A 57,542-nucleotide genomic window follows, 5' to 3' on the forward strand; every position below is an offset into this window, starting at 1 on the left:
GCCGGCCGGCTGGACGCGCTCGCCATGGGCGACGAGACGGCCGCCTCGCTGGGCGTGGACCCGGACCGGCTGCGCCGCGAGCTGTTCGTGGTGACCGCCGCCGTCACCGGCACGGTGGTGGCCGTCAGCGGGGCGATCGGCTTCGTCGGGCTGATGGTGCCGCACCTGGCCCGGATGCTGGTCGGCGCCGGGCACCGCCGGGTGCTGCTGGTCGCGCCGCTCGCCGGGGCGCTGCTGCTGGTCTGGGTGGACATCGTCTCGCGCACCCTGCTGGCGCCCGCCGAACTGCCGGTCGGGGTGGTCACCGCGGTGCTCGGGGTGCCCTGTTTCCTGCTGCTGATGCGCCGTCGCGGCTATTCCTTCGGAGGCCGCTGATGGATCTCGCCCTGGACTCCGTCTCGGTCGAGCTGGCCGGCGCCCGGCTGGTCCACGACGTCGCCCTGGACGCCGCCGCCGGGCAGGTGGTCGGACTGGTCGGGCCCAACGGCAGCGGCAAGTCGACGCTGCTGCGCTGCGTCTACCGGGCGCTGCGGCCGGCCGCCGGGGCCGTCCGGCTGGACGGCGCGGACCTGCACGCGCTGACCGCGCGCGAGGCCGCCCGGCGGGTGGCCGCACTCCCCCAGGAGCACTCCGCCGAGTTCGACTTCACGGTGGCCGAGGTGGTCGCCATGGGCCGGTTGCCGCACCGGCGCGGGCTGGGCGGCCCGGGTGCGGACGACCACGCGCGCTGCACGGAGGCGCTGCGCAAGGTCGGCGCCGAACAGTTGGCCGGGCGGGGCTTCCTGAGCCTGTCCGGCGGCGAGAAGCAGCGGGTGCTGATCGCCCGCGCGCTGGTCCAGGAGCCCCGGCTGCTGGTGCTGGACGAGCCCACCAACCACCTGGACATCGGCCACCAGTTGGACGTGCTGGCGCTGGTCCGGGAGGCCGGCCCGACGGTGCTCACCGCGCTGCACGACCTCAACCTGGCGGCCGGCCACTGCGACCTGCTGTACGTGCTGCGGGCCGGCCGGATCGTCGCCTCGGGGCCGCCCGCCGAGGTGCTCCGACCCGCCCTGCTGGCCGAGGTGTTCGGCGTCCGGGCCACCCCCGTCCGGCACCCGGTGACCGGCGCCGTCCAACTGCTCTTCGACCGGATCTGACCCACCCCCCGAAGGAACCCCCGTGCGCACCAAGGCCGTTGCCATCACCGCCCTGCTCACCCTCGGGCTCACCGCCTGCGGCGCCGAGATCGCCCCGAGCGGCGACGCCACCGCCGCCTCCGCCCACTACCCGGTGACCGTGGAGAACTGCGGCACCAAGCTCACCTTCCCGCAGAAGCCCGCCCGGACGGTGACCAACGACGTCGGCATCACCGAGCTGATGCTCGCCCTCGGCCTGGCCGACCGGATGGCCGGCTACGTGATGCCCGACGACAAGGGCCGGGTCGACCAGGTCGCCTGGAAGGACGGCTACCAGCAGACCGCGTGGCTCTCCAAGAAGGAGATCACCAAGGAGATCGTGCTGGGCGCCAAGGCCGACCTGGTCTTCGCCGGCTGGCACTACGGCTTCGACGAGGGCCGCGGCTTCACCCCGCAGGCGCTCAAGGACCTCGGCATCCCCTCGTACGTGCTCAGCGAGTCCTGCCGCAGCGGCAAGGGCACCGAGCGCGGCGTGATGTCCCCGCTGGACGCGCTCTACACCGACCTGGCCAACCTCGGCGAGATCTTCGACGTCCGCGACCGGGCGGACAAGCTGGTCGCCGATTTCAAGGCGCAGGTCGCCGCCGCCCCGCAGCCCGAGCGCCGGCCGTCCGTGTTCCTGTACGACAGCGGGCAGGACAAGCCGTACACCGCCGGGAAGTTCGCCGCGGCCGACGAGATCATCGCCAAGGCCGGCGGGGCCAACGTGATGGGCGACCTCGCGGACACCTGGGTCACCGTCGGCTGGGAGAGCGTGGTCCAGCGCGACCCCGAGGTGATCCTGATCAACAACTACGGCGAGACCGGCGCCGACGCCAAGCGCGCCTTCCTGAAGTCCTTCCCGCCGCTGGCCGGCGTCTCGGCGGTCAGGAACGACCGGATCTTCGTCCTGGACTACGTCGACCTGGTGGAGAGCCCGCGCAACCCGGCCGCGATCACCGCGCTGGCCGACTACCTGCGCACCGTCCCCGCCCGCTGACCCGCCCGCCCCCGGCCCGGGCCCCGGCCCGGGCCTGGGCCGGGGGCGGGGACGCGCAGTAGGCTCGCGGCATGATCCGCACCGCCGTCGTGACCGACGTTCCCGTCATCCTCGCCCTGATCCGCGAGCTCGCGGAGTACGAGAAGGCCCCGCAGGAGGCCGTGGCCACCGAGGAGCAGCTGCGCGACGCCCTGTTCGGCGCCAACCCCGCGCTGTTCGGCCTGATCGCCGAGGACGACGCCACCGGCGAGCCGGTCGGCTTCGCGGTCTGGTTCCTCAACTTCTCGACCTGGCGCGGCACCCACGGGATCTACCTGGAGGACCTGTACGTCCGCCCGCTGTCCCGCGGCGGCGGCCACGGCAAGGCGCTGCTGCTGGAACTGGCACGGATCGCCGTCGAACGCGGCTACGCGCGGGTGGAGTGGTCGGTGCTCGACTGGAACACGCCCTCGATCGACTTCTACAAGTCCCTCGGCGCGGTGCCGATGGACGACTGGACCGTCTACCGGCTCACCGGCGAGGCGCTCGCCGCCGCCGGCGGCGGCGGCGGCGGTCACTGAACGGACCGCCCGAACCCCTGCCACCCTGCGTCGCGATGGCTTACCATGAGTGACTCCCGAGCCCCGGCCGGCGTGCGGAAGGCGGTAAGGTCTCAGGCGGATACGCGGCGTCCGGTCGCCCCGCGAAGGGTATGACCGGTACGTACCGCACCACCCCTCTGGACAGTTGGGGCGAAGCAGTTGAGCCAAGCAACAGACAGTGCCGCGGCCACCGGCCCGGAAGCACAGCGCGTCACCCAGGAGGTGAGGGTGTCCCAGATCGACGGCGAGCCCGGAGTGCAGGACTTCGTGGAGGTCCGGCTGCCCGCGGCGGGTGCCTACCTCTCGGTCCTGCGAACAGCGACGGCCGGCCTGGCGGCGCGGCTCGACTTCACCCTCGACGAGATCGAGGACCTGCGGATCGCGGTCGACGAGGCCTGCGCCATCCTGCTCCAGCAGGCGGTGCCCGGCTCCGTCCTGACCTGCGAGTTCCGGCTGGTCGGCGACTCGCTGAAGGTGACCGTCGCCGCCCCCACCACCGACGGGAAGGCACCCGAACGGGACACCTTCGCCTGGACGGTGCTCTCCGCCCTGGCCGGCGAGGTCGACTCCTCGGTCGGCGAGGACAAGACCGTGTCGATCAGCCTGCACAAGAAGCGCGGCGGCCCCGTCGCCCACTAGCCGGGGCGTCGACCAGCACCGCACAAGGGCCGTCCGCCCGGTCCCCGATCAGGGGCCGCGCGGGCGGCGCCCGGTACCGCCCCCCACGCGGTACGACCAACGAGACGATGCCGGGGCCCGAGGGCCCCGGTGCTCCCGGAACGGAACGGGGGAATGGCCGTGAGTGATCTGGACCGTACCGGCCTCGCGACGGCGGGACCTGCCGTACCGACCCAGGCGAGCGTTCCTGGCCTCGCCGCCAACGACGATGCGCACCCGAAGGACGCCCACCGGATGAGCCACCCGACCGAGCCGACGTCTGAACCGTCGCCCGCATCCCCGCCCCCGTCCGATCCGGCGGACGAGGCCGCGGACCTGCGCACCGCGGTGCCCACCCAGGCGCCGGCCCCGGCCCCGCACCGCTCGGGCGCACCGGACCGGGAGGCGGCCCGCGCGCTGTTCGTCCGGCTGTCCGCGCTGCCCGACGGCTCCCCGGAGCGCGTCGAGCTGCGCAACCAGCTGGTGCGGATGCACATCCCGCTGGTCGAGCACCTGGCCCGGCGGTTCCGCAACCGGGGCGAGCCGCTGGACGACCTGACCCAGGTCGCCACCATCGGCCTGATCAAGTCGGTGGACCGCTTCGACCACGAGCGCGGGGTCGAGTTCTCCACCTACGCCACGCCGACCATCGTCGGCGAGATCAAACGGCACTTCCGTGACAAGGGCTGGGCGGTCCGGGTGCCGCGCCGCCTCCAGGAGCTGCGGCTGTCGCTCACCACGGCGACCAGCGAGCTCTCCCAGCGGCACGGGCGCTCCCCCACGGTGCACGAGCTCGCCGAGCACCTGGGGATCTCCGAGGAGGACGTCCTGGAGGGCCTGGAGTCCGCCAACGCGTACTCCACGCTGTCCCTGGACGTCCCGGACAGCGACGACGAGTCGCCGGCCGTGGCGGACACCCTCGGCGCCACCGACGAGGCGCTGGAGGGCGTCGAGTACCGCGAGTCGCTCAAGCCGCTGCTGGCCCAACTGCCGCCCCGGGAGCAGAAGATCCTGGTGCTGCGGTTCTTCCGGAACATGACCCAGTCGCAGATCGCCGCCGAGGTGGGGATCTCCCAGATGCACGTGTCCCGCCTGCTGGCCCGGACCTTGGCCCAGCTGCGGGAGAAGCTCCTGGTGGAGGAGTAGGACTGACGGCCGCCCAGCCGGCGGCCGACCCCCGGCGGCCCTGTGCGCTCAGCCCTCGTGCGAGGCGTACAGGGCCGCCGTCGACTTCGGGTTCAGCAGCGCGCCGATGCCGACCAGCCCGAGCAGGCCGACCAGCACGCCGACGCCGATCATCGCGCCGCCGCTCTCCAGCATGTAGTACCCGATCGGCAGGCAGATCGAGTTGGTGAGCACGGCCGGGCTGCGGCCCCAGCGGCGCTCCTTGAGCAGTGCGCGGGCGGCCAGCACCGGCAGCACGCCGAGCAGCACGATGACCAGGCCGCCGAACTCGTTCAGGGCGAGCTGCTTGGACTGGCCGGACAGCGCGGACACCATGTCCCAGACGCCGACGACGGCCAGCGCGGCGCCCTCCAGGGCGGTGATGGCGGCGCCCACGGTCAGCGGCAGGGGGCGGGCCGGGCCCGCCGTGGGTACGGGTGCGGAGGATTCTGCGGTCACTCCAGCAGGGTAGCCGCCGGTTGGTCCGTACCGACCCGTAGGCTTTCCCCATGCGCGCTCTCCTGGTCGTGAACCACAAGGCCACCACCACCAGTGGCCGCACCAGGGACGTACTGATCCACGCGCTGCGCAGCGACCTCAAGCTGGAGGTGGCCGAGACGCAGTACCGGGGCCACGCCCGCGACCTGGCCCGCGAGGCCTCGGAGGACGGCACGGTCGACCTGGTGGTGGCGCTCGGCGGTGACGGCACCGTGAACGAGGTGGTGAACGGGCTGCTCGCGCACGGCCCGGGCGAGAAGGTCCCGCGACTGGCCGTGGTGCCGGGCGGTTCGACCAATGTGTTCGCCCGCGCGCTGGGCCTGCCCAACGACCCGGTGGAGGCCACCGGCGCCCTGCTGTACGCGCTGGAGCACGGGAGCGAGCGGCCGGTCGGCCTGGGCAAGGCGATGACAGACGGACTGCCGGACCGCTGGTTCACCTTCACCGCCGGCCTGGGCTTCGACGCCGGGGTGGTCGGCCGGGTCGAGGAGCAGCGCCGGTTGGGGCGCAAGTCCACCCACGCGCTCTACGTGGGGCAGGCGCTGCGGCACTACGTCACCCAGCGTGAGCAGCGTCGTTCCGGCCCGGTGGCCCTGGAACTACCGGGCCGCGAGGGCGTGCCGGGCCTGGCCCTGGCCATAGTCAGCAACACCTCGCCGTGGACGTTCCTCGGCAACCGCCCGGTGTATCCCTCACCGCTCGCCTCCTTCGACACCGATCTCGACGTCTTCGGGATCACCCGGATGACGGCGTTCGGCACCGTCCGAACGATCCGTCAGATCCTGCGGTCGTACGCCTCTTCGAGCGAAGGCGCCCCGCCGGCCGGCCCGTCCGGCAAGCACGTCGTCTCCTATCACGACGTCAGACACTTCACCTTGGTTTCAGAGGAACCGGCCCCGTTCCAGGTTGACGGGGACCACCTTGGAGACAGGAGTCGCGTCAGTTTCACAGGCGTACGGCGGGCACTGCGTGTGATTGTGTGACCGGAAGGGGGTTTCACCCTTCTTCTCGAACGCACAAGCCCCCTTCACTCCATAGAAGTACTGGCTGTGAGCTAGGCGACACCGAAGAATCAAAAATTCCTCCCTGAAGGGGGTTGTATCCGGGCCCGAGGTTTGCGAACCTCTACATGGCGATCGGGACGCATCGCAGCGACGGCAACCTCAGAACCTGGCGGGTGTCGACCGCGGGGCGTCCCTCGAATCGCCGAATCCCTCCCCAGCACAGACCACCCGGGCCCCGGCGGGCCTTTGGTCTCTTTTGCTGTTGCGGGATTCGTGAAAGCGTTCACATTCACAAGCCACATTCACAAGCCATCGATTATGCCGACCGGGTGCCCCCCGCCGGCAGGAGGAGTTGGACGACCATGGACTGGCGCCACCGCGCTGTCTGCCGCGAAGAGGACCCGGAGCTGTTCTTCCCGATCGGGAACACCGGTCCTGCTCTGCTGCAGATCGAGGAAGCCAAGGCCGTGTGCCGCCGCTGTCCGGTCATGGAGCAGTGCCTGCAGTGGGCTCTTGAGACCGGCCAGGACGCCGGCGTCTGGGGCGGTATGAGCGAGGACGAGCGTCGCGCGATGAAGCGCCGTGCCGCCCGCAACCGCGCCCGCACCGCCTGATCACACGCCGTAACACCAGCAGTAACCGAAACACCGATCAACACATGATCAAAGGCTTCCCTGCACCTCCTGGTGAAGCCTTCCGCACAAAGGGCCTTGCCTGGCGAGGTCCCGCGACACCGGACCGTCCAGCCACTTGATACTGTTCACTTAGAGCAATATCGTGGAGCTGTGGCGCTCACCGTGTGCAACGCACGGGCGAGGTGTCGCACCACCCAGAGCCCCCGTTCCGGCCGACTCCCCCCGACGGCCGGAACGGGTTGAGAGGCCCTGTCGACCCACCCCCCCCCGGTCGACAGGGCCTCGTTTCTGTTTTCACGCCCCGGTCCGTGTGCGCGCCCCGGCGCGCCCGCACCCTGACACGCCCTCGCGCGGGCCGACCCGCGCCGGGCTCGCGGGGTGGGCACCCGGCGCCTTTCGCCGAGTGCACGCCCCCACCGCGCGCCTCGATGCACCTTTCCGCGCACCGCACCGCGGACCGCACGCAGACCGGACCGCGGACCCGCACCGCAGACCGGCCGGCGGATCAGCGGACCGGGATCTCCAGGATCACCTTGGTGCCGCCGTCCGGACCGGCCACCATGTCGAAGGTGCCGCCCAACTCACCGGTGGCCAGCGTGCGGACGATCTGCAGGCCGAGGTTGCCGGCCGTCTGCGGGTCGAACCCCTCGGGCATGCCGCGACCGTCGTCCTGCACCGTGATCAGCAGGAACTCCTCCGGCCGGGCGCCGCCGTTCCAGCTGTCCGACCAGCCCGCCCCGGTCGCCGGGGCCCGCCCGCGCAGCGCGCTGACCTCCAGGTTCCCGGAGGCGGACGGGCCGAAGGCGTGCTCCAGAGCGTTCTGCAGCAGTTCGGTCAGCACCATCGACAGCGGGGTGGCCACCTCGGCGGACAGGATGCCGAAGCTGCCGCTGCGGCGGGTCGCCACCCGGCCGTCCTGGGACAGCTCCATCACCATCGCCAGCACCCGGTCGGCGATCTCGTCGAAGGCCACCTGCTCGTCCAGCGCCTGGGACAGCGTCTCGTGCACGATCGCGATCGAGCCGACCCGGCGCACCGCCTCGTCCAGCGCGGCCCGGCCGGCCTCCGACTCCATCCGGCGGGACTGCAGCCGCAGCAGGGCGGCGACGGTCTGCAGGTTGTTCTTCACCCGGTGGTGGATCTCCCGGATGGTGGCGTCCTTGGTCATCAGCTCGCGGTCGCGGCGGCGCAGTTCGGTGACGTCCCGGCACAGCACCAGCGAACCGGTCAGCGTGCCCTTGGGCTTGAGCGGGATGGCCCGCAGGGTCACCACCCCGCCCTGCACCTCGACCTCGGTCTGCCGCGGCGCCCAGCCGCTCGCCAGCTTCACCAGCGCCTCGTGCACGGCCGCCCGGGAGGGCGGGACCAGTTCGGCGGTGGCCCGGCCCAGGTGGCTGCCGACCAGGTCGGTGGTGAGGCCGAGGCGGTGGTAGGCGGAGAGGGCGTTGGGGCTGGCGTAGGTGACGATGCCGTCCGCGTCGAGCCGGATCAGGCCGTCGCCGACCCGGGGGGCGGCGTCCATGTCGATCTGCTCGACGCCGTGGAAGGGGAAGCTGCCGGCGGCGATCATCTGGGCCAGGTCGGAGGCGCTCTGCAGGTAGGTGAGCTCCAGCCGGCTGGGGGTGCGGACGGTCAACAGGTTGGTGTTGCGGGCGATCACCCCGAGCACCTTGCCCTCGCGCCGGACCGGGATGGACTCGACCCGGACCGGCACCTCCTCGCGCCACTCCGGGTCGCCCTCGCGCACGATCCGGCCCTCGTCGAAGGCGGCGTCCAGCAGCGGGCGGCGCCCGCGCGGGACGAGGTGGCCGACCATGTCGTCCTGGTAGGAGGTGGGGCCGGTGTTGGGCCGCATCTGCGCCACCGAGACGTAGCGGATGCCGTCCCAGGTGGGGATCCACAGGACCAGGTCGGCGAAGGAGAGGTCGGAGAGGAGCTGCCACTCCGAGACCAGCATGTGGAGCCATTCCACATCGGCCCCGGTCAGGGTGGTGTGGCGGCGGACGAGTTCGTTCAGCGAGGGCACATGGCGAGGGTAGCGCCGCCGGTCGGGGCGGGGCGCGGCGGACCGGGGAACGGATCATGCGCCGGGCCTGCGGCGGAGCCCACTGCCCGAAGTTGTCCAGACCAATTTCCGGAGCGGCCTGGACAACCCAGATTGGTCTAGTCCACAATGAAAGGGCACCAAGGAGAGGCCCACCGCGCAACTGCCCTGACCGCGCGAGGCCTTTCCTCGGTCGGACGCCACCGAACGAGGACCCCGCACAGTTCTCGATCGACTCCGGCGACCGACGACAGCTCCGGGCTGCGGTGCCGCATGGGTTGAGGGTCCCGTGTCGGCGCCGTGGCCCGTAGTGCTTTCCGGGTGCGCCGAGCCCCGGGGGTGCGACGCGTTCCCCGGGCGCTCCCCCGCCGAAGCCATGTTCCGCCGCTCAACGAGTCGGGCCCCCGTCCACAGCCTGTGGACGGGGGCCCGATCGCGTGGCGCCGTGCCTCAGTGCGTCTCGGTGACCTTGGCCAGGGCGCGCGGGGCGTCCGGGTCCTGGCCGCGGGCGATGGTGACCTCGTAGGCCAGCAGCTGCAGCGGGAGGATCTCCAGGATCGGCTGGACCTCCTCCGGCACGCCGGCCGGCAGGGCGAAGCCGGCCGAGGCGGCGTCCACCTGCGCCTGCTGGCCGACCACGACCAGGTCCGCGCCGCGACCGCGCAGGCGGTCCAGCACCGGCTGCAGGGCCTCGCCGCCCTTGCCGTCCGGGACGATCGCGATGACCGGCGAGACGTTGTCCACCATGGCCAGCGGGCCGTGCAGCAGGTCGGCGCCGGAGAACGGGGAGGCCGGGATGTAGGTGGTCTCCATCAGCTTCAGCGCCGCCTCGCGGGCGGTCGGGTAGCCGTAGCCGCGCGAGGTGATGACCAGGCGCTGGGCGAAGCGGTACCGCTCGGCCAGCGCCTTCACCTCGGCGTGGCGGGCCAGGACGCCGGCGGCCAGGCCGGGCAGCTCCTTGGCCGCCGCACCGTCGCCGCCGCGCAGGCCCTCGACCAGCAGGTAGAGCGCCAGCAGCTCGGCGGTGTAGGTCTTGGTGGCGGGCAGCGCCTTCTCCGGGCCGGCCAGCACGTCGATGTGGAACTCGGAGACCTCGGCCAGCGGCGAGGACGCGTTGTTGGTGACGGCGAGGGTGATGGCGCCGGCCTCGCGGGCGGCCTTGGTGGAGGCCACCAGGTCGGGCGAGCCGCCGGACTGGCTGACGGTGACGACCAGGACGTCGGTGAGGTCCGGCTTGGCGCCGTAGGCGGTGGTGGTGGACATCGAGGTCAGGCCGGCCGGCTTGCCGAGCAGGATCTCGATCAGGTACTTGGCGTACAGCGCCGCGTTGTCGGACGTGCCGCGCGCGGTCAGCAGGACGAAGCGAGGGTTGCGGGCGGCGATCTCGGCCGCGATCTGGCGGATCTTCGGGGCACCCTCGTCGAGGATGCGCTGGAGGACGGCCGGCTGCTCGGCCATCTCCGCCGCCATGATCCGGCCGGGAACGGAAACAGTCTGCGGGTCGGACATCAGGATGTGCCTCCGATGAGATGGTTCGACCCCTCCGGGCAGGTTGCCCGACGGGGACCTCTACGGCGGCGAGTCCGCACACTCGCTGCGGTGGTTTCCTGCCGCAATCCTACGGGGGCCGCCCCCGGCGGGCACACCCGAAGGCCCGCCCCGGACGGGACGGGCCCTAGGACCTGGACGGCGGCGCGGGGTCAGGACGCCTTGTTGATCAGCTGGTCGATCGCGGCGTCGGCGTCCTTGGTGGCCTGGTCCACCGACTTGCCCTTGAGGATGCCGGTCAGCATGTCGGGCAGGATCTTCTGCTTCTCGATCGCGCCCCAGCCGGGGGCCAGCGGGGTGAACCAGGCGTCCGGCACGGCGTTGGCCGCCGCCGCGGTGGTCGGCTTGTTCTTCAGCGGGTTCAGCTGGGTGAGGTTGTTCGGCAGGATGTCCTTGTCGGCCAGCGTCTGCTGGGACTTGGTGCTGGTGAACATCCGCACCCAGTCGGTGGCCAGCTCGACCTGCGTGGACTTGGCGGTGACCGCGAGGTCGGAGCCGCCGATGAAGGTGGGCAGCGGCTTGCCGTCCGGGCCGGGCATGGTGGCCATCTTGACGGTGTCCTTGAGGCTCGGGTCGCCGGTGCCCGGCGCGACGACGCTGGCCGCCTCGTAGCCGTTGCCGTAGAAGGACGCGGCGCGCCCGCGGGCCATCGACTCGAACTGGTTCTGCTCGTTCACCGTCAGGTCGCCCTTGGTGTACTTGCGGACCAGGTCGACGAAGTGGCTGATGCCCTGCTGGGACTTGGCGTCGTGCAGGGTGCCGTGCCAGTTGCCGGAGCTGTCGAACTTGGCGATGCTGCCGCCGTACGCGGCCACGTAGCTCATCGCGGCGTACCAGTACGGGCCGGGCAGGTAGAGCGAGGAGTAGCTCTTGTCGGCCTTGTTCTTGTCGGCGACCTTGTCCAGGGCCGCCGTCAGGTCGGCCTCGGTCTTGGGGAACTCGGCGCTGCCGGTGGCCTGCTGGAAGGTGGCGGCGTTGTAGATGGCGACCCGGGCGCCGGCGTAGTAGGGCACGCACCAGAGCTTGTCCTGGTACGTACAGGTGTTGGCGAGCGCCTTGATCCAGCTGTCGGAGTTGTCGAAGGTGGTCCGGTCGACCGGGGCCAGCGCGCCGGAGAGCACGTACTTCATGGTCTCGGTGTTGCCCAGCTCGACCACGTCGGGCGCGGAGCCGTCGGCGATCGCCTTGTCGAGCTTGGTCACCTTGTCGGCCCAACCCTGGTAGGCGAGCTTGAGGGTGACGTTCGGGTACTTCGCCGCGAACTGGTCGTTGACCTGCTGCACCAGGTCGGGCCAGTTCTTCTGGGCGTCGTCCATCAGCCAGACGGTGACGGTGCCGCTCGCGGCCTTCGGGTCGGCGCCGGGGCTCTTGCCGTCCTTCGACGCCGTGCCGGCCGATGAACAGGCCGTCAGCCCGATCGCCAGGGCAGTGATTCCGAACGTCGACATGAGCTGACGCTTCTTCACGCCATCCTCCGAGGGTGCTAGAGCCGTGTTGCCCGCCGGCAGCGTGATGGCGCCCGCAACGGAGGGTCCGGGCAGGGGCGAAGAGCTTCGGGGAGGGCCGATACCACATCCGGTGAGGTTGAATTTCGAACCGGATGACTGGACTCTGGCCTAGACCATAGGTGGTGTCAACGGCCAAATGGCCTCGTCGCCACGGCCGTTGCAGAGCTGTTGTACCCCGTGGCGATCAGTCGCCGTATCGTCACCCTAAGTGGAACTTAAGGTGGATTTAAGGCCCACTTGAGGGAGCACGGTCACCTGACGAATCCGCAGGTCAACGGCGGGGAAACAGAACGGGCCCGCCATGCGACATGCGCATGACGGGCCCGTCGGCCGACGCCTCCCGGACACTCCCGGTGACGCCCCCCTCGGTCTCAGCCGATGACTCCCGGCTGCCCGGTGAGCACCTCCACGGCCGCCAGCCCGCAGACCCGGGCGGCGCCGTGGGTGGCGATGTAGAGCGCGCCGACCGGCTCGGACTGCGGCAGCCCCATCTCGACCACCGCGGCGTCCGGCCGGGCCGCCACCAGGCGGCCCAGCGCGGCGGACATCCAGGCGTGCCGGTGGGCGTCCCGGACCACCAGCACCAGGCGGCGGCCCTCGGCGCCGGCCACCAGCTCGGCGACCAGGGCGTCCAGCAGCTCGGGGGCGGCCTCGGCCACCGAGACCGCGCGGGTGCGGGTGCCGGGGAAGCGGTCGGCCAGCATGCCGGCCACGCCCCACGGGGTGACGTCGCCGACGGCGATGTTCGGCTCGTCCGAGAACGAGGCCACGAACGGGCGCTCGGACACCGGCTGCGGCTCGCGGCCCGGCGCCCGGACCACCTTCAGCGCCCGGCGGGCGGCCCGCAGGCCGACCGCGAGGTCCGGCTCCGGCCGCTCGCCCTGGGCCGAGATCCGGCCCCAGCTGCCGAGCGAGCGCACCCGGTCGGCGGCGTCCGCCAGCCGCTCCTCGGAGAGCACGCCGGCCCGCACGCCCGCCACGATGGCGTCGCGCAGCATCAGCACGGTGTCCTCGTCGGCCAGCCCGCCGCCGACGCAGATCGCGTCCGCGCCGGCCGCCAGGGCCAGCACGGTGCCGTCGCCCATCCCGAAGGTGTCGGCGATGGCGCCCATCTCGATCGCGTCGCTGACGATCAGGCCCTGGTAGCCGAGGCCGCCGTCGGCCGGGGCCGCGCGCAGCAGGTCGCGCAGCACGAGCGGGCTGAGGGTGGCCGGCAGCTTCGGGTCGAGCGCCGGGATCATGATGTGGGCCGTCATCACGGCCTTGGTGCCGGCCGCGATCGCCGCCTGGAACGGGATCAGGTCGCGGGAGCGCAGCACGTCCAGGTCCACGTCGATGACCGGCAGCCCGTGGTGCGAGTCGACGGCGGTGTCGCCGTGGCCGGGGAAGTGCTTGGAGCAGGCGGCCACGCCGGCCGACTGGAGGCCCTCCACCCAGGCGGCGGTGTGCCGGGCGCACAGCTCCGGGTCGGCGCCGAAGGAGCGGACGCCGATGACCGGGTTGCGCGGGTTGGAGTTGACGTCCGCGGTGGGCGCCCAGTTGTAGTTGACGCCGGCCGCGGCCAGCGCCCGGCCCAGCTCGCGGGCGACGTCCCGGGTCAGCGCCGGGTCGTCGATCGCGCCGAGCGCGAGGTTGCCGGGCCAGGACGAGCCGGAGCCCGCCTCCAGCCGGGTGACGTCGCCGCTCTCCTCGTCGATGGCGATCAGGAGGTCGGGGTTCTCCTCGCGCAGCGCCTTGGTGAGCTTGGCGAGCTGGTCGAGGTCGACCACGTTGCGGTCGAACAGCGCGACCGAGCCGAGCCCGGCGGCGAGGTGGCGGCGCAGCCACTGCGGCGGCTCGGTGCCGACGAAGCCGGGCTGCAGGACGGTCAGGGCGTCGCGGTGCAGCTGGTCGCTGACCGGAGCGGTGGGGACGAGGATGCTCACGTTTCTCAGCCCTTCACGGCGCCGTCGGTCAGTCCACCGACCGCCTTGCGCTGCAGGAAGACGAACAGGATCAGCACGGGGATGGCGAACATCGTGGACGCGGCCATGGTGGCGCCCCAGTCGTTGCCGAAGGCGGTCTTGAAGGACGACAGCCACAGCGGGAGGGTCTTGCCCTCCTCCTTGTTGAGGATCAGGACGAGCGGGAACTCGTTCCACGCGGTGATGAAGCCGAACAGCGAGGTCGACATCAGGCCGGGGGCCAGCAGCGGGAAGATCACCTTCACGAAGGCCTGGGAGCGGGTGCAGCCGTCCACCATGGCCGACTCCTCCAATTCCTTCGGCACCGCCGCGATGAAGCTGCGCAGCGTCCAGATGGTGAAGGGCAGCACCATCATCATGTAGAAGAAGGTCAGCGGCACGAGGCTGTTCAGCATCTCGTTGTCGCGCGAGATCATGTAGACCGCGATGGTCATGACCTCCCACGGCGCCATCTGCGCGACCATGACGACCAGGACGAAGGCCTTGCGGCCGCGGAACTTCATCCGGGCGATGGCGAAGGCCGCGAGGGTCGCGATCACCAGCGAGATCAGCACCGCGCCGATGGTGGCGATGAGGCTGTTGGTGACGTACGTCCAGAAGTTGGGCGCGTTGATCGCGGTGGTGAAGTGGTCCAGGGTCCCGTTGAACGGGATGAAGACCGGCGTCTTGCTGATGATGTCGTTGTCCTGCTTGAAGGCAGTCGCGATCATCCAGTAGACGGGGAAGATGAAGAAGACGAAGAGGACGACCGCGATCACGTTCGGCCAGGTACGTCCGATGAGCGAGCGCCTCACAGCTCGTCCTCCTGCTTGATCATGATGCGGAAGTAGTACGCCATCATCGCGCCCAGCATCAGGATGGTGAGCACCGCGATCGCGGAGCCGATGCCGTAGTGCTGCCCGGACGAACCCTCCAGGAAGGCGTGCACGGGCAGGGTCCGGGTCAGGTTCTCGGGGCCGCCGCCGTTGATCGCGTACACCTGGGTGAAGGCCTTGAAGACCCAGATGATCTCCAGGAACGTCGTGGCCAGGAAGAACGGCTTCAGGTTCGGGAAGATCACCGAGCCGAAGATCTTGGACGCGCCGGCGCCGTCCATCCGGGCGGCCTCGTAGAGCTCCTTGGGGATGGTGGTCAGTCCGGCGTACATGTTGAACGCCACGAAGGGGACCGACTGCCAGACGATCAGCAGGATCACCACGAAGAAGGTCGAGTACTGGTCGCTCATCCAGTTGTAGTCGGCCATCGCGTGCCAACCCAGCTTGTCCAGGAACCAGTTGACGACGCCCCACTGCTGGTCGAACAGCCAGGTGTAGACGGTGGTCGCGGCGACCACGGGCATCGCCCAGGCCATCAGCAGGCCAACCGAGAGGAGCAGCCGCATCCGCTTGCCGAGGCGGTTGAGCAGCAGGCCGATCAGGGTGCCGCCGGCCATGATCAACACGACGTTGACCAGGGTGAAGGCGACGGTGCGCCCGGTGACCGCCCAGAAGTCCGGGTCGGTCAGCTGCTCCTTGTAGTTGTCGAAGCCGTTCCACTCGGTCAGGTGCTGGACGAACTGGCGCTTGTTGAGGTTCTGGAACGACAGCAGGACCGTCTTCACCAGCGGCCAGCCGAGCAGGGCGACGGTCGCCACGGTGGCGGGCAGCAGCAGCAGGTACGGTGCCAGGCGTGCGCCGAGGCCCGGCCCGCCCGTGGGTCTGGCGCCCTTGCGGGGGGTGCCGTTGGCGCCACCACCGGCGGCACTCGTCTCAATTCCGGCCACGGCAGCCTTCCCTGAATCCGGGGACTGCGTCTGCACCCGCTCCGAATGCACAGCCATCGTTCTCACTTCCTCACAACCCGAACCACGACGCCGCTCGGTGCCTACTGCTTCTGGTTGAGCCGCTTCGCGATCTCGTCGTCGTACTTCTTCGCGGTGGCCGCGTAGTCGCCGCCCTGGAGGGCGGCGGTCAGGAACTCCTTGATCGGGTTCGGCTTGTCCTCGACGCTCGCCCAGTTCGGGGTGATCGGGGTGACCGCGCCGACCGCCGAGGCGGACTGGGCGGCCTTCGCGAAGTCGCCGGTGAGCTGGCTGTTCAGCGCGGCCTTGTTCGGGATGTTGCCGGCGGCGGCGACCGCACCCTCGTTCTTGTCGTTGAGGGCGATCTTCAGGAAGTCCTTGGCCATGTCGGTGTTCTTGCTCTGCGCACCGATCGCCAGGTTCGAGCCGCCGAGGAAGACGCCGGAGGGCTTGTCAGCGGTCTTGCCCGGGAGCGGGAAGAAGCCGATCTTGTCCTTCGGCATGTCCTTCTCCGCCGGGAGCTCCCAGCCGAGGGCGATCATGGTGCCGACGTTGCCCTTGCCGAAGACGTCCTTCTGCTGCGGGGTGGCCTCGTCCTTGTCCTTCGGACCGGTGGCCGAGTAGCCCTGCAGCTTCTTGTAGGTCTCGAAGGCCTTCTGCGCCTCGGGCGAGGACAGGCCGCCGACCCACTTGTCGCCGTCCTTCTTGGCGATCTTGCCGCCCTCACCGGCGAGCAGGCCGAAGTAGGTGTACCACTCCTGACCCGGCAGGTAGATCGGGTCGACGACGCCCTCGGTGGCCTTCAGCTTGTCCAGGTCGGCGTAGAACTCGTCCAGGGTCTTCGGCGCGTCGGTCAGCTGGGCCTTGGCCCAGAGGTCCTTGTTGTAGGCGACGACGCGGTTGGAGACCCACCACGGGGCGGCGAACTGCTTGCCGTCCAGCTGGGCGGCCTCGTTCTGGTTGGCGTTCCAACCGTCGCCGCCCAGGGCGGACTTGTCCTTGGTGATGTCGAGCAGGCCGCCCGAGGCGGCGTAGCCGGAGGTCTGGGTGTTGCCGAGCTCGACGACGTCGACCGAGCCCTCGGACAGCGCGGCGGTCACCTTCTGGCCGATGCCGTCCCACTCCTGGATCTGGAAGTCGACCTTGGAGCCCGGGTAGGTGGTCTCGAACTCGCTCTTGACCGCGTCGGTCCAGCCCTTCGGGGCGGAGCCGGTCATCAGCCACACCTTCAGCGTCTTGCCGCTGTAGTTCTTGGCGCCCGCCGCGGACGACGAGTTCGAACCGGCGTTGTCCTTGCTCTTGCCGTCCGAGCCACAGGCCGCCAGGCCGACGACCATTGCTGCGACGCCGACCGCCGCGATGAGCTGACGCTTCACGCCATCCTCCTGAGGGATGCCTGGGTTACCCCCGTCGGGCGGCAGCGGCAGACCCACGTAAAGCGGGGGGAAAGGTGCCGCGGACCCCTTCGAGCGGGTGGGGGGATTCATAGTGACCGGCCTAGTGGTGTAGACCAGATGCCTGGAGCTTGGCCTAGACCAATGGGCCTGTCAACGGCTGTTCGACCGATCCGGACCACCCGTTATCAAGCCGACACCGCACATCGTTCATCGCGTGATGAGGTATTCGTTCCGTAGCCATACATGCAACGATGTCACCCGTTAACTATGTGGCGGGGCCCGTAAAGGCCCCGCGAGAAGCGGGAGAACAGGTCCGATGAGCAGCGACGGGGGAACCACCGCCCAGGTCAACGACCCCGAGGTGAAAAACCTCCCGACGCAGGCCGGCGCCGACCCGACCGCGCGCGTCCCCAAGTACTACGGTCTCAAGCGCCACCTGCTCCAGCTCACCGAGACCCAGCCCGCCGGCACCCCCGTCCCGCCCGAGCGCGCGCTGGCCGCCCAGTTCGACACCTCCCGCACCACCGTGCGCCAGGCGCTGCAGGAACTGGTCGTCGAGGGCCGGCTGGAGCGCATCCAGGGCAAGGGCACCTTCGTCGCCAAGCCCAAGGTCGCCCAGGCCCTCCAGCTCACCTCCTACACCGAGGACATGCGGGCCCAGGGCCTGGAGCCCGCCTCGCGGCTGATCGAGATCGGCTACATCACCGCCGACGACCGGCTCGCCCCGCTGCTCGACATCAAGCCCGGCGGCCGGGTGCTGCGGATCGAGCGCCTGCGCCTGGCCAACGGCGACCCGATGGCCATCGAGGTCGCCCACCTGTCCGCCAAGCGCTTCCCCGCGCTGCGGCGCAACCTCGCCAAGCACAACTCGCTGTACGCGGCGCTGCGCGAGGTGTACGGGGTCACCGTGGCCGAGGCCGAGGAGACCATCGAGACCACCCTCGCCAACCCGCGCGAGGCCGGCCTGCTCGGCTCCGACCTCGGACTGCCGATGCTCCAGCTCTCCCGGCACTCCTTCGACGCCGACGGCGACCCGGTGGAGTGGGTCCGCTCGATCTACCGCGGCGACCGCTACAAGTTCATCACCCGGCTCAAGCGCCCGGAGTAGTCCGGGCGAAGCAGTCCGGGGCGAAGCAGTCCGGGCGGGGCACTCCCCCCGCCACCACGGGCACCGGCGCGCGCGACCCGCGCGCGCCGGTGCCCGTTCGCGTCACGGAAGGGGCAGTACCGGTCGAATACGACCGGATGCCGTCCGGATGGCGGGAAGTTGCGCCGACCCCGGTGACATGGATCACCCCATGCCCTAGATTGCGCAGCCGTACTGACTGTCGATCACCGATGGTGCTGCTCGGCGGGTTCGCGGGGGCGTGCGGTGCCCCGCGGGCTGCGGCGCCGACGGGGAGAACCCTCCGGAGCGGAGCCGAAGATGCCGTCTGATCCCGATACCGTCGAACCTGTCATGCCCGAGCCACCCGGGGAGCGGGTGCCCGCAGTGACCCCCGAACGGGTGCTGGCCGGGCTCGCCCTGCTCGTGCCGATCGTCGCGACGCTGTGGGTGTCCTCGTACGACAAGACCGACCCGGGCGTCGGCGGGGTGCCGTTCTTCTACTGGTACCAGCTGCTCTGGGTGCCGGTGTCGGCGGTGTTCACCGTGGCCGCGTACCTGCTGATCAACCGGGACGAGAAGGCCCGCAAGGCGGCGCGGAAGGCGGGTGGCGCGCGATGAGCCACGTCAACGTGCCGGCCCTCACGGTCTTCGTGCTGTTCTTCGTCCTGGTCACCGTGATGGGCTTCCTCGCCGCCCGCTGGCGGCGCGCGGACGACGTGGCGCACCTGGACGAGTGGGGCCTGGGCGGCCGCAGCTTCGGGACCTGGGTCACCTGGTTCCTGCTCGGCGGCGACCTCTACACCGCGTACACCTTCGTCGCCGTCCCGGCGGCGGTCTACGCGACCGGTGCGGCGGGCTTCTTCGCGGTGCCGTACACGATCGTCGCCTATCCGCTGGTCTTCCTCTTCCTGCCCCGGCTCTGGTCGGTCTCCCGGGTGCACGGGTACGTCACCCCGGCCGACTTCGTCCGCGGCCGGTACGGCTCGCGGCCGCTCTCCCTGGTCGTCGCGCTGACCGGGATCCTGGCCACCATGCCGTACATCGCGCTCCAACTCGTCGGCATCCAGGCGGTCCTGGACGTGCTGGGCGTCGGCGGCGGCGAGAACGCCAACTGGTTCGTCAAGGACCTGCCGCTGTTCCTCGCCTTCGGCGTGCTGGCCGCGTACACCTACTCCTCCGGGCTGCGCGCCCCGGCGCTGATCGCCTTCGTCAAGGACGCCCTGATCTACATCGTGATCATCGTCGCGGTGATCTACATCCCGATCCGGCTCGGCGGCTACGGGCACATCTTCGACGCGGCCGCGCACAAGTTCAGCGCCCCCAAGTCCGCCGGCTCGCTGACCCTCCCGGGCGACAAGCAGTGGACGTACGCGACGCTGGCGCTGGGCTCGGCGATGGCGCTGTTCATGTACCCGCACTCGGTGACCGGTGTGCTGGCCTCCAAGTCCCGCGGCACGGTGCGCCGCAACATGGCGATCATGCCCGCGTACTCGCTGATGCTGGGCCTGCTGGCGCTGCTTGGCTTCATGGCCATCGCGGCGGGCGTCGGCAAGGGCGACAAGAAGTTCAACGCCCAGCTGTCCGTGCCGCAGCTGTTCGCCGACATGTTCCCGGACTGGTTCACCGGCGTGGCCTTCGCGGCGATCGGGATCGGCGCGCTGGTGCCGGCCGCCATCATGTCGATCGCGGCGGCCAACCTGTTCACCCGCAACATCTACAAGGAGTGGCTGAAGCCCGCCGCCACCCCGGCGGACGAGACCCGGATCGCCAAGCTGGTCTCGCTGCTGGTGAAGGTCGGCGCGCTGGTCTTCGTGCTCGGCATGGACAAGCAGGCCGCAATCAACCTCCAACTGCTCGGCGGCCTGTGGATCCTCCAGACCTTCGTGGCGATCGTCGGCGGCCTGTTCACCCGCTGGTTCCACCACTGGGCGCTGTTCGCCGGCTGGGCGGCCGGCATGGCCTACGGCACCTGGAAGGCCTACGGCATCGCGAGCCCCGCCACCAAGCACTTCGGCGGCAACGCGGCCGCGATCCCCGGCATCGGCGAGATCGGCTACATCGGCCTGACCGCCTTCGCGCTCAACCTGATCGTCGCGGTGGCGCTCACCCTGGTGCTGCGCGCCGTCAAGGCACCCGAGGGCCCGGACGAGACCAGGCCCGCCGACTACAGCGCCGAGGCCGGCGACGAGGAGCCGGAGAACGCGCCGGAGCCCGTAGCGGCGCACTGATTCGCGCCGCACGCGCCCTGTGATCGCGCCGCCCTCTCCGTGAACACTGGAGAAGGCGGCGCGATCATATGTATGAACAGCCGCCTTCGCAGGGCACCACCAGACCGGACCGGCGACCGGCCGGCAACTGATCGACCCACGGGGAGCACGCGGCCATGGCAGAACTCGGCACCACCCTCAACGGCCAGCACCAGTCCACCCAGAGCCCGCACCACCTCACCACCCACCGCCCGGCGTCGGCCACCCGGCTGCCGTCCCTGCTGATCGCCACCCGACACGGCGAGTCCACCGCCAACGTCGAGTTCCAGCTGGCCGAGGCCACCGGCGCGCTCAGCGTCCCGATCAGCTGCCGGGACGCCGACATCCCGCTGTCGCTGCACGGCCAGCAGCAGGCCCAGGCGCTCGGCCGCTGGTGGGCCGCCCTGCCCAGCACCGACCGCCCGCGCAGCGTCTGGTGCTCGCCGTACGTGCGCACCACCGAGACCGCCCGGATCGCGCTCGCCCAGGCCGCCGGGCTCGGCGCCGTCCCGGTCACCCTCGCCGTGCGCCACGACGAGCGGCTGCGCGACCGCGAGCTGGGCGTCCTGGAGATGCTGACGCGGGCCGCGATCGAGGCCAAGCACCCGGAGGAGTCCGCCCGGCGGCGCAAGATGGGCGAGCTGTACTACCGGCCGCCCGGCGGCGAGTCCTGGGCCGACGTCGCGCTGCGGGTGCGCAGCCTGCTGCGGGACGTCTGCGAGGAGGAGGCCGGGCGGCCCGTCCTGCTGGTCGCGCACGACTGCACGGTGCTGATGCTGCGCTACGTGCTGGAGCGGCTCACCGAGGAACGGCTCACCGCGCTCGCGCCGGTGCGCAACTGTTCCACCAGCCTGTGGCGCGCCCAGGACGGGCGGCTGCACCCGGAGCGCTGGAACACCGTCGACCACCTCGCCCCGGAGAATTGACGAGCCGTCACGCGCCCTCGTCCGGTCGCGCCTCGTCGCCCGGTCACTCCCCGTCGCCCGGTCACTCCCCGTCGCCCGGTCACACCTCGTCGCCCGGTCACGTCTCGTCGTCCGGGCAGGCGAAGCAGCGCCGGTAGGCCAGCGGCGTGGTCCCCAGCCGGCGCCCGAAGTGGTGCCGCAGCGCGGCCGCGTTGCCGAAGCCGCAGCGGGCGGCGATCGCGTCCACCGGTTCGGCGGTGGACTCCAGCAGCCGCTGGGCGAGCAGCACCCGCTGCCCGGTCAGCCAGCGGTGCGGCGTGGTGCCGGTCTCCTGCTGGAAGCGGCGGGCGAAGGTGCGCGGGGACATGTGGACCCTGGCGGCCAACTGCTCGACGGTGCAGTCCCGGTCCAGGTGGTGGCGCATCCAGTCGAGCAGCGGCGCCAGCGAGTCGCCGTCGCCGCCGGGCAGCGGGCGGCTCACGAACTGGGCCTGCCCGCCCTCCCGGTGCGGCGCCACCACCATCCGGCGGGCGATCCCCCGGGCCACCTCGGCGCCCTGCACCTTGCGCACCAGGTGCAGGCAGGCGTCGATGCCGGCGGCCGTCCCGGCCGAGGTGATCACCGGGTCGTCGTCCACGTACAGCACGTCCGGCTCGACGGCGGTCCGCGGGAAGCGCCGGGCCAGGTCCTCGCTGTGCCGCCAGTGGGTGGTGGAGCGGCGGTCGTCCAGCAGCCCGGCGGCGCCGAGCACGAAGGCGCCGCTACAGATGGACAGCACCCTGCCGCCGTCCGCCACCACCGAGCGCAGCGCCGCCAGCAGCGGCTCCGGGTACTCCGGGCGGATCGCCGTCGCGGTGACCACCACCAGGTCGGCCCCGGCCAGCCGCTCGGGGCCGTGCGGGACGTCCACCGCGAACCCGGCGTGCGTCGTGTGCGGCCCGGGGCGGGCGCCGGCGATCGCGAAGTCGTACCCGGGCAGGCCGTCGGCCGTGCGGTCGAGGCCGAAGACCTCGCAGGCGACACCGAGCTCGAAGGGGTGGATCTCCTCCAGCACCACCGCGACCACGTTCTTCAGCATGCCGCCCAGGATGCCCCGGCCGGCACCGGCGACGGAAGGGCCGGATGGCAGTTTTTCGATGAGATCAGTCATTCCTGCCACTCGTGGCCGCCGCCCCGCCCGACCAGAGTGGAGCCATGGACAGCGGCACTCTCGCAAGCGCAATCGCCCTGGTCGGGGCCGTCGGCGGTTTCGGCCTGCTCGGCACCCTGATCGGCCGGGAGGTCGCCCGCGGCGCCGCCACCGGCCGCGACAACTGGCACCGCCCGGGCGGCTACCCGGCCGGCCCGGAACGCCTGGACCGGCTGTACGGCACCATGCCCGCCGCCTCGCTGCGCCCCTCCGCCGACCCGGCCACCCTCCCGGTCCGGGCCACCCCGGAGATCACCACCCCGGACGGTTCCGGCACACTGACGGGATGGACATCCTCATCCGCCAGGCCCTTCCGGAGGACCTCGACGACGCCGGCCGCATCACCGTCGAGGCCTTCGTCGGCGACGGCCACACCTCGCCCGAGAGCAGCTACGTCGAGCTCCTGCGCGACGCCGCCCGCCGGGCCCGGGAGGCCGAGCTCCTGGTCGCGGTCGACCAGGCCGAAGGACGGGTCCTCGGCTGCGTGACCTACGCCGTCGGCGGCACCGAGTGGGCCGACATCGCCGGCCCGCGCGAGGGCGAGATCCGGATGCTCGCCACCGCCGCGGCCGCCCGCGGCCGGGGCGTCGGCGAGGCCCTGGTCCGCGCCACCATCGCCCGCAGCCGCGAACTCGCCCTGGACGGCATGGCGTTCTCCACCCGCCCGCAGATGACCGCCGCCCACCGCGTCTACGAGCGGACCGGCTTCCGCCGCACCCCCGAGCGCGACTGGTCCCCGTACCCGGGCATGGACCTGATGGTCTACAGCCTGGCGTTCTGAGCCCGGCCGGGGCGTCGTCGGCTCTCCTCCTCCCCGGTGACCGACAGACGATCAACGGACGTCTTTTGATATAAACCACAGATCACGTCTGATGCCACGTCGCGGCAGCCGACCGATCCCGGGGGGACGCACCACATGGACGACGGGCCCGGCCTCGGCACGCCCGCGAGCGGCCCCACGCTCCAGGACATGCGCACGTCCCGGGGCATCGAGCCCCCGGCCACCAGCCGCTACGCGATCCCCGCACCGGCGCCCCGGCCGCGCGGGCCGCTGCCGCCCTCCGTCCGCTTCCCGGCGGTCGACGGGCTGCGCGGCCTCGCCATCGCCTCCGTCCTGCTCTACCACACCAACTGGTTCCAGAACGGCCTGTTCGGCGTGGACGTCTTCTTCGTCCTCTCCGGCTTCCTGGTGACCCTGGTGCTGATCCGCGAACTGGACCGCACCGACGGCATCCGGCTCGGCGTCTTCTACCGCCGCCGGGCCAAGCGGCTGCTGCCCGGACTGCTCGCCACCGTCCTCCTCGTCGTCGCGCTGTCCGCACTGGTCAGCCCGCTACGGGACGTCAGGGACCTCCGCCCGCAGGCGCTCGCCGCGCTCGGCCAGGTCGCCAACTGGGCCCAACTGGCCCGCGGCGACGCCTACTGGCAGCACTTCGCCTCCATCGACCCGCTCGCGGCCATGTGGTCGCTCAGCATCACCGAGCAGTTCTACGCGCTCTGGCCGCTGCTGCTGCTCGCGGTCTTCGGTCTCTGCCGCCGCTCGCTGCGCGCGACCGGCGTCGTCACCGCCGGGCTGTTCGTCGTCGCCGCGCTCGTCGCCCCGCTGATGTGGAACGGCGACAACAGCGACCGCCTCTACCTCGGCACCGAGACCCGCGCGGTCGGCTTCGCGGCCGGCGCCACCGCCGCCTTCGCCGTCCACCTGCGGCTGCGCCGCCAGGTCCGCGCGGCGGCCCCCGGCGGCGACGGCGCCACCCGCTCCCGGCGGCGCCTGCTCGACCGCTCCGGAGCGGCCGGCACCCTGGCGCCCGCCCTGCTCGGGACCGCGGCCCTCGGCGGCCTGGTCTGGGCCAGCCTGTCCGTCAGCGGCTACCACGAGCCGCTGCTCTACCAGGGCGGGCTGGCCGCGGTCGCGGCGCTGGCCGCCGTCCTGGCCGCCTCGCTCTGCCACGACCGGGGCCCGCTGGTCCGGCTGCTGTCACTGCCCCCGCTGCGGCTCACCGGCACCATCTCCTACAGCCTCTACCTGCTCCACCTGCCGGTGTACTGGCTGCTCCAGCACTACGTCGACGACATCTCGCCGCAACTGCTGCTCGCCATCGGCGCACCGCTCTCCTGGGTGCTGGCCTGGCTGATGCACACCGGCACCGAGAAGCTGCGGGTGCTGCGCTGGCGGGCCTTCCCGGCCGTCCCGCTGCTGGCCGTCGCCACGGCGGTGGCCACCACCGGCGCCTGGTACCTGCCCGCCTGGGTCCAGTACGACATGCGGTCCGGGCCGAGCGGCAAGCCCGCGGTCCTCGTCCTCGGCGACTCCTTCGCCCAGGACCTCGCCACCGGCCTCTACCGGCACGGCGACCGCTACCGGGTGGTCGACGGCGGGATCAGCGGCTGCGGCGTGTTCGACCCGGACAAGGTGCGCACCACCTCCGGCGAGGAGTTCGACACCAGCCGGGAGTGCCGCGACCGGGCCGCCGCGTGGGACCGGCAACTCACCGGCGCCGCCCCGCAGGCCGTCGTGATCCACCTCGGCTGGGACGCCGCCGAGCAGTACCTCGACGGCAGCTGGCTCAGCCCCTGCGAGGAGGACTACAGGAGCCGCTACACCACCCAGCTCACCCAGGCCGTGGACCAGGTCCGTCGCCGCGCGCCCGGCGCCCGGGTGCTGCTGATGAACGAACGGGTCGAGAACGGCGCCATCGACAAGGGCTGGGGCACCTGTTACGACCAGCAGGTCGCCGCCTACGTGAAGGCCACCGCCGGCGCCGTCCGGCTGGTCGACCTCAACACCTTCTTCTGCCCGTACGAGACCTGCGCGTGGAAGGACCGCGACGGCCACTGGGTCACCCCCGCCAACGACGGGGTGCACCTCACTCCGGCCGGCATGCGGTTCGTGACGCCGTGGCTGGAGCAGCAGATCGCGGACGGACTGACCGGACCGCCGACGGGGCCGCCCACGGCCGCCCCGACGCCGACCTCGACACCGACGCCCACACCCACGCCGACTCCGACGGCCACGACGCCGACCACCACCAAGCCCACGGGCCGGCCGAGTTCGGCCAAGCCCGGCCGGACCGCGCCCTGACCGGAGCCTAGGACGGCGGCAGTTCGTAGGTCTGCGCGAAGCAGTCGCGGATCGCCTGCTCGGAGGCCGGGCGCCCGGCGTAGTCCATCCGCGGGGTGTCCTGGTTGGTCGGCAGGTTCGGGTCGATGCCGAAGTACAGCGACCAGAAGTACAGCCCGCGCAGCTTGCGCTCCTGCGCCACCTGGCAGACCGCGGTGAACCAGGTCGCCTGGACGGCCTCGTTCAGCTCGGTCTTCTTGTAGTACTCGCCGGGCGTCTTGTAGGCGCCCTTCTGCGCCGGGATGCCCACCTCGGTGAGCTTGGTGGTCGGCTGCGGACCGCTGCCGCGCTTGTCGAGCCAGGCGTTCCAGCTGGCCCTCAGGTCGGCGACCGGGGCGTCGTCACCGGCCGACTTGGCCGGCGGGTAGGCGTCCACGCCCGTGCCGTCCGCCGGCACCGCTATCGGGCCCTTGGACCAGTTGTCGAAGTTCGCGTCGTACACCAGCTCGCCGTGGAAGGTCTTCCGCGCCTGGTCGATGAGACCGGGCCACCGCGGGTCGCCCTCCAGCGAGTTGAACTCGGTGCCGATGGTGACCTCGGCCGCGGAGTGCTCCTGGGCGGTCTTCAGGTAGGGCGTCAGGAAGGCGGCGTAGCTGGCGAACCAGGCGTCCCGGTCGGTCGGTGCGATGTTGCCGCGCCACTTGAGGGTGTTGAGGTAGTCGAAGACGTCCTCGTCCATGATCGGACGGATGGTGGTGCGCAGGCCCGCCCGGTGGGCGGCGTCCAGCAGCAGGGCCAGCCGCTCCGGGGTGGGGGTGGTCGGCCGGGCGGCGACGGCGTTCGACCTGGTGCCCGTCGTGTAGTACGGGAAGGTCACCGACAGGGAGTTGGCGTTCAGCCCGACGACGTACTTGACGATGCGGTCGACCTTGCCCTGGACGAAGTTGTCCGGGTCCGCCGGATCGTCCAGCCAGTACACCTGCACACCCCACTCGGGGCTGCCCTCGGCCCACGGGCGGGCCACCCTGGGGCCGGTGTCCTCGACCGGCGGCGCGTCCTTGCCGAAGCCCCAGACCCGTCCCTGCTCGGTCGCGGAGCCGGCCCAGTGCACGGCGGTCGGGCGCTGGTGGACGAACTTGAGCGGGTGGTCCCCCCAGACCACCGGGACGGCGACGGTGATGGCGACCACCACGGTCGGCAGGATGAAGATGGCGGGGCGCTTCACAGCGGTGACCTCCGATCAGGCCGGCTTGGCGATGACGACGAACTTGTTCTCCTCGCCCTTGAGGAACTTGACCAGCCCGCGCAGGCCGCCCCAGCCCTCCAGGAAGGAGAACAGCGGGATGGCCGCCACCACGACGATCGGCTCCCACCACTTGCGCCGGTGGTTCGCCGAGGCGACGACGTTCAGGCGCAGGCCCTCCCAGTACGTCCAGATGACGTAGGCGAAGTTGATCGACCAGACCAGCACCACGGACTGGGTGACCGGGGAGGTGTTCCAGGTGCCGGTGAACCAGGCGACCAGCAGCACCAGGCCGACGTGCTGGAGCGGGCCGAGCACCCAACTGACCATGCCCATCCCGATGAACAGCCGGTACCGCAGCGGGATCGTCCTGTTGAAGCAGAGCGCGACCAGGCCCCAGGCCCAGCGCTCGCGCTGCTTGAGGAAGTCCTTGACCCCGGCCGGCGAGGCGCCGTAGCAGCGCCCGTTGAACCAGTCGCTGCGGCCCGGGTAGCGCTGGCAGAAGTTCAGCGCCATCTGGGCGTCCTCCACGATGGTCTTCGGGCCGAAGTCCCAGCCGATGGTGGCCTCCACCGAGGAGCGCATCAGGAGCAGTTCGCCGTGCACGCCGGCGATCGGGGTGCCGGTGCCGGTCATCGCGCGGAAGCGGGCGATGTCGTCGGCCGGGCGGATCGCGTCGGCGAGCCAGGTGAAGGTGGAGACGGCGTTCTCCCGCGGGTACGTCAGGATGCCCTGCGCCATGTGCTTGGCGTCGTCCCCGGCCCGGCGCTGCCGGTTGACGAACTGCGCGACGGCGGCGGCGGTGTCCGGGCCGACGCCGGTGTCGTCGTCCATGTGCAGCACCCAGACGTCGTCCTCGGCCTCGCCCTCCTCGATCCGCAGCTCGTGCGAGTAGTGGTTGGCGCGGGCCTTGAACTTGGTGCCGTTGGCCGTCTCGTAGGCCTTCGGCACGGTCACCACCCGGATCAGCGGGTTGCGGGCGGCCAGACCGTCGATCTTCTCGGCGGCCGCGCAGCCCTCCTCGGTGAGGACGTCCACCCGCATCCACGGGAAGTAGGCCGGCAGGTGCTCGACGTACGAGAGCACCGAGCGCTCCAGCGCCGGATAGGTGTCGTGGCGGCCGATGGTCGGCACCAGCACGATCAGGAAGTCGTCCTCGACCGGCACGGCCGGCGTCATCCGGCTCACCTGGCGCAGCCGGCGGCGGACCATCAGCACGCCCTGGAAGCCGATCAGGACGCCGAACACCGGCATCCCCCACAGGATGGTGATCGTCCAGCCGAGCGGGGTGGGGTTGGGCACGTAGGCCCAGACCGAGAAGGCGAAGATGACCGTGAAGGAGAAGTAGAACGGGAGGACCCGGGGCTTCCACGACATCTGTCGCTCGGCGAGCCGGGCGGCCTCGCGGGACGTGGTGAGCACCGTCCGTGCGGGGGATGTCGATGGCATGGCGAAAGTCGCTCCTCGTCTGGTGTCGGGCCGATCCCGTGCGGGAGCCGGGTCGTTCGCGAGCGGTCCGGGGCTGCGGAGGTTCAGGCCTGCGGCGGGCGGTCCGTCGGCGGACGGTCGGCCGGCGGACGGTCGGCCGGGGAGACGCCCGGACCGGGGGCGACCGGACCGGGGGCGACCGGACCGGGCGTCACCGGCGGCGCGGCGGGCCACGGCTGCTGGGCGAGCGTCGACGGGTGCGGGGCCGGCTGGGCGGCCTGCTGCGCGTACGGCACCGGCTGTGACGGCTGCGAAGGCTGGGCCGGCTGGGCCGGCGCCGACTGCGGCCAGGCAGCGGGCTGCGACTGCGGCTGCGAGGCCGGGGGCTGCTGCGGCCACGCGGGCTGCGGCTGCTGTTGGAAGGGCGGCTGCGGTGGCCAGGCGGCCTGCGGCTGCGGCTGCGGCTGCGGCCAGGCGGACTGGTGCTGGTGCTGGTGCTGGAACGGCGGCTGCTGGTACGGCTGCGGGCCCGGGGCCGGCTCGGCCGGGATCGTCCGCAGCAGCGACCAGTGCACCTGGCCGCCCGACGCCGCGGCGGCCTCCGGCGCCCGCGGCTCCCGCCACTTCAGCCGGGCCAGCAGCAGGATCAGCGCCGCGGTGACGGCCACGCCGAGCGCGAAGGTCGCGAGCTTGAGCCCGCCCTCGGTGGTGCTGGTGAACCACTCCCGCTGCGGCTTGTCCAGGAGCGCGCCGGTCAGGCTGCGCACCCGGTTGTACCCCTCGACCAGTGCGACGCCGGCCGCCACCCCGAGCGCCCAGCTGCGCCCGCGCAGCAGCAGGATTCCCGAAAGCAGGTAGATCAGGCCGTAGTTGAGGCTGCCGGTCTCGGCGTCCACCGAGGTGCCGCCGTAGTAGAAGATGCCTTTGACGTAGGTCGCGAACCCGACCTGGCCGAAGCAGTTGTACGCCGCCCAAGCCAGCAGCACCACGCCCCAGCCGACGGCGATGCCGCCGGCCGCGCGCATCGCACGCGCCTGTCCCATCCCGCACCCCCGCCCCGCCGGGCCCGTCCCGGCGTCAGCCCCTCGGCTTCGCCGCCACAGGATGCCACACGGCACAACGGACACGGTATTCCGGCCGTTCAACGGAATTCGGTGGTGTAGCGCACCTCACGGCGACCGGCTCGGCGGACGCGCGGGGGCGGCTCGACGACCCTGCGGACCGGCTCAACGAACGTGCAGGCCGCCCCAGTCGACGTTCGCGCCGAACGGGCCGGCGCCGCCGGTGAGCGCCAGCGGGCTGTGGTAGGTGGCGTTGACGTCCGCGCTGGAGTTGCGCGGCTGGTCCAGCGTCAGGTTGTCCGAGGTGAGCGACTGCCCCCAGACCGTCCAGATCGTCCAGGGCGTGCACCGCAGCGTGTCCGGCTGGCGGGAGTTGACCGGGACGGCGAAGGACTCGGCCAGGATCCGCGGCTTGCCGTAGCCGGCGAGTCCGTCGTAGTACCGCTTGGTCCACACCTCGCCGGTGCCGATCGGGTGCGCGGGGCTGCCGCTGTAGTCGTCCACCCCGACCACGTCGACGTACTGCGAGCCCGGGTAGTAGTCCCACGGGTCCGCGCCGGGGGCTCCGTCCCAGGACACCGGCGTCCAGACGAACAGCAGGTTGTGCAGGCCCCTGGTCTCCACCAGGTAGCGGTAGGTGATCCGCCACAGCGCCTGGTAGTCGGCCGGCTTCTGGCCCGACCACCAGAACCTGCGGGAGCAATCCTGCACGTTCATCTCGTGGTACGGGCGCAGCAGCACCGGCACGTCGTGGGCGGCCAGGTACTCCAGGTGGTCGGCCAGGTAGGACAGGTCGGTCATCAGCGCGCGGTACTCGGGGGTGTCGTGCGCGCTGTCGACGACCCGGCCGAACCAGCCCTTGTCCTTGGCGGCCGGAGAGTTCGAACAGAGCACCTGCTCGAAGGACTTGACGTCCGAACCCGGGTAGGGCTGGTGGAAGGACATGCCGACGATCCCGGCCGGCCCCCCGCCGTTGTCGGGCAGTTCGGTGGTGGTGCCGTCGCAGTTGTGCTGGACGCCGGCCGTGCCGTAGCTGCCGTCGTCGGCGCGCGGGTGACCGGACCAGACGGCGGAGAGCAGGTCGACGGCGTCGTCGGTGTACTGCCAGCCGGCCCGGCAGGTGGGCCACCGGCCGGCCGAGTAGGAGCGCGGGTCGCCGACGCCCCAGCCGGTCTGGCCGTAGCCGGGGCCGAGGTCGGTCTCGACGAAGCCGGGCAGCTTGCCGGTGAGGTCGGCGGCCTTCTTGTAGTAGTAGCCGACCTGCTTGGTGCCGCGGTAGTCGCCGTACTCGGGGTTGTTGCGCTCGTTGTGCGCCTCGACGTGCTGGCCGATCACCGTCCCGCCGCTCTGCCCGGTGCGGGCCCGGTCCTCCAGGTCGGCGAGCAGCTGCTGGACGGCCCGGGCGTTCGGCGAGGCCTGCGGATCCCGGGCGAGCAGGTCCCGGCCGACCTCCGGCGGCAGGGTGCGGCCGGGGAGGCCGACCGTCACCGGGACGCGGGCGGGCCGTTCGCCGTCGGCCCGGCCGTCACGCTGCAACAGCGCCACGGCGCCCGCGGCGACCACGACCCCGGCCGCGGCCAGGACGGCGGGCCTGCCGCGCAGGGCTCTGGGCAGGGCCACGGACCGCTCCTCCGGTTGCTCGCCGGCACCGGCCCAGGCGGACACAACCGGAACACTCGTGCGAATGACTGCCCCCGAGAGCCTGCCACACTCCCCCGGCACCGGCGAGCGAACCCGCCGGGGCCGGGGTGCCACGGCGGATCAGCCGGCCGCGGCGGCCCCCGACGCACCCGGCGCGGCCGCGGACGCGGCCTTGGCGCGCTGGAGCAGCTGGCCCTTCACGTGCTCGCCGAAGCCGACGGCCGCCGCGGTGGCGGTGGCGTCGGCGGTGTCGCCGCCCTTCGCCGAGCCCTCGACCGTGAAGTAGGCGTACCGGCCCAGGGTGTTGTGCGTGTTGGTGCAGCCCGGAGTGGCGCAGAAGGCCGGCGCGCCCGGCGCGACGGCGCCCTTGAGGTGGCCGGTGTAGCTCTTCATCGAGGTCTCGGCCTGGATCTTGTGGTCGAAGACCGCGACGCCGACGGTCACCGCGCTGTCGCCGGAGACGTAGGTCGCCCGGAGCACCTTCTGGCAGCCCTGGTCACCGAGGACCTTGCCGAGCCCGCCGGTCGTCGAGTTCCCGTCCCAGCAGGGCGAGTCCAGCGAGACGAAGGTCCGGTTCCAGGTGGCGCCGTTGACCGTCACCTGGAGCGCGGAGAACAGTGCCCCCGCGTCCTGCGGCGCCGGGTCGGTGGCGGCCTCCCAGATCGGCTTCGACGGGTCGTCCGGCGCTCCGCCCGGGGTGCCGGACGGGTTCCCGCCCGGGGTTGCGGCGGCACTCGGCGCGGCACTCCGGGCGGCACCCGATGCGGCGGAGGACGGCCGGTTGGAGGCCGAGGCGATCGGCCCGGCGACCGGCTTGTCGCCGCCGCCCTTCGTCAGCAGCACCGCCCCGCCCGCGATCAGGCCGCCGACCAGGACGACCGCGACCGCCACGCCGAGGGCCCGCAGTCGGCGGCGGCGCTTGCCGTCCGCCGCGTTGCGGTCCGCCAGCGCCTCCCAGTTCGGCTCGGCGCGCTGCGGCGCCTGGGGCTGCGGGTACGGCTGCGGATGCGGCTGGGGATGCGGCTGGGGGTGCGCCTGGGGGTTCGGCTGCCACTGCGGCGGCAGCTGCTGCCCTGGCGGTCCCGGCTGCGGCAGCGGAGGCTGCCCCGGCGGACCGGGCTGCGCCACCGGCTGCGCGGGCGGCACCGGAGGCCCGTACGAGGCCGGCGGCGGCCCGAAGCCCCCGCTCGGCGGCAACACCGGACCGGGCACCACCGGCGGCTGCTGACCGTGCGCGTCCCCCGGCCCGGGGGGAGGCGTTCCCTGCGGACCCTGCCCGGGTGCGCCAGTTCCGTCGCTCACGCGCCCCCTCGCTTCGCTCGATGATCGCTTCGCGAAACGCGCCCCTCGGCGCTTCGCTCGCTCATGCGCCCAGATCGTAGGGCATGCCCGCGGCAACCGGTCCGCCCGGTGACCGTTCCGTATCGAAACCAGGACGCCGGGGCCCGGAATCAGGGCGTCGGGAGCCCGGATCCGAGGCGCCCCAAGGCCACGACCCGCCCCCTCCCGGCACCACCGGTTATCGCTCCGACACACCGCGCCGTACTACATGTGGGGTCGCATCAGAGAGACACCACTAGATGTATGCTCAATCCTGCTGTCGATGCAGGGGAACCCGGTGCGAATCCGGGACTGCCCCGCAGCGGTGAGCGGGCGGCTACCAGTAGCCGCCCCGCGAGTCCGAGTACCTGCCGACGGTGTGCGCACGGGCCCTCCCGCAGAGGCCGCGCCAGCACGAGAACTACCTTCCGGGCCTCGCGGGCGGGCCGGGGACGCCACTGTCGCGCGACGCTTCCTGCGTACGTGCCGTGCTCCCCTGCCCCGAACGGCCCGGTACCCCCCGATCACCGCCGCCGATCGCCGCCAGGAGAGAGCGCCTTGACCACCGCTGCCTCAGCCACCCTGCCCGCCCAGGGCACCGGCCCCGCCCCCACCGACCCGACGGTCTCCGACCCCGGCGGCGCGCTCCTTCGGCTGCTCACCGACCGCAGCGTCGATCTCCCCCAGGTGGACCCCGGCCATGTCGCCGCCGCCGCGCTGCGCGGCCGCCACGCCGGCTCGGACTTCGCCGAGCTGCGCGGGCTGGCCGTGGACGCCGCCGCGTCGATGATCGCCGAGGACCCCCAGTACTCGAAGCTGGCCGCCCGGCTGCTCGCCCTGGAGATCGTCGACGAGGCGAACAGCCAGGGCTCGCGCTCCTTCGCCGCCTCGATCGCCGTCGGCCACGCCGAGGGCCTGATCGGCGGCACCACCGCCGCCTTCGTCACCAAGCACGCCGCCGCCCTGGACGCGCTGATCGACGCGCACGGCGACGACCGCTTCGAGTACTTCGGCCTGCGCACCGTGCAGTCCCGCTACCTGCTGCGCCACCCGATCACCCGCAAGGTCATCGAGACCCCGCAGCACTTCCTGCTCCGCGTCGCCTGCGGCCTGGCGGTCGGCGACAGCGAGCAGTCGGTGCGGGAGGTCGCCGAGCTGTACGGCCTGATGAGCCGGCTGGAGTACCTGACCTCCTCGCCGACCCTGTTCAACTCCGGCACCCGGCACCCGCAGATGTCGAGCTGCTACCTGCTCGACTCCCCGCTGGACAACCTGGACTCGATCTACAACCGCTACGCGCAGATCGCCCGGCTGTCCAAGCACGCCGGCGGCATCGGCCTGTCCTACTCGCGCATCCGCTCGCGCGGCAGCCTGATCCGCGGCACCAACGGCAAGTCCAACGGCATCGTCCCGTTCCTGCGCACCCTCGACTCCTCGGTCGCCGCCGTCAACCAGGGCGGCCGCCGCAAGGGCGCGGCCTGCGTCTACCTGGAGACCTGGCACGCCGACATCGAGGAGTTCCTGGAGCTCCGCGACAACACCGGCGAGGAGGCGCGGCGCACCCACAACCTCAACCTGGCGCACTGGATCCCGGACGAGTTCATGCGCCGGGTCAACGCCAACGAGGACTGGTCGCTGTTCTCCCCCGCCGACGTGCCCGAGCTCGTCGACCTGTGGGGCTCCGACTTCGACGAGGCCTACCGCAAGGCCGAGCTGGCCGGCAAGGCCGTGCGCACCATCCCCGCGCAGACCCTGTACGCCCGGATGATGCGCACCCTGGCGCAGACCGGCAACGGCTGGATGACCTTCAAGGACGCCTCCAACCGCGCCGCCAACCAGACCGCGCTGCCCGGCCGCACGGTGCACTCCTCGAACCTGTGCACCGAGATCCTGGAGGTCACGGACGACTCCGAGACCGCCGTCTGCAACCTCGGCTCGGTCAACCTCGGCGCCCACGTCGCCCCGGGGGCCTCCGTCGACGACCTGCTCGGCGCCATGGACTGGGAGCGCCTCGACGCCACCGTCCGCACCGCCGTGACGTTCCTCGACCGCGTGGTGGACATCAACTTCTACCCGACCACCGAGGCCGGCACCTCCAACTCCCGCTGGCGCCCGGTCGGCCTCGGCGTGATGGGCCTCCAGGACGTCTTCTTCAAGCTGCGGATCGACTTCGACTCCGCCGAGGCCGCGCGGCTGTCCACCCTCATCGCCGAGCGCATCATGCTCACCGCGTACGAGCGCTCCGCCGACCTGGCCGAGCAGCTGGGCCGCCACGAGGCCTACGGCGAGACCCGCGCCGCCCGCGGCGAGCTGCACATCGACCACTTCCCGACGGCCGCCCCGCAGTGGGCCGACCGCTGGACCGCGCTGCGCGCCCGCATCGCCGAGACCGGCCTGCGCAACTCGCTGCTGCTGGCCATCGCGCCGACCGCGACCATCGCGTCCATCGCCGGCGTCTACGAGTGCATCGAGCCGCAGGTCTCCAACCTGTTCAAGCGCGAGACGCTGTCCGGCGAGTTCCTCCAGGTCAACCCGTACCTGGTGCGCGAGCTCAAGGAGCTCGGCGTCTGGGACCAGCAGACCCGCGACGCCCTGCGCGAGGCCAACGGCTCCGTCCAGGAGCTGGGCTGGCTGCCCGCCGAGGTCCGCTCGCTGTACCGCACCGCCTGGGAGCTGCCCCAGCGCGCGCTGATCGACCTGGCCGCGGCCCGCATGCCGTACCTCGACCAGAGCCAGTCGCTGAACCTGTTCATGGCGGCGCCGACCATCGGCAAGCTCAGCTCGATGTACGCCTACGCGTGGAAGGTCGGTCTCAAGACCACCTACTACCTGCGCTCGCGCCCGGCGACCCGGATCGCCCAGGCCGCCTCCGGTACCGCCCGCGCCGCCGCGCCCGCGCCCGCGTCCTCGTCCGTGCCCGTGAACACCCCGACCCTCACCCCGGAGGAGGAGGCCGCGCTGGCCTGCTCCCTGGAGAACCCCGAGTCCTGCGAGGCCTGCCAGTGAGCACCCCCGACCGCGAGAAGATGCTGCTCGACCCCGGCTTCGAGCTGACCCTGCGCCCGATGCGCTACCCGTCGTTCTACGACCGGTACCGGGACGCGATCAAGAACACCTGGACCGTCGAGGAGGTGGACCTGCACTCCGACGTCGCCGACCTGGCCAAGCTCAGCGAGGGCGAGCGCCACCTCATCGGCCGCCTGGTCGCCTTCTTCGCCACCGGGGACTCGATCGTCTCCAACAACGTGGTGCTGAGCCTCTACAAGCACATCAACTCCCCGGAGGCGCGGCTGTACCTGTCGCGCCAGCTCTTCGAGGAGGCCGTGCACGTCCAGTTCTACCTGACGCTGCTCGACACCTACCTGCCCGACCCCGAGGACCGCAACGCGGCCTTCGCCGCGGTGGAGAACATCCCCTCCATCCGCCAGAAGGCGCAGTTCTGCTTCAAGTACATGAACGCCGTCGACCACATCGACTCGCTCCAGACCAAGGAGGACCGCCGCGCGTTCCTCCTGAACCTGATCTGCTTCGCGGCGTGCGTCGAGGGCCTGTTCTTCTACGGCGCGTTCGCGTACGTGTACTGGTTCCGGTCCCGCGGTCTGCTGCACGGCCTGGCCACCGGCACCAACTGGGTGTTCCGCGACGAGTCCATGCACATGGACTTCGCGATGTCGGTCGTCGACACCGTCCGCGAGGAGGAGCCCGACCTCTTCGACGACGAGATGGCCAAGCAGGTCACGGAGATGCTGGAGGAGGCCGTCGAGGCCGAGCTCCAGTTCGCCCAGGACCTGTGCGGCGACGGCCTCGCCGGCATGAACACCGACTCCATGCGCCAGTACCTGGAGGCCGTGGCCGACCAGCGCCTCGCCCGCCTCGGCCTGCCGATCCGCTACGGGTCGACGAACCCGTTCGGGTTCATGGAACTCCAGAACGTCCAGGAGCTGACCAACTTCTTCGAGCGCCGCGTCTCCGCGTACCAGGTCGCCGTCGAGGGCTCCGTCGCCTTCGACGACGACTTCTAAACCCGCAGACACACCAGAGGTGCCCCGCCCGGCTCACCGCCGCGCGGGGCACCTCTGTCTGTACCGACCCGACCGCCCACCCCATCCCCCTGAACTCCCCCGCCCCCACCCGGCGTTCACACCGGGCGGGGGCGGTCGAACGACTTTCCCGTTCTGGAAAGATCAGGTTCTTGACCCTGTGCCCAGAGAGCCGGGAGCATCGGCCAAGACAGGAACCACCGGCGACTGGAGGCACCTGATGCTGCGTTGGCTGTCTGGGAATGGGTCCTGCAACGACGGATCGTGCCCCACGCTGTGGGGCACCGAGAACGGGGACTACGTGGTCCAGGGATACGCGATCACCGACCCTTACCGTCTGGCGGAGTTGAACCTGCCGGACGGCGAGTCGGCGGTCGTGATCCCCGCTGCGGTCCTGGAGGGGTACTTCCATGCTCAAGGGTGAAGACTTCGGCCGTCTCTTCAAGACGTTCGAGCGAACGGCCTTCCGGCTCGAAACTCTGGCCGTCTACGACGTGGACGACGAACGTGAAGAGTTCGCGGATTTCCTCGCCGGCAAGGGGCTGCCGCCTGGCCGCTTCGACAACCCCTGGGTCCGCTCCATGACGGATCTGGGCAAGCAGGTGGCCCGGGTGCACGTCCTCCACTCCCCCTTGTCGGACTACCTCCGCTACGAGCTGGCGTCGTACCCCGGCAACATCAAGGCCGGCGAGTCGATCGGCATCATCGACACGGCTCGCCAGAAGGTGGCCGGGCTACCGGACCACGACTTCTGGCTGTTCGATGACGCCCAGGTCTACCGGATGCACTACACGGATGCAGGGCAGTTCCTCGGAGCCGAACTCCTGCCCGACGACTACCTGAGCGAGTACCAGCAGTACCGGGAGATCGCTCTGACGAACGCCGTGCCTTTCGGGGAGTACTCGGCGGCTTGAGCGGAGAACAGCACAAGGACTTGGGCAAAGCCCTGCGGGCGCTACGGATCGCCTCGGACAAGACAGCCGAGACCGTCGCCCGCAGGGCTTCCATGTCTCCAGCCAAGCTTTCGAAGATCGAAAACGGCAAGACCCTGCCGAGCGTGCAGGACGTGGACCTCATCCTGACCGCGCTCGGCATATCAGGCGAAGCCAAAGCAGAGTTCCTGGAGGCAGCCCGCGGCGCGGCGACCGAAGAGGTCGCCTGGCGGGAACTCCGCCGAATGGGCCACTGGAAGCACCAGCACGCCATCAAAGCCATCGAAGCCCGAACAGGCCTTCTCCGACTCTTCCAGGGACAGCTGATTCCTGGACTGCTCCAGAGCGCCGAATATGTCTCGGCCGTCTTCGCCTTGCACCCAGAGCTGCCAGAAGAGGCGAAGACGAAAACGATCGCAGCTCGACTGGAGCGCCAGGCCGTATTGTACGACCGCCAGCGGCAGTTCCACTTCCTCATCTGTGAACATGTACTACGCTGGCGGATCTGTCCTCCTGCCGTCATGGCTACACAGCTCGATCGCCTGGTGTCACTGTCCCGCCTTCCCAACGTGACCATCGGGTCTATTCCCCTCGCCAGACGAATGCCGGACTTCCCAATGACATGCTTCAGCATGTATGACGATCGCCTGGTCATCGTGGAGACGTTCCATTCAGAGATCACCACTCACGATCCACGAGATGTCGGCGTCTATCTGTCAAAATTCTCCGAATTCGATGCCGTAGCACTACACGGAGACGACATGCGCGCACTGGTCGAAGGGATCCGAGACGAATTCCTTCGAGAATAAGAATCCAAAGGAATCCTCAGTGGAAAACAGGTCGGATTCAGCACGGCTCGCGGGTCCAGAGCGGCAGGACGCCAGAATCCTCCGCTGAAACGGCGCGGACAAGAAGCAGGTTGAGCTGGCGAGCCTTGAGCGGACCTCGACGGAACCCCGCCACTTCCTGCCGACCATGATCACCGGACTGCTCTCGACGCCGGCGTACGTCAACGCCAGTCTGGCCCAGATCCCCGGCGATCACTCGAGGGTCATCGCCAAGAAGCTTGAGCGGCAAGCCGTACTCCGCGACGTCACCAAGAGCTTCACCTTTGTTTTGACGGAGCAGGCCTGCCTTTGGCCGCTGGTACCGGCGCAGGCCATGGCCACGCAGCTCGACCACCTGGCTTCGGTCTCCCGCTTGCCGAATGTTCGACTCGGAGTCATCCCGCTGGCCGGCCATATGCCGAAGGCGCCGATGAACGTCTTCACCGTCTACGACGCATCCTTGGCCACCGTTGAGGTAGCCGCAGGCGTGCTCGTGTTCAACAGGCCCCACGACGTCCAGGAGTACCTGGACACGTTCCGAACCTTCGAGAATTACGCGCTCTGGGGCGAGGACGCTCGGGCCGCGTTGCACGAGTGGACTTCCCGCCATCGGGAGACATCACAGGATCTCTGCCGATAGCCAACCAGCGAACCTTCGCGGTGCAGGAAGTCGACCGGTCCGACTTCCTGCGCCCACGTTCGGCGGGATTCGGTGGGCCACCTGAGCCCTACGATCCCTCCCGTTCGACCCGGGCGGAAAATGGAATGCGCGCACTGCCCAAACGGGCCTGAGGTGAGTTCTTTCGGGAACGGGAAAGCGCACAGAAACAACCCCAACGCCCCGGTAATTTGGTGACTCGCCGAAATGATTCGAGAGCCACAGGAGCGCTCCATGCCCACTGACGGTTTCGCACAGCCGACCGGCACCACACGCCGCCGTACGCACGCGGAACTCATGGAGCGGATCGACAACAATCCGGTCCGGAAGGACCTGACGACCGGGTGTCTGGTCGAAATCGTGGGCGCCCAGGACGGCCGGGCGCTGGTCCGGCCGCTGTTCGAGCCGGACGCCAAACCGCGCCAGGTGCCGGCCGACCAGCTCACCACCCGCATCAGCCTGTGGGGCTGAACTCCCCCTCATTCTCCCGCCCAAGTCCTGGGCAGGGCGGGGCCGTTCCGTGCTGCCCCGAAGCGATACCGGAAGGTGCAGGCGATGACTGAGCGCAACCTGTACGGACTCGACCTCTCCCAGGTCGAGTTCAACCGTGCGTGCGGCGGCAACCAGGGCGGGGGCGACGACGGCGAGTCGTGCGTGACCCTCGGCCTGGTCGAGCACGGCGTCTTCGCCCTCGGCGACAGCAAGCGTCCCGACCGCGAACCGTTGCTGTTCACCGCCGAGGAGTTGACCGAGGCCGGAATCGACCCGGCGCGGTTCGGCCTGTCCGTCTGAAGTCCCTTGACAGCCCCGGCCGCCCGCAGTCCCGTGCGGGCGGCCGGGGCTTCCACGTCTCCGAGGAGAAGCACTGTTGCACTTCCACGGCTACGAGTGGGCCGGTGACGGCCGGCTGCTGGCGAAGGAGCCGGAGCGTCGCCCGATCGAGGCCGCACGGTTCGGCCTCTCGGAACTCCCGCCGATGATGACCGGCTGGTGGCTCCTGCGCCCGGCCGCCCAGGTGCGGGGCACCTGGGTGGCGGTGAGCAACGCAGTGGACTGGCTTGCGGAACGGTACGAGGAACACACCCCTGGCGGCGACCCCCAACTTCCCTTCGAGGCACGGCGACTCCGCGCGGTTGAGCAGTTGGAGGGCGCCTCGGACGTCGTCTGGTCCCGCTGGGTGTCCGACAGCCGCTGGTCGGGCCACTACGTGATCGCGTGCCCCAACCGGATCTGGCCGGACATCCCGTGCCCGATCCGACACGTCGCTCGGCCGTCGGTCTCAGGCTGACGAAGTGCTCCCGCCGGGCAGGGGCGCTTCGTCGTGCCTGATGTGCGATCGCCGGCCAGGCCAGTCACCCGACGTCCAGGTCCTCGATGACCGCCTCAGCGGTGCGGCACTCCGCACAGATCGGCATGCTCCTTGGCCCTTCTCGCTGTCTCAGGCCCAGGTGGAGCCACAAGAGGCGCAGCCCCAACGGCCTTCCATCGTCTGGTACATGGCGCCCGACCCGCACACGACGAAGGAGCGGCTGCCAACCGGTCGCGTGTGGGCGTTGAGCTGCTGGTCGTGGCGCTCCTCGACTCTAACCAGGCCCTGGTGACGTCCGATCCCAGTTTGCATCGAAGCGGGCTTTCTCCGCCTCGATCAGTGGCCGGACCACCTCGTCAACGGATCGGTGAGAGATCTCGGCGAACTCGTGGAGCCAGTCGACGAGGTCGGCGGGTAGGTGGAGGGTGATGCGGCGTGTGGCGGGAAGTTCAGGCATTGGGCTCTCTTGTGAGGGCTGTGTAGGTTGCAGGGCCATAGCAACGCCTGGTCAACCTTTGCTGAGACGGACAAGCCGGTCAATCTTCGCCGGGAAGGAACACCAGCTCAGGACTCTCGTGACGGCTCCGGTACCGGCCAGGCCTGCGGGGGAAGACACTGATGCCGGTCCCGCCTGCACGAGACTTCCGGAGGAATGGTGAGCGCAGGGTCCCTGCACGGCCACCACGACGACCAGCAGCCGATCCCGCGGACCCAGGCCTCAACGTTCCTTCACCGTCTCGGGGCCAGTGAGCGACCACATCGAGGATCCGGACGACCCGATCGCCCTGTCCCGGCCGCGACGCTGATGGTCCCCGCCCGGCGTTCGCACCGGGCGGGGACAGGGCGATCGACCGGTCACACCTCCGCGACCGCCTCCAGCGGGCTGAGGGCCGCCGCCCGCCGGGCCGGGACCGCTGCCGCGACCGCGCCGATCGCGAGCGACCCCAGGCAGACGAGCGCGAGCGTGCCCCAGGGCAACACCAGCGCGTACTGCTTGACCGCGCCGCCCGCCAGCGCGCCGACGGCCCAGGCGCCGAACAGGCCGCCGGCCAGGCCGAGCAGGGTGCCGAACGCCGCGACCGTCACGGCCTCCAGGCGGATCATCCGACGGATGCCCGCGCGATCCATGCCGATGGCGCGCAGGGCGCCGATCTCACGCGTCCGTTCGGTGACGGACATGGCCAGGGTGTTGACGATGCCGAGCGCGGCGATCACGACGCCGATGCCGAGCAGCCCGTACATCAGCGTCAGCAGGTCGCCCATCGTCCCCGCCGCCTCCCGCACCAGCTCGGCCCGGTCCTGCACCTTCAGCAGCGGGTTGTTGCCGACAGCGGTCCGCAGGTCGCGCCCGGACAAGCCGTCGCCCCGGACGAGGATCCGCTGGACGGAGCCGGGCTTGAAGCCGTGCTGCTGCACCTCGCCCCGGGCGCCGACCGCGTCGTGGGCGGTGGGGTTGTCCTGGTAGACGCCCACGACGGTGTACCGCGTGAACTCCTCGCTCCGGCCCATCCGCACGTTGACCTGGCCTCCCGTGCTCACCCCGGTCTCCCGGGCGACGCTGCTGGAGACGGCGATCCGGCCGGGCCCGAGGTCCTCCACGGAACCGCTCACGAAGTCGAGCTTCACGGCCTGTTCAACAGAGACGGGGTCGATGCCGGAGATCTCACGGACCTTGCCGCCGATGACCACCGTGGAGTCCGCGACCGCGCTCGCGCCGCGCACCCCCGCAAGACCGGCCACCCGCTGCACGGCCGCCGGGTCGATGCCGGTCATGGTGTCGCCGGTGCTGATCACGTAGTCGGCGGCGAGGCCGTCCGCCGCCTGCCGGTCGAGGGCCTGTCCGGTGGAGCTGCCGATGGTGGCGAGCCCGCTGACCAGCGCCGTGCTGATCAGCAGCGTGGCGGCGGTCGCCGCCGTGCGCCGGGGGTCGCGCAGCGCGTTCTGCCGGGCCAGCAGGCCGACGACGCCGAACCGCCGGGTGAGGCGGCCCGTCAGCCGGATCACCGGGACGGCGAGCGTCGGTGCCAGCACGATCAGGGCGACGACCAGAAGCCCGCAACCCGCCATCGCACTCCGCAGATTCGCCTCGGAGGCGTCCTTCGCCGCACCCGCGAGCGCGACCAGCCAGCCGACGCCGAGGACGAGCAGCCCCACCCCCACGATCGGACGCAGCCGCGAGCGCCCGCCCGGCTGCGCGGCCGCCGCCCGCAGCGCCTCGATCGGCGCGATCCGCGCCGCCCTGCGCGACGGCAGCCAGGCGGCCAGCACCGTCACGCCGACCCCGACGAACAGGGCTGCCGCCACCGGCCGGGGTCCGATGACCAACGGCCCCTCCGGCAGCCGACCGCCCTCGCCACTCAGCAGCCCGGGCAGCACGGCCGCGATGCCGAGCCCGAGGACGAACCCCACCACCGACGCGACGACCCCGACCAGCGCCGCTTCGGCCAGCAGCGAGCGCACCACCTGGCGCCGGGTCGCGCCGACCGCCCGCAGCAGGGCGATCTCCCGGGTGCGCCGGGCGACGAGCATGGTGAAGGTGTTGACCACGAGGAACGAGCCGATGAACAGCGACACCCCGGCGAAGACCATCGGCAGCTTCTGGTAGCCCCGGGTCAACGTGCCGACGTAGATGGCTTGTTGGTTCGCCTGCGCCTGTCCGGTGGTGACTTCGGCCCGGCCGGGCGGCAGGACGGCGGCGATCCGCTCCGCCAGTTCGTACTGGCCGGCGCCCGGCCCGGCGGAGACCTCAAGGCTGGTGTAGTGCCCGGGAGTTGCGAACAGCCGCTGCGCGGTGGCCCGATCGAACAGGGTGAGCGTACCGCTGGCCGTGACCTGGGTGTCTGTGGTGGTCACGATGCCGACCAGCCGCGCGGTGAGGGCCGGGCCGTCCGTGGCGAGCGTGACCGGGTCGCCCACCCGGTACCGGCCCGCCGCCGCGGTGCCCCGATCGACGGCGATCTCGTCGGCACCGGCCGGGGCACGCCCCTCGACCACGGGGTAGCGGGCGTCCTCGCCGTCGCGCCCCGGGACGTAGGCGTCCGCGAGGTTCGTCCCCCGCTTGACCCGCAGCGGCCTGCCGTCGGCCGCGTTCAACGTGGCGCTCCCGTCGACCGACGGCCGTACCGCCGCGACACCGGGCACGTCCGCGATCCGGCGCGCCAACTCGTCCGTCAACACGTTCGGCTGGTCGGGGGCGGCAGGGGACTCCTTCGCGGTGACGCTGACCGCGATGTCGGCGAAGGTGCGGGACGCGGCCGCCCGGTGGGCGGCGGCGGTCGAGTCCGCGAAGACGAGGGTGCCGGAGGCGAAGGCGACGCCGAGGCAGACCGCGAGGACGGTCATGAGCAGCCGGGCCTTGTGCGCCAGGACGTTGCGCAGGGCTGTGGTCAGCATGATCAGCTTTCGAGAGTCGGGGGGTGCGGGTCAGCCCGCGAAGGACTTCATGACGTCCAGCACCCGGTCCGGCGTCGGGTGCGCCATCTCGTCGACCAGCCGCCCGTCGGCCAGGAACACCACCCGGTCCGCGTACCCGGCGGCCACCGGGTCGTGGGTCACCATGACCACCGTCTGCCCCAGCTCCCTGACGGAGTCCCGCAGGAAGCCGAGCACCTCGGCCCCGGACTGCGAGTCGAGGTTGCCGGTCGGCTCGTCGCCGAACACGATCGAGGGCCGCGCGACCAGCGCCCGGGCGACCGCGACGCGCTGCTGCTGCCCGCCGGACAGCTCGGCCGGCCGGTGGTCGAGGCGCCGGGAGAGCCCGACCATCGACACCACGCGGTCCAGCCACTGCCGGTCCGGCGTCCGCCCGGCCAACGACAGCGGGAGCGTGATGTTCTCCAGCGCGGTCAGGGTGGGCAGCAGGTTGAACGCCTGGAAGATGAAGCCGACCCGGTCCCGCCGCAGCCGGGTGAGCTGCCGGTCGCCCAGGCCGCCCAGCTCCGTCGTGCCGATCCGCACCGACCCCGACGTGGGGGTGTCGAGCCCGGCCGCGCAGTGCATCAGGGTGGACTTGCCGCAACCGGACGGGCCCATGATCGCGGTGAACTCGCCCTCCCGGAAGGCCACGCTGACCCGGTCCAGGGCGGTCACCCGGGTGTCGCCGCCGCCGTAGGTCTTCGTCAGGTCGGCGACGGCGGCCGCGACCCCGGGGGTCGCGTGCAGGGCAAGGGGGTTGGCGATCACGGGAGGGGCTCCTGTCCGAGGTGCGAGTCGGTGCACTTCGAAGGGTGTCCGGAGCACGTATCAGGCCCCTGCGCCGCCGTGTATCGACGACCGCTCCGCTCGGCAGCAGTCCGGTAGCAACCGAGGCGGTCAGCCCGGCAGCCGCAGAGTCGCCACCGCGCCGCCGTCCTCCGCGTTGTCGAGGCGCAGCTCCGCGCCGAGCAGCCGGGCCTGCCCCAACGCGATGGTCAGCCCCAGTCCGTGGCCCGTGCCGCGCTCGGCGGCGCCGGTGTGGAAGCGCCGCGGGCCGTGGCGCAGCAGGTCCGGCGGGAAGCCGGGGCCGTGGTCGCGCACGACGACCGTACGGTCCTGGACGGTGACCAGGACGGGGGCGGCCCCGTGCCGGTGCGCGTTGACGACGAGGTTGCCGACGATCCGCTCCAGCCGCCGCGGATCGGTCTCCACCGTCAGCTCCGCCGCCACGGCGATCTCGGCCTCGTACCCGGTGCGCAGCGCGGCCTCCCGGACGACGGCCGCGAGCGGCACCCGGGCCCGCGCCACCTCCTCCGCCCCGGCGTCCAGCCGCGAGATCTCCAGCAGGTCCTCGACCAGAGCGCGCAGGTCCCGCACCCGCGCCCGGATCAGGTCCTCGGTCTCGCCCGCCGGCAGCAGGTCGACGGCGGCCAGCAGTCCGCCGACCGGCGTGCGCAGCTCGTGTGCCACGTCCGCGGTGAACTGCCGTTCGGAGCGCAGTCGTCGGCCGAGGCTGTCGGCCATCAGGTCCACCGTCGCCGCGATGTCGGCGACTTCGTCGCCGCCCTTGGTGGGCCCGGTCCGGGCGTCGAGGTCCCCGGCGGAGATCCGGCCGGCCGTCTCGGCGACCCGCCGCAGCCGGCGGGCGAGCAGCCCGGCCCCGTAGACCGCGGCCGGTGTGGCCGCCGCGAGCGCGACCAGCGAGGCCACCGCCATCGCCACGTCCAGCCGGGGCAGGTCGGAGAGCTGCGGTCCCAGGTTGACCCGGATGGCGAGGACGGGGCTGCCGGGCCCGCCGGTGCGCTGGGCGGCCCAGTAGCTCGGGCCCGAGTTCCCTTCGGCGTGCCCGTCGTAGGCCGTGTGCCGTTCGCCGTCGACCGGGTGGCGCAGGGCGGCGGGCAGGTCGACGGGGTCGAGTTCGGCGCCGTCCGCCAGCGATCCGGTGCGCCGGTAGACGTCCATGGCCGAGTAGACGGCGTTGAAGGCCTGCGCCTCGGCCCGGCTGCGGATGTCCTGCGCCGTCCACAGGTGCACCAGCACTCCGACCGCCGCCGCGACGAGGCAGGCGGTGGCGGCGGCCAGCGCGGCGATCTTCCAGCGCAGGGGGGCGCGGGCCGGCCGGGGAATCGTGTGCACCGCTCTCAGCGCCTGAGCTTGTAGCCGAAGCCGCGGACCGTCTCGATCCGCTCCCGGCCGAGCTTGCGGCGCAGCCGCTGCACGCACAGGTCCACGACCCGGCTGTCGCCGTCCCAGCCGTACTCCCAGACGTTGCGCAGCAGGGTGTGCCGCTCCAGCACGACGCCGGGGTGGGCGGCGAACTCCAGCAGCAGCTTCAGCTCGGTCGGGGTCAGCGCCACCGGCGCCCCGCCGACGGACACCTCCATTCCGGCGGTGTCGACGGTGAGGTCCCCGAACACCAGGACGTCCCCGTCGGCGGCTCCGGGCGAGGGCGCCGGGGCGGGTGGCGCGTACGTCGCCCGCCGCAGCAGCGAGCGGATGCGCGCCACCAGCACGTACGTGTCCACGGGCTTGACCACGTAGTCGTCCGCCCCGGCCTCCAGGCCGGCGACGACGTCGAGGCCGTCGCCGCGCGCGGACATCATCAGGACGGGCACCAGGCTGGTCTCCCGGACCTTGCGGCACAGGCCGATCCCGTCCAGGCCGGGCAGCATCACGTCCAGGATCAGCAGGTCGAACTGCTCGTCCCGGAACAGTTCCAGCGCCGTGAGGCCGTCCGCCGCGGCGGACATCCCGTAGCCGTAGCGTTCCAACGCGACGGTGAAGGAGCGGCGCATCAGCTCGTCGTCCTCGACCAGCAGCACGCGGACGGGGTGCGGGGGCGGCGCGGGCGAGGACACGGGCGGACGGCTCCTGCTCGGACGGCTGCGGGCGGTGGGCGGTGAGCGGTGGGCGGCGACGCACGGTGGGCGGTGGCAAACGGCGGTGGCGGACAAGGGCACGATACGGCAGATACCGGACGCATCGGCCTCCTCGCCCACATCGACGTCAGGCCGCGCGCTCCCTGATGCCCGGCGGATACAAACCCGCCGACGAACCCGCCGACGAACCCCCCGCCGCACCCGCCACCGGTCACCCCTTGACCGACCCGGCGGTCAGGCCCTGGGCCAGGTAGCGCTGGAGGAACTGGTAGACGACGATCACCGGCAGCGAGGTCACCAACGCCCCGGCCGCGAACAGCCCGTAGTTCTGGTCCTGTTGGCCGGAGATGATCCCGTAGAGGCCGACCGCGACGGTCTTGGAGTCGTTCGAGGTCAGGAAGATGTTCGCCAGGATCACGTCGTTGAGCGCGGCGGTCAGCGACAGGATCGAGATGACCACCAGCATCGGCGCGACGAGCGGCAGGATCAGCCGGAAGAAGATCTGCGCGTGCCCGGCGCCGTCCACCTTGGCGGCCTCGTCGATCTCGCGCGGGATGGTGTCCAGGTAGCCCTTCATCAGCCAGGTGTTCACTCCCATCGCGCCGCCGAGGTAGACCAGCACCAGGCCCCACGGGGTGTCCAGGCCGATCGCCGGCAGGACGTCCCCGATCTTGGCGAACATCAGGTAGAGCGAGATCACCGTGAGGAACTGCGGGAACATCTGCACCAGGAAGACCGCCATCAGCCCGATCCGCCGGCCCCGGAAGCGGAACCGCGAGAAGGCGTACGCGGCCAGCACCCCGAGCAGCACGTTCAGCACCGCGAAGGTGCCGCAGACCAGCGCCGTGTTCCCCAGCCACCGGGCGAAGGGGTACTGCCCGCTGGTGAACAGCGCGGTGAAGTTGGCGAGCGAGGCGTGCCGGGGCAGCAGCGTGGACGACTGGAGCGTGCCCAGCGGGTTCAGCGCCGCGGACAGCACGAACAGCAGCGGGAACAGCGCGAAGCAGACGGCGAGCACGGCGATCAGGTGCCGCCAGCCGAAGCGGCGCAGCCAGCGGGCGGCAGTGGAGACGGCAGGGGCGGGGGCAGGGGCAGGGGCAGGGGCAGGGGTGGCGGTCATGCGTTCAGCTCCTCCAGGGCGCGGGTGCGGCGGAAGCCCCACCAGCGTGATCAGCCCGACCAGCAGGAAGATGACGATGGACAGCGCGGCGGCGAAGCCGTACTGCGCGCCCTGCCCGCCGAAGGCCAGCCGGTAGGTGTAGCTGATCAGGATGTCGGTGGATCCGGCCGTGCCGCCCGCGCCGTCGAACGGCCCGCCGCCGGTGAGCAGTTGGATCGCGTTGAAGTTGTTGAAGTTGAAGGCGAAGGACGAGATCAGCACCGGCGCGGCGGCGACCAGCAGCAGCGGGCAGGTGACCGCCCGGAACGCCGTCCACGGCCCGGCGCCGTCGATCCGGGCGGCCTCGTCGAGTTCGGCGGGCATCGCCTGCAGCACGCCCGTACAGATCAGCAGCATGTTGGGGAACCCGAGCCAGAGGCTGGTGAGCACCACCGCGAACCGGGCGTTCCAGGCGTCGCCCAGCCAGTCGACCCTGGCGTGCAGCAGTTGGTTGAGCAGCCCGAAGTCCCGGTAGTACATGCTCTGCCAGATCAGGATGCCGATGAACGCGGGCATCGCGTACGGCAGCAGCATCAGCGAGCGGTAGACCCGCTGCCCGCGCAGCCGCGGGTGGTGCAGGGTGAGCGCCAGGCCGAGGCCGAGGGCGAAGGACGCGCCGGTGGAGAGCAGGGCGAAGCCGAAGGTCCAGGCGAGGACGCCGAGGAAGGGCCCGCGGATGGCGAGGCTGGTGAGCACGGCGGTGAAGTTGGCGAAGCCGACGGTCAGCGCGGTGCGCCCGGTGGCCAGCGGGCGCAGCAGCCCGTGCGGCGAGACGGCCGCGACCTCGGGCCGCTCCACCCGGTATTCGGCCTCCAGGGCGGTGTACCGCACGCCGTCGGCCCGGACGGCGACCGGGTTGACGGCGCTCCAGGTCTCGCCGGGGGCGAGCCGCAGCCGCTCGGCGGCGCTGAGCGAGACGACCGGCGAGGGGGCGCCGAAGAGGTGCAGCAGCGCGTGCCGGGAGCGGGGTCGCCAGGCGTCCTCGTGGTGCGGCGCGGCCGGGTCCTCGTAGTAGAGGAGGTCCGCGCCGGAGGTGTAGCCGGCCTCGTCGAGCAGTTGGACGGCCAGTTCGCGGGCGGGCCTGGCCATGATCAGGCCCTCCCGGCCGCCGATGTCCAGCCAGAGTCGGCGCGGGCCGCGTCGCCGGTAGCGCTCGTGGACCACCTTCTCGCCGAGGTCGGCCGGGTCGACGTGGGTGAGGAACGGCGAGAGGACGGCGTTGGGCACGCCGACCGCGATCAGCTCGGGGATCAGGCCCTCGGCGTACAGCTGCTCCAGCGTCCGGTCCAGCGCCCAGGTGGGCCGCTGGCCCTGGTCGAAGACCTGCTGGCCGTCCTGGAGGTAGAGCACGGGGTAGTCGGCGCCCGGGTCGTCGTCGTAGCCGGGCGGCAGGTGGACGAGCAACTCGCGCTCGTTGCCGAGCAGTTCGGAGCGGAAGCCGGGGATGCGCTCGATCCGGCCGCGGCGCGTGCCGGCCCCGGCAGTCCCCGTGGTGCGCACGGCGCTCATCGGGCCACCGACCAGACGTGCACGGCCGGGCCCTCGGCGGGCAGGTCGCGGCCGGGGACGAGCTGGGGCCCGCCGAGCAGGTGGGTGGCGTGCCACTCGCCGGCCACCGGCGGGTGGTCGGCCCGGCTGATCTGCACCAGGATCCGCTCCCGCTCGTCCTCGCGCTCGAACAGCAGGACGTCGCGCTCGGCGAGCAGCCAGCGCAGCCCGCCGCCGCTGAGCGCGCTGTGGCTGCGGCGCAGCCGGATCAGCTCGCGGTAGGTGCGGTAGGTGTGCTGGCCCCAGGCGGATTCGTCCCAGGGGAACGGCTTGCGGCCCTCCTCCAGGCCCTCGCCCTCGACGCCGACCTCGTCGCCGGAGAACACCATCGGGGTGCCGGGCAGGGTGAACAGCAGGGCCGCGCCCAGCAGTTGGCGCTCGGGGCCGGCGAAGCTGCGGAACCTGGCGGTGTCGTGCGAGTCCAGCAGGGTGAGGTTGTGCACCCGGCTGCGCCAGGGCAGGGCGGCGCCGAACGCCGTCATCACGGCCCGCACCTGGGCGCCGCCGTAGTCGGGGATCGGCCCGGGCACCGCCCAGAAGTCCTTCTGGTCGTGCCGCTCGGCGAGCCAGGACCACACCGGGCGGGTGAAGCCCGCGTAGCTCATGGTGCCCTGCCAGCCGTCGCCCTTGAGGGTGAGCGAGGCGTCGTGCTGGTGCTCGGCGAGCAGGACGGCGTCGGGGTTGGCGGCCCGGACGGTGGCCGCGGTGGTGGTGGCGACCCGCTGGTTGAGCTCCACCTCGCCGCGCCGGCCGGCCATCTGCGCCACGTCGACCCGCCGGCCGTCCAGGTGGAACGGCGCCTTGAGGTACTTGGCGATCACCGAGTCGGGGCCCTCGTAGAGGCGGCGGCGCAGTTCGGGCGAGCGGTGGTCGAAGGTCGGCAGGGTGCGCACGCCGAGGAAGGTGGCGTAGTCGTCCGGGCCGCCTTCGCCGAAGAAGTAGAAGCCGGCCTCGGGGCTGTGCGGGTCCTGCTGCGCGGCGCGGAACCAGTCGTGGTCGCTGCCGGAGTGGTTGAGCGTGATGTCGCCGATGACCTTGATGCCGCGCCGGTGGGCCTCGGCGGTGAGCGCGATGAGCGCCTCGTCGCCGCCGAGCGCGGGGTCGACGCGGTCGAAGGAGACGGCGTCGTAGCGGTGGTTGGAGCGACCCTGTGGCGCCAGCTGGAGGGACACGGCGGGCAGGCCCGGGACTACCTGTTCACGCCGGAGCTGGTCGCCCGCGAGTCCACCGGCCGGGCACCCGGCTGACGGGACGCGACCGGCAGAGCGCGACCGGCGGCGTCAGGAGCGGGAGCGTCACGTGCGGGAACGCCGAGGGCCGGGACGCCCGTCGCGCCCCGGCCCTCGGCGGTTCGTCAGTCGTTCGCCACGGTCGCGTACCGCGGGGTGCCCTCGGCCATCTGCTTCAGCGCGTCCTTGCGGTCCCGCTTCGACAGCTTGTCGATGTAGAGGGTGCCGAACAGGTGGTCGGTCTCGTGCTGCAGGCAGCGGGCGAAGAAGCCGGTGCCCTCGACCCGGATCGGCCGGCCGTCCTTGTCCACGCCGGTCACCGCCGCGTACTCCGGGCGGGGCAGCTCGGCGTACGCGCCCGGCACCGACAGGCAGCCCTCGTTGCTGTCGTCCAGCACCCGCCGGCGGTCCGCCGGGTACTCCTCCAGCGTCGGGTTGATCACGTGGCCGACGTGGCGCACGCCCTCGTCGTCCGGGCAGTCGTAGACGAAGACCTTCAGGTCCACGCCGATCTGATTGGCCGCCAGGCCCACGCCCTCGGCCGCGTACATCGACTGGAACATGTCGTCGATCAACGCGGACAGCTCACCGTCGAACGCGGTGACGTCCTTGACCTCGCGGTGCAGGACCGGGTTGCCCACCACGGTGATCGGGCGCGCGGTGCCCTTGGAGAGGTCCGGCTGCTCGCCGACCACCTTCAGCGGGGCCTCGTCGGCCGCCGACTCCTGGTCATGGTCGTGGTCGTGCTGGTGGTCCTGCTGCTCCGCCATCGCTGCTTATCCGCTTCCGCTTCCGAGAATGGTCCAGGTATTCGGCTCTCGCCGGGTACACCGCTCAAGGGTAAGCGGCGCGCTCAACAGACTTCTTCCAGATCGCGGTACGCCCGCGTGCCGGGCGAGGACGCGGCCCAGCGGTCCAGCAACGAGCGGACCAGCAGGGCGGGCGCGGCGATCCCGCACTCGCGCTCCACCAGCCAGGACATTCCGGCCTCCCCGCCCTGGCTGAGGTGGCTGAGGTGTCCGGGGTGCGCGGCGTCGCCGTCGTCGTGCGGGTCGTGGTGGGCGGTGTTCCCGTCGTCCGCGGCCATCCGGCTCTCCGAACAGGCCCGGCAGAGCAGCCGCACCGAGGACGTCCAGTCCTCCGCCGCGTAGCCGGCGTCCGCGACCACCCGCTCCAGCGCGTCCCGGTCCCCCGCCGTGGCGGCCTGGAGCAGCACCACGTAGGTCGGCACCGGGGACGGCGCCCACAGCTCGATCTCGTCGAACACCGGGTAGGCGACCCCGTCCGTGACCCGCTCACCGTGCGGGGCGCCGTCGTGCAGCACCACCTCGCCCCAGCGGCGGCCGGAGGACGGCAGCGGGATGGACAGCACCTCGATCCGGGCCGGGTCCAGCCGGCGGCCCCACACCACCTCGGACTCGCCGTCCGGGGAGAGCCGCACCGGGGTGGTGCCGAGGTCCAGGCTGACCGGGCCGTCCTGCTGCCCGCCCGGGCCGCCGGGCAGCTTCAGCCCGTACGCCTGCCAGGCGCGGCGGGCCAGCGGCCAGTCCTGCAAGGCGGTCGCGGTGATGCCGAGGTTCCACCAGTCGGGGGCGCCGTGCTCGCGGTCCAGCAGGGCGACGGCCCGCAGCCCGGCCGAGCGGGCCTGCTCCCAGTCCCGGCGGAACTTGTGCAGCAGGGCGAGGTTGAACCAGGAGTCGGACAGCCAGGGCTCCAGGTCGGCGGCCATCACCAGCAGCGCGCCGGCGTCCTCGTAGCGGCCGTCGCCGATCAGCGTGAAGGCCCGGTCGGTCGTCTGCCGCCAGGTGGCGGACGGCCGGTGCCGTGCCCGGTGGAAGATCCTCACGTTCGTCCCTGCCGTCGTCGTCCGCTCAAGTCCCGTACCGCCGCGTCCGGATCCACTTCCGCGGGGGTCCGGGGCACGGTGCCCCGGGTCGGTGTTCCACGCTACGACCGCATCCAACCACGCCCGCCCCCGCCCGCGCTCCCCACCGCCGAGGTTGGGGCCGCCCCTACCCAGCCTGCCCGCCCGGCCGCCCCGCCTCAACCCCGACGGAGGCCCGCCGGTCCGCGGCGCTCCGCCGGAGCCCGGGTCAGCCTCCGAACTCAGGCCCGCGCCCGAGCCCGCCCGAGCCCGGGCCTGATCCACCGGACAGGGCCTAGCCGCCCACCCGGGCCAGTGCGTCCACCACCCGGGCGTCGTACACCCGGCCGCGCCCCAGCCGCAGCACCTCCAGCGCCTCCAGCCGGCCCACCGCCTCGCCGACCCCGCGGCCGCGGGCCGCCGTCAGCAGGTCGTCGTGGGCGTTGGCCACCCGGATGATCCGGGCCGCCAGCGGCACCGCGCCGTCCCCGCCGGCCGTGCCGAGCACCGGATCGGCCAGCCGGGCGACCTGCTCGGCGACCTGCCGGGGCACCCCGGTGCGGCGGATCACCTCGCTGCCCAGCCGGGCGATCCGCTGCTGCTCGGCGCAGGGCAGCAGCGCGGTCGCGCCGTCCGGCACCGGCTCGACCAGCGACAGCTGGCCCACGTCGTGCATCAGCGCCGCGTACTCCAGCAGGGCGAGTTCCCGGGTGCCCAGCCCCAGCTCGCACCCCAGCGCGCACGCCGTGTCCGCGACCCGGCGGGCGTGCCCGTGCGGGGTGTAGCCGGCCACCTCGGTGGCCCGGGCCAGGCTGGCGATGGTCTGCCCGGTGGTGGCCCGCACGGCCGCGGCCCGCCGGAAGGACACCTGGGCGAGCAGCAGCGGGGTGCAGAACAGCGGCAGCGCCCACAGCCCGACCTCGCCGGCCGCCAGGCTGACCAGCATCCCGGTGGCGACGATCGCCGAGCCGATCCCGAACAGCGAGCGCAGTTCGTCCTCCAGCGCCGCCGGGAACCGCAGCCCGCCCTCCAGACCCGCCGCCGACCGGCGCAGCAGCGCCGCCAGGGTCGCGTCGCAGAGCGCGGCCAGCGCGGCGACGGCGGTCAGGAACGCCCCGTACGCCGGGCCCTCGGGCGAGAAGCGGTCGACCAGTCCGCCGTTGTAGAGCGGCTGGAAGACGGCGGCGGCGAAGCCGACCCCGAGCAGCCGACGGGCGGCGCTGTCCCGCCGAGCCGGGTCGGCCCAGGGCGGGCGCCGGTGCGGGCGGCCGGGGCGAGCCCGCTGGATCAGGCCCGGTCGGCCCCGGCCCGGGCGGCACGCCCTGAGCCGGGGCAACGCGAGGCCGGGCAGCCAGGACAGCAGCAGGCCGACGCCGGTCACCGCGACGACCTGGAGCATCCCGGGCGCGGTGGGCACCCCGCGCAGCGGCCCGAGCAGGGAGTACGCCAGCGCGCCGGCCGCGCCGATCGGCGCCTGCTCGCGGTCGCCCGGAAGAGTGATCCGGACGCACTCGCCGAGCGCGATCAGCGCCGTGAACGCCAGCGCGACCCGCGCCCCGGCCACCCCGCGCAGCGCGACCGCGCCCACCGCGAACACCAGCAGCGCGGCCGCCGCCGCGTGCACCACGCGGGCCTCCCGGCCGGCCGCGGTCACGGCTGCCCGGCCGTGGGGACGCTCCCGCCCTGCGCGGGCACCCGGCCCGGCGCCGCCCGGGCCGGCTCGGGCACTCCGAGCGGAATGTCGGGGACGGCCCGGATGCCGTCCCCGGGCGGCGGCAGCACCGGCTGCCAGTCGTGCCCGGCCAGCGCGTCGATCAGCGCCCGGACCATCACCGGGTCGAACTGGCTGCCCGAGCAGCGCTCCAGCTCCGCCACGGCCTCGGCGACCGGGCGGCCGCGCCGGTAGGAGCGGGTGGAGGTCATCGAGTCGAAGGCGTCGGCGACCGAGATGATCCGGGCGAACTCGGGGATCTGCTCGCCGACCAGCCCGCTCGGGTAACCCCGGCCGTCCATCCGCTCGTGGTGGTGCAGGATCCCGGCGTGCGCCTCGCCGAGGAAGGCGATCCCGCGCACCAGCTCGTACCCGTACACGGGGTGGACCTCGACGGCCCGCCGCTCCGCCTCGCTGAGGGGACCGTTTCTGCGCAGCAACTCGGTGGCCACGCCCAGCTTGCCGACGTCGTGCAGGATCCCCGCGAAGCGCAGGGTGCGCAGCCGCTCGGCCTCCATGCCGAGTTGACCGGCGATCAGCACCGAGGCCCGGCCGACCCGTTCGCTGTGCCCGCGGGTGTACGAGTCCTTGATCTCCACGGCCTGCACCAGCGACTGCACGGTGGCCTGGTGGGCGTCCCGCTCGCGCTGCCCCTGAGCGAACACCCAGGCCGAGATCGACAGCGGCAGCAGCGCCAGCAGCGCCGCGAACGCCCCGTACGGGCCCTGCCAGAGCACGGCCACCATCAGGCCGCCGGCCGCGTGCACCAGCACCGGCAGCCCGCACACCGCGACCGCCCCGCGCAGCAGCACGACGGGCCGGCGGTCCTCCGCGAGCATCAGCATCGCGCCCACCAGCACCCCGTTGACCAGGCAGAACGTGACGACGGCGGCGAAGCCGGGCAGCAACGCGGCCGGGAAGCGGGAGCCGAGCAGCAGTTGCGGCCCGTGCAGCAGGTGGAAGGCGGCCGCGGAGGCGAAGGCGCACAGCGCGAGCTGGGAGCCGTTCCACAGCTGGCGGGTCCGGCAGCCGTGCCCGGCCGGGCCGCCGAGCACCGCGGTGGGCACCGCGACCAGCGCCGCGGCGGCCGGCGGCAGCATCAGCACGCCGGCGAACAGCACCGGGAAGAAGGCGTTGACCCCGGGGCGGGAGAGCGCCCGCTCGGGCGGCGGCGGGCGGCGCAGCAGTCGGCGGACCAGTCGCAGGCAGGGTGTCGGCAGGCCCTGGGCCAGTGACTCCCAGCAGCCGTGCAGGAAGGCCAGCAGCCCGACCTTGGGCCAGTCCACCGGGGCGCCGAGCCAGCGCGGGACCCCGGGCGGCACGCCGGTCGGCAGCAGCGGCAGCAGGCAGCACAGCGCCGCCACCGGGACGGCCACCAGGTAGCGCATCGCCCCCTCCGGCAGGGCCGCGTCTTCGCCGTCGATAGCGATCTCGACCTCCCCGACGTCCGGGCCCGCGTTGCCTCAGCTCGCCGGGCGGACCGGCGGTGAGCGTCCGTCAGGAGGATAGGCCGCCACCCGGGCGTAAGGACGCATGATGGCGCGACGACGCTGCTGGCGCACCGCCAACTCACTCGAACGAGTGAGGGGCGCATGCAAGCACAAAGGGAGCGGCCCCGGGAGCGCACGCTCCCGGGGCCATCTGACTCCGTGTCCGGACCGCCCGGCCCGCCCTCGCCGGCAGGCCCGTCCGCTTGCTCCGCCCGGCCGTTGAACGGCCGGGCGGCTACTCCGCCGGGGCGCCCGCCTCGACGGTGGCACCGGGCCGGACCGTCGACTCCTCCGGGGCCTCGCCGGCGCCCGGCGCCGTCCGGTCCGCCTCGACGTGCAACTCGACCGTGGTGTCGACGGCGACCACCACCTGCTCGCCCGAACGCTGCCCCGCCCGGATCGAGTCGATCCTGGCCAGCACCTTGCTGCGCAGGTCAGCCGGGGTGTCGTCGCAGCCGCAGGAGCGCTTGATCAGCGCCTTGATCGCCTGCTCCAGCCCGTACTGCTTCAGGCAGGGCGAGCACTCCTCGAAGTGCACCCGCAGCTTGGCGCAGTCGCCCTCGGCCATCTCGTTGTCGAGGAATTCGTAGAGGTGGTCGAGGACCTCGCCACACTCCGTGTCGTGCGGATCGCCGCAGCTCATGAGCCCGAGCCCTTCGCTTCCTGCCCTGCCCCGCTGCCGGCCGGGACGAGCCCGCGCTCACGGGCGTAATCCTCCAGCATGCCGCGCAGCTGACGGCGGCCGCGGTGCAGCCGGGACATCACCGTACCGATGGGAGTACCCATGATGTCCGCGATCTCCTTGTACGCAAAGCCTTCTACGTCCGCGAGGTACACGGCGATCCGGAATTCCTCCGGAATGGCCTGGAGCGCGTCCTTCACATCGCTGTCGGGGAGGTGGTCGAGCGCCTGGGTCTCGGCCGAGCGCAGACCGGTCGACATGTGCGACTCGGCGCGGGCCAGCTGCCAGTCCTCGATCTCCTCCGCCGCCGTGCGCTGGGGCTCGCGCTGCTTCTTGCGGTACGAGTTGATGAACGTGTTGGTGAGGATGCGGTACAGCCAGGCCTTGAGGTTCGTGCCCTCGCGGAACTGGTGGAAGGACGCGTACGCCTTGGCGAACGCCTCCTGGAGCAGGTCCTCCGCGTCCGCGGGGTTGCGCGTCATGCGCAGCGCCGCCGAGTACATCGGATCCAGGTAGCCCAGGGCGTCGCGCTCGAAGCGCTCCCGCCGGGCCTCCTCGCTCTCCTGTGCCGACACCCGGAAGGTGTCCTCACCGATCGCCTCGGCCAGCTCCTCACCGGTGAGCGCCTCGCCCGTGGGCTGGCCCTCCTCCGGGCCCCGGCCCGGCTCGGCCTCGTGCTCGGTCCCGACGACCGGACCCACCTCCTCGGCATGGCGGGCACGACCCACGGCGGGCCGCCCCGAAATGGAGGATATCGGGCTGACGGGCTTCTCGCCCGCGACAATCCAGTCGGACCAGGCGGGGCCGAACGCCGCGGCGGCCTCGCGCTGCTCTGACCGCTCGGGGCACGCGATCGAACCCATCTGCCCTGCCTCTCAACCGGGAATCGTGCTGACGAGAGTGCCAACCACCCCGGCCCCGCCCGCATTCCCGCGCCCGCCCCGAAATCGCTCGTACGGGTGATCGAGTGGAAACCCCCCGCTCACGGCCGCCCCCACCGCCCCCGCCGCCTCAGACGACCCGCAGCACCCAGTCCCCGACCGCCCGGCAGATCGCCTCCAGCACCTCGTCCTGCCCCACCGGCGCCCGCTTGGGCACGTCGAAACCGTGCCCGCCGTACGGCACCGCCACCAGCTCATGCCCGGGCGGCAGCTCCGGGAACTCCTGCGGCCCGCCGAACGGATCCGCCGTACCCTGCACCACCAGCGTCGCCGTCCCCGACTCCAGCAGCTCCTGCGCCCGGCTCTTCTCCGGCCGGCCCGGCGGGTGCAGCGGGAACGCCAGCGCCACCACCCCCACCGCCCCGCTCGCCGCCCCGGTCCGGCAGGCCACCCGCGCCCCGGCGCTGCGCCCGCCGACCACCAGCGGCAGCCCCTGACCGGCCAGCCGCCCGGCGACCGGGGTCCAGCCGCGGTCCAGCGTGCGCGGCGCCGGGGCGAGCCGCTTGCCCGCCACCCGCCAGGGCTGCTCCACCAGCGCCACGGTGATCCCGCGCGCCGGCAGCGCCACGGCCAGCGCCACCAGGTCCCGGGCCTCGATCCCGCCGCCCGCGCCGTGACCGAGCGCCAGCAGCGCCTTCGGCGCACCGGCCCGGTGGTAGCTGATCCGGGCGTCCCCCACCTCGGTGGGGACGAGTTCGGTGGTCATCGTCGGTCGCTCCA

Annotated in this window: 49 protein-coding genes and 1 riboswitch (1 of these 50 running past the window's edge); of the genes, 22 read left to right on the top strand and 27 right to left on the bottom strand. The window is 72.0% G+C overall.

The genetic code is table 11. The features are described 5' to 3' along the window. From ACIOGZ_RS31550 to ACIOGZ_RS31575, 6 genes are all read left to right on the top strand, one after another. Positions 1–375: the end of a FecCD family ABC transporter permease gene (locus ACIOGZ_RS31550; protein ID WP_400988561.1), read on the top strand. The gene continues 708 nt to the left of window position 1, outside the view; 375 of the gene's 1,083 nt are visible here — the last part of the coding sequence; its start codon lies beyond the left edge, outside the window; it ends in the stop codon at positions 373–375. Beyond that, positions 375–1,139 (top strand): ABC transporter ATP-binding protein, encoded by a 765-nt coding sequence (locus ACIOGZ_RS31555; RefSeq protein WP_363588844.1) that lies wholly within the window; start codon positions 375–377, stop codon positions 1,137–1,139. The genes ACIOGZ_RS31550 and ACIOGZ_RS31555 overlap by 1 nt, the downstream gene beginning before the upstream one ends. Before the next feature lie 22 nt (positions 1,140–1,161). Next, entirely contained in the window at positions 1,162–2,157 is a 996-nt protein-coding gene (locus tag ACIOGZ_RS31560; protein WP_400988563.1) for an ABC transporter substrate-binding protein, read from the top strand. A gap of 71 nt (positions 2,158–2,228) precedes the next feature. Continuing rightward, positions 2,229–2,717 carry a GNAT family N-acetyltransferase gene (locus ACIOGZ_RS31565; protein WP_400988565.1) on the top strand — a complete coding sequence of 163 codons (489 nt, stop codon included), beginning with the start codon at positions 2,229–2,231 and terminating at the stop codon, positions 2,715–2,717. Between the two features lie 249 nt (positions 2,718–2,966). Further along, the gene (locus tag ACIOGZ_RS31570) at positions 2,967–3,377 is read left to right on the top strand and encodes an anti-sigma regulatory factor (RefSeq protein ID WP_350879653.1); all 411 of its coding nucleotides are present in this window, start codon (positions 2,967–2,969) and stop codon (positions 3,375–3,377) included. Positions 3,378–3,650: 273 nt separating this feature from the next. Then, complete coding sequence (locus ACIOGZ_RS31575) at positions 3,651–4,541, top strand: RNA polymerase sigma factor SigF (protein WP_400806497.1); 891 nt, start codon at positions 3,651–3,653, stop codon at positions 4,539–4,541. Positions 4,542–4,589: 48 nt separating this feature from the next. On the opposite strand, the gene ACIOGZ_RS31580 is transcribed toward ACIOGZ_RS31575, so the two are convergent. Further along, positions 4,590–5,018 (bottom strand): hypothetical protein, encoded by a 429-nt coding sequence (locus ACIOGZ_RS31580; protein ID WP_363588836.1) that lies wholly within the window; start codon positions 5,016–5,018, stop codon positions 4,590–4,592. Between the two features lie 50 nt (positions 5,019–5,068). On the opposite strand from ACIOGZ_RS31580, the gene ACIOGZ_RS31585 reads away from it, so the two are divergent. Next, positions 5,069–6,040 (top strand): diacylglycerol kinase family protein, encoded by a 972-nt coding sequence (locus tag ACIOGZ_RS31585; protein ID WP_363588834.1) that lies wholly within the window; start codon positions 5,069–5,071, stop codon positions 6,038–6,040. A 383-nt stretch (positions 6,041–6,423) separates the two neighbouring features. Further along, positions 6,424–6,675: a WhiB family transcriptional regulator gene (locus ACIOGZ_RS31590; protein ID WP_014138019.1), complete on the top strand. Its 252-nt coding sequence runs from the start codon at positions 6,424–6,426 to the stop codon at positions 6,673–6,675. Between the two features lie 526 nt (positions 6,676–7,201). Here the strand turns inward: ACIOGZ_RS31590 and ACIOGZ_RS31595 are convergent. From ACIOGZ_RS31595 to ACIOGZ_RS31625, 7 genes are all read right to left on the bottom strand, one after another. Then, positions 7,202–8,722: a PAS domain-containing sensor histidine kinase gene (locus tag ACIOGZ_RS31595; protein WP_363588832.1), complete on the bottom strand. Its 1,521-nt coding sequence runs from the start codon at positions 8,720–8,722 to the stop codon at positions 7,202–7,204. Positions 8,723–9,190: 468 nt separating this feature from the next. Next, a complete protein-coding gene (locus ACIOGZ_RS31600) occupies positions 9,191–10,249 on the bottom strand; it encodes an SIS domain-containing protein (RefSeq protein ID WP_063347859.1) in 1,059 nt (352 codons plus the stop codon). Positions 10,250–10,440: 191 nt separating this feature from the next. Further along, positions 10,441–11,736 carry an extracellular solute-binding protein gene (locus ACIOGZ_RS31605; protein WP_400988566.1) on the bottom strand — a complete coding sequence of 432 codons (1,296 nt, stop codon included), beginning with the start codon at positions 11,734–11,736 and terminating at the stop codon, positions 10,441–10,443. A 431-nt stretch (positions 11,737–12,167) separates the two neighbouring features. Continuing rightward, on the bottom strand, positions 12,168–13,721 hold the full coding sequence (locus tag ACIOGZ_RS31610) for a glycoside hydrolase family 3 protein (RefSeq protein ID WP_400988567.1): 1,554 nt from the start codon (positions 13,719–13,721) through the stop codon (positions 12,168–12,170). A gap of 5 nt (positions 13,722–13,726) precedes the next feature. Then, entirely contained in the window at positions 13,727–14,554 is an 828-nt protein-coding gene (locus tag ACIOGZ_RS31615) for a carbohydrate ABC transporter permease (protein WP_350879660.1), read from the bottom strand. Further along, positions 14,551–15,579, bottom strand: coding sequence for a sugar ABC transporter permease (locus tag ACIOGZ_RS31620; protein WP_363588826.1), 1,029 nt, complete (start codon positions 15,577–15,579; stop codon positions 14,551–14,553). Before ACIOGZ_RS31620 ends, ACIOGZ_RS31615 begins: the two co-directional genes overlap by 4 nt. A 44-nt stretch (positions 15,580–15,623) precedes the next feature. Next, positions 15,624–16,916, bottom strand: a complete 1,293-nt coding sequence (locus ACIOGZ_RS31625; protein ID WP_363586950.1) for an extracellular solute-binding protein — start codon at positions 16,914–16,916, stop codon at positions 15,624–15,626. 337 nt (positions 16,917–17,253) lie between these two features. On the opposite strand from ACIOGZ_RS31625, the gene ACIOGZ_RS31630 reads away from it, so the two are divergent. The 4 genes from ACIOGZ_RS31630 to ACIOGZ_RS31645 all read left to right on the top strand — a co-directional run bounded on the left by ACIOGZ_RS31630 (position 17,254) and on the right by ACIOGZ_RS31645 (position 21,217). After that, a complete protein-coding gene (locus tag ACIOGZ_RS31630) occupies positions 17,254–18,045 on the top strand; it encodes a GntR family transcriptional regulator (RefSeq protein ID WP_244293370.1) in 792 nt (263 codons plus the stop codon). A 351-nt stretch (positions 18,046–18,396) separates the two neighbouring features. Further along, positions 18,397–18,663 (top strand): DUF3311 domain-containing protein, encoded by a 267-nt coding sequence (locus ACIOGZ_RS31635; protein ID WP_363586951.1) that lies wholly within the window; start codon positions 18,397–18,399, stop codon positions 18,661–18,663. Beyond that, on the top strand, positions 18,660–20,273 hold the full coding sequence (gene mctP / locus ACIOGZ_RS31640) for a monocarboxylate uptake permease MctP (protein WP_400988569.1): 1,614 nt from the start codon (positions 18,660–18,662) through the stop codon (positions 20,271–20,273). Before ACIOGZ_RS31635 ends, mctP begins: the two co-directional genes overlap by 4 nt. A gap of 155 nt (positions 20,274–20,428) precedes the next feature. Then, the gene (locus ACIOGZ_RS31645) at positions 20,429–21,217 is read left to right on the top strand and encodes a histidine phosphatase family protein (protein WP_400988571.1); all 789 of its coding nucleotides are present in this window, start codon (positions 20,429–20,431) and stop codon (positions 21,215–21,217) included. Between the two features lie 97 nt (positions 21,218–21,314). Here ACIOGZ_RS31645 and ACIOGZ_RS31650 read toward each other — a convergent pair whose 3' ends face one another. Beyond that, the gene (locus ACIOGZ_RS31650; protein ID WP_363628680.1) at positions 21,315–22,274 is read right to left on the bottom strand and encodes a helix-turn-helix domain-containing protein; all 960 of its coding nucleotides are present in this window, start codon (positions 22,272–22,274) and stop codon (positions 21,315–21,317) included. 397 nt (positions 22,275–22,671) lie between these two features. Between ACIOGZ_RS31650 and ACIOGZ_RS31655 the strand changes: the two genes are divergently transcribed. Next, positions 22,672–23,166: a GNAT family N-acetyltransferase gene (locus tag ACIOGZ_RS31655; RefSeq protein ID WP_363586955.1), complete on the top strand. Its 495-nt coding sequence runs from the start codon at positions 22,672–22,674 to the stop codon at positions 23,164–23,166. 135 nt (positions 23,167–23,301) lie between these two features. Continuing rightward, positions 23,302–25,467: an acyltransferase family protein gene (locus tag ACIOGZ_RS31660; protein WP_363628678.1), complete on the top strand. Its 2,166-nt coding sequence runs from the start codon at positions 23,302–23,304 to the stop codon at positions 25,465–25,467. 7 nt (positions 25,468–25,474) lie between these two features. On the opposite strand, the gene ACIOGZ_RS31665 is transcribed toward ACIOGZ_RS31660, so the two are convergent. The 5 genes from ACIOGZ_RS31665 to ACIOGZ_RS31685 all read right to left on the bottom strand — a co-directional run bounded on the left by ACIOGZ_RS31665 (position 25,475) and on the right by ACIOGZ_RS31685 (position 31,965). After that, positions 25,475–26,671: a glycoside hydrolase family 113 gene (locus ACIOGZ_RS31665; RefSeq protein ID WP_363628675.1), complete on the bottom strand. Its 1,197-nt coding sequence runs from the start codon at positions 26,669–26,671 to the stop codon at positions 25,475–25,477. A gap of 15 nt (positions 26,672–26,686) precedes the next feature. Then, complete coding sequence (locus ACIOGZ_RS31670; protein ID WP_363586958.1) at positions 26,687–28,138, bottom strand: glycosyltransferase family 2 protein; 1,452 nt, start codon at positions 28,136–28,138, stop codon at positions 26,687–26,689. Between the two features lie 83 nt (positions 28,139–28,221). After that, the gene (locus ACIOGZ_RS31675; RefSeq protein WP_400988572.1) at positions 28,222–29,160 is read right to left on the bottom strand and encodes a hypothetical protein; all 939 of its coding nucleotides are present in this window, start codon (positions 29,158–29,160) and stop codon (positions 28,222–28,224) included. Between the two features lie 183 nt (positions 29,161–29,343). Then, positions 29,344–30,798 (bottom strand): glycoside hydrolase family 26 protein, encoded by a 1,455-nt coding sequence (locus ACIOGZ_RS31680; protein WP_400988574.1) that lies wholly within the window; start codon positions 30,796–30,798, stop codon positions 29,344–29,346. 141 nt (positions 30,799–30,939) lie between these two features. Beyond that, entirely contained in the window at positions 30,940–31,965 is a 1,026-nt protein-coding gene (locus ACIOGZ_RS31685; RefSeq protein WP_400988575.1) for a hypothetical protein, read from the bottom strand. Between the two features lie 421 nt (positions 31,966–32,386). Further along, positions 32,387–32,530: riboswitch (cobalamin riboswitch) on the top strand. A 191-nt stretch (positions 32,531–32,721) separates the two neighbouring features. Here ACIOGZ_RS31685 and ACIOGZ_RS31690 point away from each other — a divergent pair. The 8 genes from ACIOGZ_RS31690 to ACIOGZ_RS31725 all read left to right on the top strand — a co-directional run bounded on the left by ACIOGZ_RS31690 (position 32,722) and on the right by ACIOGZ_RS31725 (position 39,884). Next, positions 32,722–35,145 carry a ribonucleoside-diphosphate reductase subunit alpha gene (locus ACIOGZ_RS31690; RefSeq protein WP_400988602.1) on the top strand — a complete coding sequence of 808 codons (2,424 nt, stop codon included), beginning with the start codon at positions 32,722–32,724 and terminating at the stop codon, positions 35,143–35,145. A gap of 20 nt (positions 35,146–35,165) precedes the next feature. Continuing rightward, positions 35,166–36,161 carry a ribonucleotide-diphosphate reductase subunit beta gene (locus ACIOGZ_RS31695; RefSeq protein ID WP_079136257.1) on the top strand — a complete coding sequence of 332 codons (996 nt, stop codon included), beginning with the start codon at positions 35,166–35,168 and terminating at the stop codon, positions 36,159–36,161. A gap of 428 nt (positions 36,162–36,589) precedes the next feature. After that, entirely contained in the window at positions 36,590–37,093 is a 504-nt protein-coding gene (locus ACIOGZ_RS31700; RefSeq protein WP_363619349.1) for a DUF6879 family protein, read from the top strand. Beyond that, positions 37,090–37,920, top strand: coding sequence for a helix-turn-helix transcriptional regulator (locus ACIOGZ_RS31705; protein ID WP_363586964.1), 831 nt, complete (start codon positions 37,090–37,092; stop codon positions 37,918–37,920). The genes ACIOGZ_RS31700 and ACIOGZ_RS31705 overlap by 4 nt, the downstream gene beginning before the upstream one ends. Before the next feature lie 115 nt (positions 37,921–38,035). Continuing rightward, positions 38,036–38,578 (top strand): DUF5753 domain-containing protein, encoded by a 543-nt coding sequence (locus ACIOGZ_RS31710; protein ID WP_400471802.1) that lies wholly within the window; start codon positions 38,036–38,038, stop codon positions 38,576–38,578. A 252-nt stretch (positions 38,579–38,830) separates the two neighbouring features. After that, complete coding sequence (locus ACIOGZ_RS31715) at positions 38,831–39,067, top strand: hypothetical protein (protein ID WP_363628659.1); 237 nt, start codon at positions 38,831–38,833, stop codon at positions 39,065–39,067. An 84-nt stretch (positions 39,068–39,151) separates the two neighbouring features. Then, positions 39,152–39,388, top strand: coding sequence for a DUF397 domain-containing protein (locus ACIOGZ_RS31720; RefSeq protein ID WP_363586966.1), 237 nt, complete (start codon positions 39,152–39,154; stop codon positions 39,386–39,388). A gap of 76 nt (positions 39,389–39,464) precedes the next feature. Further along, the gene (locus tag ACIOGZ_RS31725) at positions 39,465–39,884 is read left to right on the top strand and encodes a hypothetical protein (RefSeq protein ID WP_400988577.1); all 420 of its coding nucleotides are present in this window, start codon (positions 39,465–39,467) and stop codon (positions 39,882–39,884) included. 876 nt (positions 39,885–40,760) lie between these two features. Here the strand turns inward: ACIOGZ_RS31725 and ACIOGZ_RS31730 are convergent. The 13 genes from ACIOGZ_RS31730 to ACIOGZ_RS31790 all read right to left on the bottom strand — a co-directional run bounded on the left by ACIOGZ_RS31730 (position 40,761) and on the right by ACIOGZ_RS31790 (position 57,528). Next, a complete protein-coding gene (locus ACIOGZ_RS31730) occupies positions 40,761–43,298 on the bottom strand; it encodes an ABC transporter permease (protein WP_400988580.1) in 2,538 nt (845 codons plus the stop codon). A 30-nt stretch (positions 43,299–43,328) separates the two neighbouring features. After that, positions 43,329–44,084 carry an ABC transporter ATP-binding protein gene (locus ACIOGZ_RS31735; RefSeq protein WP_363586991.1) on the bottom strand — a complete coding sequence of 252 codons (756 nt, stop codon included), beginning with the start codon at positions 44,082–44,084 and terminating at the stop codon, positions 43,329–43,331. Positions 44,085–44,216: 132 nt separating this feature from the next. Continuing rightward, entirely contained in the window at positions 44,217–45,455 is a 1,239-nt protein-coding gene (locus ACIOGZ_RS31740) for a sensor histidine kinase (protein ID WP_400988581.1), read from the bottom strand. A 5-nt stretch (positions 45,456–45,460) separates the two neighbouring features. Then, positions 45,461–46,177 (bottom strand): two-component system response regulator CseB, encoded by a 717-nt coding sequence (gene cseB / locus ACIOGZ_RS31745; RefSeq protein WP_363619353.1) that lies wholly within the window; start codon positions 46,175–46,177, stop codon positions 45,461–45,463. 232 nt (positions 46,178–46,409) lie between these two features. Further along, on the bottom strand, positions 46,410–48,866 hold the full coding sequence (locus tag ACIOGZ_RS31750) for an ABC transporter permease subunit (RefSeq protein ID WP_400988582.1): 2,457 nt from the start codon (positions 48,864–48,866) through the stop codon (positions 46,410–46,412). Beyond that, on the bottom strand, positions 48,863–50,077 hold the full coding sequence (locus ACIOGZ_RS31755) for an alpha-amylase family glycosyl hydrolase (protein ID WP_363628648.1): 1,215 nt from the start codon (positions 50,075–50,077) through the stop codon (positions 48,863–48,865). Before ACIOGZ_RS31755 ends, ACIOGZ_RS31750 begins: the two co-directional genes overlap by 4 nt. A gap of 182 nt (positions 50,078–50,259) precedes the next feature. Next, entirely contained in the window at positions 50,260–50,904 is a 645-nt protein-coding gene (def, locus tag ACIOGZ_RS31760) for a peptide deformylase (RefSeq protein WP_363628646.1), read from the bottom strand. Positions 50,905–50,987: 83 nt separating this feature from the next. Further along, complete coding sequence (locus tag ACIOGZ_RS31765; protein WP_363586975.1) at positions 50,988–51,980, bottom strand: hypothetical protein; 993 nt, start codon at positions 51,978–51,980, stop codon at positions 50,988–50,990. Between the two features lie 313 nt (positions 51,981–52,293). Continuing rightward, positions 52,294–53,625 (bottom strand): HD-GYP domain-containing protein, encoded by a 1,332-nt coding sequence (locus tag ACIOGZ_RS31770; RefSeq protein ID WP_400988585.1) that lies wholly within the window; start codon positions 53,623–53,625, stop codon positions 52,294–52,296. Positions 53,626–53,648: 23 nt separating this feature from the next. Further along, positions 53,649–55,097: an HD-GYP domain-containing protein gene (locus ACIOGZ_RS31775; protein ID WP_363586977.1), complete on the bottom strand. Its 1,449-nt coding sequence runs from the start codon at positions 55,095–55,097 to the stop codon at positions 53,649–53,651. A gap of 337 nt (positions 55,098–55,434) precedes the next feature. Next, positions 55,435–55,842: a mycothiol system anti-sigma-R factor gene (gene rsrA, locus ACIOGZ_RS31780; protein ID WP_363628645.1), complete on the bottom strand. Its 408-nt coding sequence runs from the start codon at positions 55,840–55,842 to the stop codon at positions 55,435–55,437. Next, positions 55,839–56,582 carry a sigma-70 family RNA polymerase sigma factor gene (locus ACIOGZ_RS31785; protein WP_063351149.1) on the bottom strand — a complete coding sequence of 248 codons (744 nt, stop codon included), beginning with the start codon at positions 56,580–56,582 and terminating at the stop codon, positions 55,839–55,841. The genes rsrA and ACIOGZ_RS31785 overlap by 4 nt, the downstream gene beginning before the upstream one ends. A 310-nt stretch (positions 56,583–56,892) precedes the next feature. Next, on the bottom strand, positions 56,893–57,528 hold the full coding sequence (locus ACIOGZ_RS31790; protein WP_400988587.1) for an alpha/beta family hydrolase: 636 nt from the start codon (positions 57,526–57,528) through the stop codon (positions 56,893–56,895). Positions 57,529–57,542: the final 14 nt, after the last annotated feature.

The sequence above is a fragment of the Kitasatospora sp. NPDC088160 genome (genome assembly GCF_044741445.1).
In the GTDB taxonomy this organism is placed as follows: domain Bacteria; phylum Actinomycetota; class Actinomycetes; order Streptomycetales; family Streptomycetaceae; genus Kitasatospora.

Excerpts from the sequence above, each read along its gene's own strand:
- ACIOGZ_RS31585 (WP_363588834.1), top strand. The coding sequence starts at position 5,069 with ATGCGCGCTCTCCTGGTCGTGAACCACAAGGCCACCACCACCAGTGGC.
- ACIOGZ_RS31670 (WP_363586958.1), bottom strand. The coding sequence starts at position 28,138 with ATGCCATCGACATCCCCCGCACGGACGGTGCTCACCACGTCCCGCGAG.
- ACIOGZ_RS31605 (WP_400988566.1), bottom strand. The coding sequence starts at position 11,736 with ATGTCGACGTTCGGAATCACTGCCCTGGCGATCGGGCTGACGGCCTGT.
- ACIOGZ_RS31730 (WP_400988580.1), bottom strand. The coding sequence starts at position 43,298 with ATGCTGACCACAGCCCTGCGCAACGTCCTGGCGCACAAGGCCCGGCTG.
- ACIOGZ_RS31575 (WP_400806497.1), top strand. The coding sequence starts at position 3,651 with ATGAGCCACCCGACCGAGCCGACGTCTGAACCGTCGCCCGCATCCCCG.
- ACIOGZ_RS31790 (WP_400988587.1), bottom strand. The coding sequence starts at position 57,528 with ATGACCACCGAACTCGTCCCCACCGAGGTGGGGGACGCCCGGATCAGC.
- ACIOGZ_RS31630 (WP_244293370.1), top strand. The coding sequence starts at position 17,254 with ATGAGCAGCGACGGGGGAACCACCGCCCAGGTCAACGACCCCGAGGTG.
- ACIOGZ_RS31600 (WP_063347859.1), bottom strand. The coding sequence starts at position 10,249 with ATGTCCGACCCGCAGACTGTTTCCGTTCCCGGCCGGATCATGGCGGCG.
- ACIOGZ_RS31620 (WP_363588826.1), bottom strand. The coding sequence starts at position 15,579 with ATGGCTGTGCATTCGGAGCGGGTGCAGACGCAGTCCCCGGATTCAGGG.
- def (WP_363628646.1), bottom strand. The coding sequence starts at position 50,904 with ATGGCGGAGCAGCAGGACCACCAGCACGACCACGACCATGACCAGGAG.
- ACIOGZ_RS31655 (WP_363586955.1), top strand. The coding sequence starts at position 22,672 with ATGGACATCCTCATCCGCCAGGCCCTTCCGGAGGACCTCGACGACGCC.
- ACIOGZ_RS31700 (WP_363619349.1), top strand. The coding sequence starts at position 36,590 with ATGCTCAAGGGTGAAGACTTCGGCCGTCTCTTCAAGACGTTCGAGCGA.
- ACIOGZ_RS31775 (WP_363586977.1), bottom strand. The coding sequence starts at position 55,097 with ATGCGCTACCTGGTGGCCGTCCCGGTGGCGGCGCTGTGCTGCCTGCTG.
- ACIOGZ_RS31565 (WP_400988565.1), top strand. The coding sequence starts at position 2,229 with ATGATCCGCACCGCCGTCGTGACCGACGTTCCCGTCATCCTCGCCCTG.
- ACIOGZ_RS31675 (WP_400988572.1), bottom strand. The coding sequence starts at position 29,160 with ATGGGACAGGCGCGTGCGATGCGCGCGGCCGGCGGCATCGCCGTCGGC.
- rsrA (WP_363628645.1), bottom strand. The coding sequence starts at position 55,842 with ATGAGCTGCGGCGATCCGCACGACACGGAGTGTGGCGAGGTCCTCGAC.
- ACIOGZ_RS31750 (WP_400988582.1), bottom strand. The coding sequence starts at position 48,866 with ATGAGCGCCGTGCGCACCACGGGGACTGCCGGGGCCGGCACGCGCCGC.
- ACIOGZ_RS31590 (WP_014138019.1), top strand. The coding sequence starts at position 6,424 with ATGGACTGGCGCCACCGCGCTGTCTGCCGCGAAGAGGACCCGGAGCTG.
- ACIOGZ_RS31660 (WP_363628678.1), top strand. The coding sequence starts at position 23,302 with ATGGACGACGGGCCCGGCCTCGGCACGCCCGCGAGCGGCCCCACGCTC.
- ACIOGZ_RS31715 (WP_363628659.1), top strand. The coding sequence starts at position 38,831 with ATGCCCACTGACGGTTTCGCACAGCCGACCGGCACCACACGCCGCCGT.
- ACIOGZ_RS31720 (WP_363586966.1), top strand. The coding sequence starts at position 39,152 with ATGACTGAGCGCAACCTGTACGGACTCGACCTCTCCCAGGTCGAGTTC.
- ACIOGZ_RS31645 (WP_400988571.1), top strand. The coding sequence starts at position 20,429 with ATGGCAGAACTCGGCACCACCCTCAACGGCCAGCACCAGTCCACCCAG.
- ACIOGZ_RS31555 (WP_363588844.1), top strand. The coding sequence starts at position 375 with ATGGATCTCGCCCTGGACTCCGTCTCGGTCGAGCTGGCCGGCGCCCGG.
- ACIOGZ_RS31635 (WP_363586951.1), top strand. The coding sequence starts at position 18,397 with ATGCCCGAGCCACCCGGGGAGCGGGTGCCCGCAGTGACCCCCGAACGG.
- ACIOGZ_RS31650 (WP_363628680.1), bottom strand. The coding sequence starts at position 22,274 with ATGCTGAAGAACGTGGTCGCGGTGGTGCTGGAGGAGATCCACCCCTTC.
- mctP (WP_400988569.1), top strand. The coding sequence starts at position 18,660 with ATGAGCCACGTCAACGTGCCGGCCCTCACGGTCTTCGTGCTGTTCTTC.
- ACIOGZ_RS31695 (WP_079136257.1), top strand. The coding sequence starts at position 35,166 with ATGCTGCTCGACCCCGGCTTCGAGCTGACCCTGCGCCCGATGCGCTAC.